Raw genomic sequence first — 47,678 nt, 5'->3', positions numbered from 1 at the left:
CCCGTGCCGCGCTCAGGGGTGGGGCGGGGGGGGGGGGGGGGGGGCCCGGACGCCCCGGCCGCCCGCCTCCGACAGCGTGGGGTGCGGATGGATGTGCCGGGCAACGTCGGAGGGCTGGGCGTCCCAGCCGACGATCAGCTGGCTCTCGGCGATCATCTCGGACACGTGCGGGCCCACCAGGTGCACGCCGAGGACCTGGCCGCCGCCGGCCTCGGCGACGACCTTCACCATGCCGCCCTGCCCGTGCACCATGCCCTTGGCGACGGCGGTCAGCGGCATCGTGCCCACCTCGACCTCGTGCCCGCGCGCGCGTGCCTCCGCCTCGCCCAGGCCCACGGACGCGGTCTGCGGCGAGGAGTAGGTGACCCGGGGCACCGCCGCGTAGTCGACGGGCGGCGACGGCAGCCCCGCCAGCGTCTCGGCCACCAGCAGGCCCTCCGCGAACGACGCGTGGGCGAGCCCCGGGGAGGGCGGCGGCAAGAGGTCGCCGACCACGTGCACGCCCGGTACGGCCGTCTCCAGCCGTCGCCAGTCCGCCGGGGCGACGAACCCCCGCTCGTCCGTCGCCAGGCCCGCGGCGGCCAGGCCGAGGCCGTCGGTGACCGGTACGCGGCCGACGGCCACCAGGAGCCGCTCCGCCTCCACCGTGCGGGTCTCGCCGCGGGCGGTGCGCACACGCGCGCGTACGCCGTCCGCCGTCAGCTCCGCGTCCAGCAGCCGCGCCCCCGCCCGGACGTCGATGCCGCGCTTCTTCAGACCCCGCGTCAGATGCCGGCCGACATCGGCGTCCTCGAGCGGCACGATCCGGTCGGCCGCCTCCACCAGGGTCACCTCGGCACCCATCGAGCGGTGGAAGGAGGCGTACTCCACGCCGATCGCACCGCCGCCCAGCACCAGCACGGACGCCGGGAGCCCGGGGGCGAACAGCGCGTCGTCGCTCGTCACCACACGCCGGCCGTCGGGTTCGAGCCCCGGGAGCGTGCGCGGTCGCGAGCCGGTCGCGAGGACGATCCCCCGGCGCGCGGTGAAGTCGCCCGTCCCGGGCCCCGTCCCGCCCGCCACACGCACCGTGCGGGCCCCCGTGAGCCGTGCGCTGCCCCGCACCACCCGCACGCCCGCGTGCGCGAGGTGAGCCTCCACGCCCCGGTGGTTGCGGGCCACGATGTCGTCCCGCGTGGCGACGAGCGCGGGCCAGTCGACGGCGTCCAGCGTGGCCTTGACGCCCCAGCGCTCGCGGGCCTCGGCGATGCCGTCCACGAGTTCGGCGGCGTGCAGCATCGCCTTGCTCGGGATGCAGCCGCGGTGCAGACAGGTCCCGCCGACCTTGTCGCGTTCGACGAGGACGACGTCCAGCCCCAGAGCGGCGGCGCGCAGTGCGGTGCTGTACCCGCCGGTGCCGCCGCCGACGACGATCACGTCCGGTGTGTTCATGGACTCCACCCTCGGTCCGCTGCCCGCCATGCGTCCAAGGCAATGTTCTTGTCGAATCCATGCAGGATGCTTATGACATGAGTCTGCGGCAGATGGAGTACTTTCTGACGGTCGTCGAAGAGGCGTCCTTCACGCGCGCGGCGGAGGTCCTGCACGTGACCCAGCCCGCGCTCTCGCACCAGATCAAGGCCCTGGAGAGGTCGGTCGGCGGTGCCCTCCTGGAGCGTCTGCCGCGCGGGGTGCGCCTCACCCCGATGGGCCGCGCCTTCCTGCCGCACGCCGAACTCGCCGTCCGCAGCGCCGTCCAGGCCCGCCGCGCCGCCCGCGCCGCCGCCGGCGCCGAGGGCGGCGAACTGCACGTCGCGGCCCTGCACTCGGTCGCGGTGGGCGTCCTCCCCGACGTCTTCGCCCGCTGGCACGCCGCCCACCCCCGCGTCCTGCTCCACCTGCACGAGTACGCCACCTCCGAGGCCCTGCGGGAGGCGGTGGAGCGCGGCGCCGCCGACCTCGCCGTCGGCCCGGAGCCCACCGGCTGGGCCGGCACCGCCGTGCCGGTGGGCGAGGAGGAGATCGTCCTCGTGGTGCCCTTCGACGACCGCCTCGCGGGCCGTACGAAGGTGACGCTGCCGGAACTGGCGGACCGCGCCTGGGTGCGCTGCGCCATGGAGCCCGTCGTACACGGCGAGCGCTTCCTGGACCGGGCCTGCGGGCAGGCCGGGTTCCGGCCGCGCACCGCCGTGTGCACCGAGCACACCTCGACCGCGGTCCGTATGGCCGCCGCCGGGGTCGGGGTGTGCGCGGCACCGTCCCACATCGTGCGCGGCGCCGTCGGCGAGGACTGCGTGCTCCTCACCCCCGACCCGCCCTGGAGGCGCACCCTGACCGCCTACGCGCGCGTGCCCCCCACCGGCGCCGCCGAGGCCTTCGTCACCCTCCTGCGCGAGGCGTGGCCGGACCCGGGGGCCCGGACCCGCTGAGCGGCGCGGCTCAGCCCTCCCCGACGCGTTCCAGCAACGCCACCGGCAGCGGCGCGAACAGGTCCGCCACGCGCGCGTGCCCCTCGAACTCCCGCCCCGGATCCAGCGCGTCGGCCCACCGGCCCGGCGGCAGCGGCAGCCGGGTGTCGCCCCAGCCGCCCGCCTCGGCCAGCCGCAGCGGGAGCCGGGTGACGGCGGTGACCACCTGACCGGAGCGCGTGAAGGCCAGGCAGTGGTCCGCGGCCGTGCCCTCCGCGGGCAGCGGCGCGTACCCCGCCCCGGCGCCGAAGACGTCCGGCCGCCGCGCGCGCAGCCGCAGTGCAGCCGCCGTCAGCGTGCCCTTGTCCCCGTCCGCCACGGCGGCCTCCGGCGGAAACCGCACCGGCCGCCGGTTGTCCGGGTCCACCAGCGCCCGGTACTCGTCCTCCGTGCCCTGGTAGAGGTCCGGCACACCCGGCATCGTCAGATGGACCAGGGCCGTCCCCAGGACATTGGCTCGGATGTGCCCCTGGAGGGAGTCCCGGAAGGCGGCCACGAGCTCACCGGGCGCCCCGCACGGCCCGGCCGCCACGAACGCGGCCACCGCCTCCTCGTACGGCGGCTCCTGCTCCGTCCAGCTGGTGTAGAGCCCGGCCTCCCGGGCGTGCTTCAGCAAGGCCTGCTGGACCCGTCCGGTGTCCGCCGGGCCGAGCCCGAACACCGTCTGCCAGGCCGCCCAGGCCAGTTGTCCGTCCGGTACGGCCGCGCCCCCCTCCGGGGTGAGCTCCGCGAGCAGACCCGCCCAGCGCCGCGGGCACTCGGTGAGCACGGCCAGCGCCGCGCGCACATCGGCGCTGCGCTTGGTGTCGTGCGTCGACACCACGGTCCCGGTGGCCGGCCAGTCGCGCTGCACGCGCGCGCAGTACGCGTGGAAGTCCTCCGGGGACACGCCAGGGCTGCCCGGCTCGCCGCCCACCTCGGTCGCCGACAGCAGCGGCACGTACCGGTAGAACGCGGTGTCCTCAACGGACTTCGCGCGCAGCGCCGACGCGGTCTGCGCGAACCGCGCGCGGAACTCCGCGAGCACCGGATCCACACCGGCCGGCCCGAGCAGCAGCCCGCGCACCACGTCGACCACCTCGCCCTCCTCGGGCACGACGAAGGCCCGCCGGGCCTCCTCGGCGGCATCCTCGGTGACGACATCGGCCGCGTCCCCGGAGGCGTACGGCCGGTACACCCGCAGCCGCACCAGCAGTTCCTCCAGCGCGGTGCGCAGCGCCCAGGGAGCACGGTCGCGCAGCGCCGGGTCCGCCGAGCCCGAGCACAGCCGGCTCGCCACCCGGGTCAGCCGGTCCGTCTCGGCGGCCAGCTCGTGCGTGAGCACCTTGTACGCCGCCCGCCGGGCCGTGGCCGCCCAGTTGCCGCCCCGGTCCGTCTGCGGGGCCGCGGACCGCCGGTACAGCTCGGCCAGCTCAGCCGCCCCGGCCGGATCCGTGAACAGGCCGTCGATGTGCCTGAGGGCGTCGTAGCCGGTGGTGCCCGCCACGGGCCAGGAGGCCGGCAGGTGCTCCCCGTCGGAGAGGATCTTCTCGACGACCGTCCAGCGCCCGCCGGTCGCCTCGTGCAGCCGCCGGAGATAGCCGTCGGGGTCGGCGAGGCCGTCCGGGTGGTCGATCCGCAGCCCGTCGACCACGCCCTCGTGCAGCAGCTGGAGGATCTTGCCGTGCGTGGCGTCGAACACCTCCGGGTCCTCCACCCGCACCCCGATCAGCTCCGAGATGCTGAAGAAGCGCCGGTAGTTGAGCTCGGTCCGGGCCAGCCGCCACCACACCGGCCGGTACCACTGCGCGTCCAGCAGCCGGGGCAGCGGCAGATCCTCGGTGCCCTCGCGGAGCGGGAAGGCGTGGTCGTGGTAGCGCAGGACGTCGCCGTCGACCACCAGATGGCCCAGTTCCTCACCGACCGGACGCCCGAGCAGCGGCAGCAGCACCTGCCCGCCCTGCGCGTCCCAGTCGATGTCGAACCAGCGCGCGTACGGCGATTTCGGTCCCTCCCGCAGTACCTCCCACAGCGCGCGGTTGTGACGCGGAACCATGGCCATGTGGTTCGGCACGATGTCCACGACGAGGCCGAGGCCGTGTCCGCGCGCGGTCGCCGCCAGCGCCCGCAGACCCTCCTCGCCGCCCAGTTCCTCGCGCACGCGCGCGGGGTCCACGACGTCGTACCCGTGCGCGGAGCCCGGGACGGCCTCCAGGACGGGGGACAGGTGCAGGTGCGAGACGCCGAGCGACGCCAGGTACGGAACGGCCGCCGCCGCGGCCGCGAAGGGGAACTCGGGCTGCAGCTGAAGCCGGTAGGTGGCCGTCGGCACCGCCGGGTCGGGTCGATCGGATGTCATGGAGACCTACGTACCCAACCCGCCGCCTTTAGTGTCATCGTTCCTGCCCCTGCCCCACCCCCGGCCCCGCCCCTGAAGAGGCCGGGGGACTCGTGGACACCGCCCTAGGCGGGCCGTTGCAGCACCGTCATGCTGCGGTCCGGCAGGGTGAGCCGGTCGCCGGCCTGGATCTTGGCGTCCGTGCCCGGGGGCGCCCCGTCCGTGCGGGCCGTGTCGACCACCACCTGCCACTGCCGTCCGTGGTTGACCGGCACCACGAACTCCAGCGGCTCGGGCGAGGCGTTGAACATGAGCAGGAAGGAGTCGTCGGAGATGCGCTCCCCCCGCGCGCCGGGCTCGGAGATCGCGTTGCCGTTGAGGAACGCGGTCAGCGCCGAGGCCCGCGCCGAGTCCCAGTCCCGCTGGGTCATCTCCCGGCCGTCCGGGGTGAACCAGGCGATGTCGGACAGGTCGTCGTGGGTGCCCTCCACCGGACGCCCGTGGAAGAAGCGCCGCCGGCGGAAGACCGGGTGCTCCTTGCGCAGCCACACCAGCGCGCGCGTGAATTCCCGCAGCTCGGCGGCGTTCGTCCCGGCCTCGGGCCACTCCAGCCAGGACAGCTCGTTGTCCTGGCAGTAGGCGTTGTTGTTGCCGCGCTGGGTGCGCGCGAACTCGTCGCCGTGGCTGATCATGGGCACGCCCTGGGACAGCATCAGCGTCGCGATGAAGTTCCGCATCTGCCGCCCGCGCAGCGCCAGCACCTCCGGATCGTCGCTCTCGCCCTCCGCCCCGCAGTTCCAGGACCGGTTGTGGCCCTCGCCGTCCCGGTTGTCCTCGCCGTTGGCACGGTTGTGCTTGTGGTTGTAGGAGACCAGGTCGTGCAGGGTGAACCCGTCGTGGCAGGTCACGAAGTTGATCGAGGCCAGCGGGCGCCGCCCGTCGTCCTGGTAGAGGTCCGAGGAGCCGGTCAGCCGGGAGGCGAACTCCGCGAGCGCCCGCGGTTCGCCCCGCCACAGGTCGCGGACCGTGTCGCGATACTTGCCGTTCCACTCCGTCCACAGCGGCGGGAAGTTCCCCACCTGGTAGCCGCCCTCGCCCACGTCCCACGGCTCGGCGATCAGCTTCACCTGGGAGACCACGGGATCCTGCTGCACCAGGTCGAAGAACGACGACAGCCGGTCCACCTCGTGGAACTGCCGTGCCAGCGTCGCCGCCAGGTCGAAGCGGAACCCGTCCACGTGCATCTCGGAGACCCAGTACCGCAGCGAGTCCATGATGAGCTGGAGCACGTGCGGGGACCGCATGAGCAGGGAGTTCCCGGTGCCCGTGGTGTCCATGTAGTAGCGGGGGTCGTCCGTCAGGCGGTAGTACGAGGGGTTGTCGATGCCCCGGAAGGACAGCGTCGGGCCGAGGTGGTTGCCTTCCGCGGTGTGGTTGTAGACCACGTCCAGGATGACCTCGATCCCGGCCTCGTGCAGCGCCCGGACCGCCGACTTGAACTCCAGGACCTGCTGACCGCGGTCGCCCCAGGAGGCGTACGCGTTGTGCGGGGCGAAGAAGCCGATGGTGTTGTAGCCCCAGTAGTTGTTGAGGCCCATGTCGACCAGACGGTGGTCGTTGACGAACTGGTGTACGGGCATCAGCTCCAGGGCCGTCACCCCGAGCTCTGTCAGGTGCTCGATGACCGCCGGGTGCGCGAGTGCCGCGTACGTGCCGCGCAGCTCCTCGGGCAGACCGGGATGGCGCATGGTGAGGCCCTTCACATGGGCCTCGTAGATCACCGTGTGGTGGTACTCGGTGCGCGGCCGCCGGTCGTCGCCCCAGTCGAAGTACGGGTTGACCACCACCGACGTCATGGTGTGCGGCGCCGAGTCCAGGTCGTTGCGGCTGTCGGGCGAGCCGAAGTGGTAGCCGTACACCTCCTCGCCCCACCGGACCGAGCCGCTGACCGCCTTCGCGTACGGGTCCAGCAGCAGCTTCGCCGAATTGCAGCGCAGCCCGCGCGCGGGGTCGTACGGTCCGTGCACCCGGAACCCGTACCGCTGCCCGGGCATCACGCCCGGCAGGTACGCGTGCCGCACGAACGCGTCGCTCTCCCGCAGTTCCACCGCCGTCTCCGAGCCGTCGTCGTGCAGCAGACACAGCTCTACTCGGTCCGCGGTTTCGGTGAAGACCGCGAAGTTGGTCCCGGCGCCGTCGTACGTGGCGCCGAGCGGATACGCCTCTCCAGGCCAGACCTGCATGGATACGACTCTCCCAGGTGTGCCGCGCGGCCGGGACTGCCTTGGCCTCCGAGTCTCCCGGAAAGTGATGGAACCACCTATGACTTACGTCCCTCTTATCGGGCGACCAGTGCATACAGCGACGTGAGTGAGCCCGTATGCCGAAACAGTGGGGCAAAGACGTACTCCCGTGGACCAGGGGGAGTAGGGGGAAGATGTGCGCGAGATAGTGCGCCGCCATCTGGGCAAGGTGGTGGCCGGCACGGCGATCGCGGTGGCCGGGACCGCCGTGATGGTCGGAATCACCCTGCCGGGCACGGCGGGGGCGGACGAGTCGGGAGGGACGAACGGCAGCGGCACTCGGTCCGCCCAGCAGTCGGGCCAGGGCCAGGCGAACGGCGCCGCCCAGCCGGGCGTCGTCCAGCAGGCCCCGGCCGAGGGCAAGAAGGGCACCGGCGGTGACCCGCTGACCGACGACGAGATCCAGCAGGCCGGGAAGATCGCCGCGAGCGGGCAGCTGCTCAGCGCGGGCAAGAACGTCGACGGGGGCCGCGGGCCGCAGCGCCTCACGGTGGACCTCGCCGACCCGGAGGCGGACCAGCTGGACGACCCGAACGCACCGCGCCGGGCCGATGTGACGTTCTACGACTACAAGAACGACGCTCTGATCACCAAGACGGTCAACCTCGAGACCGGCAAGGTGGAGCAGACCGGCTCCCAGCACGGCGTCCAGCCGCCGCTGAGCCGGGCCGAGAACGTGGAGGCGGCCAAGCTCCTGCTCGCCGACCCGCTGGGCGCGGGCCTGAAGGCGGACTACAAGGACGCCACCGGGCATGAACTCACCTCCCCGGACCAGCTGCTGTTCAACGGCGCGGTCTACCGGGCCACTCCGGGCGCCCAGCCCGCCGCGCTCGACAAGTGCGGCGAACACCGCTGCGTGCGGCTGTTCCCGAAGGTCAAGAACGGCCCGTGGATCGACGCCAGGTCGCTGATCATCGACCTGAGCGCCCGCAAGGTCGCCAAGCTCGACCGCCGCTGAGCCGCCCTCCGGACACCAGTCCGTTCACTTTTCCGACTTGCTCCTCCTGCAAGGGAGTCACTTCTTCATGCGCGTCAAAAGAATCAGCCGTGCCCGTAAGCGGGCGGCCGTCGGCGTGACCGTGGCCGCGCTGGCCGCCGGTGCGACGGCCGGGGCGGGACCGGCCGTCGCCCAGCCGAAGGCCGCCCCGGCGGCGGCCGCCCAGTGCAGCGCCGCCTACAAGATCGAGCAGAAGCTCTCCAGCGGCACCACCTGGAGCATGTGCTGGCGTTACGACAGCAAGGCCGGCCTCGTCCTGGAGAACGTCTCCTACCAGCCCAAGGGCGAGACCAAGCCGATCAAGGTCCTCAACAGCGCCCGGCTCGCCCAGATCGACGTCCCCTACGACGACGGCAGCGTCGAGTACGACGACCTGACCGGCTTCGGCTTCGCCCAGGGCCTGGTGAACCTGGCGCCGGGCGAGTGCCCCGGCGGCACCATCAAGTCCGTCAAGGTCCCCGACGCCTGGGACCCGCAGCACCCGAACGTCAACGGCCTGTGCACCACCACCCGTTCCCGCGGCCACGCCTACCGCATGCAGGGCGACACCGCGAACAAGGTCTTCCAGGCCCAGGGCAAGGACCTGCTCGTGTACACGGTCAACCAGGTCGGCTGGTACGAGTACATGACCGAGTGGCGCTTCCAGGACGACGGCACGGTCAACATGAACGTCGGCGCCACCGGCAGCCTCTCCTACGAGGACTACGACGCCGGCGACGGCCGCGGCTGGCCCCTCGGCAAGGGCGCCAAGGCCTACGCCACCAGCCACACCCACAACGTCTTCTGGCGGCTCGACTTCGGCCTCGACGGCTCCTCCAAGGGGAAGGTCGAGCAGTACGACTCGGCGGTCACCGCGCCCGCGCACGGCCAGGAGGCTCCGACCGCGAAGACCACCCGCACCAAGGTCACCAAGGAACTCGCGGGCGACGCCAAGACCTACCGCTGGTGGCGGATGGTCAGCGCGACCGGCAAGAACAAGGACGGGCACGCGCGCTCGTACGAGATCGTGCCGGGACCGACCACCAAGTACCCGGGCCGCAGCTTCACCAAGCACGACGTGTACTTCACCGAGTACAACAAGTGCGAGCAGTACGCCAGCAACAACCCGGGCAACTGCCCCGCCGGCGCGGGCAAGTCGGTCGACAAGTGGGTCAACGGCCAGACCCTGACGCACCCCATCGTCTGGATGAACGTGGGTTTCCACCACATCGCCCGGGACGAGGACCAGCAGCCCATGCCGATCCACTGGCAGGGATTCGCCATCGCCCCGCGCGACGTCACGGCTATGAATCCGCTCACTCCGGACGAGCTCGCGTGGCAGAACGGCCACTGGCGGCCGCGCAGTTGAGAAACGACCTGTCCATCCGGCTGCACCGCCGACCGCTTGCGGAGTACTCTTCCTTGATCGTTGGCACGGGGAGAGCTCGGGGGAGCGGAAGGCGGTGCACGGGTGGGCTCGGGAGGGCTGGAGCTGCCCCCTGGTGACGAGGGTCACGAGGGGAACTCCACGGACGTCCCGCCCGGCGCGGTGTCCCTGGCGCGGCCGATGGACGCGACGGGTTCCATCGGGCCGGAACTGGACTGGGACGCCGACGCCTGGCTCGAGGTGCGCACTCGCGCCCAGCGGGCCGGGCGGGCCTACATCTGGCTGAACCTCGTCGAACAGCGGCTGCGCGCGGTCGTGGCCGCCGTGCTGCGGCCCATCTACGAACCCGTCCACGGCGACGACTGGGTGGTCGCCGCGGCCGGCCCGGCCGGACAGGAATGGGTGCAGCGCGCGGTCGCCGTGCGCGAGGTCAGCCGCCGCAAGGGCTATCTGCTCGACCCGGCCGACGACAACGTCCTCAGCTTCCTCACCCTGCCCCAGCTGCGCGAGCTGATGGTGCAGCACTGGCCGTGCTTCGAGCCGTACTTCGACGAGCGCCGGGACGTCGAACTCGCCCTGGACGAGCTCGAGGTCACCCGCAACGTCGTCTCCCGCAACCGGGCCCTGTCCGAGGCCGTCCTGAACCAGGCCGAGCGGGCCTCCGCCCGGCTGCTGGAGATGCTCGGCGCGGGCGGCGACGTGCCGTCCGCGCGGCGGCTGCCCGTCGACGCGGTCGAGAGCCTGGTGGGCGACCGGTACGCGGACGTGGTCGCCGTCCACCCCGACCGGGTGCGGCTGATGCGCCAGTTCCCGGCCGAGGACCTCTTCGGCGGCGCCCGCCGGCTCGACGCCACCGGCATCGGCCTCAACCTGCTCGTGCAGAACTTCTCCGGGCGGCGGCTGGTGCGGCTGGCCGAGTCCGGCTGCCGGGTCCGGCTGCTCTTCCTCAACCCCGCCTCCAGCGCCGTGAAGCGGCGCGAGCGGGAACTGGGGATGAAACGGGGCGAACTGAGCCGCTCCGTCGAGATGAACATCCTGCACATGCGCCGGGTGCGGTCCCGGCTGCGGGACCCGGACGCCTTCGCCATTCAGGTCTACGACGAGACGCCGCGCTTCACCGCCTACCTCGTCGACGGGGACGGCGCCGACGGCATCGCCGTGGTGCAGTCCTATCTGCGCGGTGCGCGCGGGATGGAGTCGCCGGTGCTGGTGCTGCGCAACGGCAGCCGGGTGGTCAAGTCGGACGACGTGGGTGAAGGCGGACTCTTCGCGACATACCGCGAGGAATTCGAGCTGGCTTGGGCGGATTCGCGGCCGGTGTCCTGAACTGTCCCCGGCCGCAAGCGGAAAGCGGACCTCGGATTGTCAGTGGCGCGTGCGAGGGTGGAGCCACTGAGAGATCACCGGGGGAACGCACCACCAAGAAGGGGGGCCGCCCATGGGCTGGCACCGGGAGCTGCTGATCGGCTTCGACCTGGAGACGACCGGGACGGATCCGCGCGAGGCGCGCATCGTCACGGGGGCCGTGATCGAGGTCAGGGCCGGGCAGCCCATAGGCCGCCGGGAGTGGCTGGCCGACCCGGGCGTGGAGATCCCGGCCGACGCGGTGGCGGTGCACGGCATCAGCAACGAACGCGCGGCGGCCGAGGGAGCGCCGGCCGACCGGGTCGCGGACACCATCGCGGACGTCCTCACCGGGTACTGGAAGACGGGCGTGCCGGTCGTCGCCTACAACGCGGCCTTCGACCTCACCCTGCTCTCCGCCGAACTGCGGCGCCACGGCCTGCCGTCGCTCTCCGACCGCCTCGGCGGCCTCGACCCCGCCCCGGTCATCGACCCGTACACCATCGACCGCCAGGTCGACCGCTACCGCCGCGGCAAACGCAACCTCGAAGCGGTCTGCGCCGAGTACGGCGTCGTCCTCGACTCCGCCCACGACGCCACCGCCGACGCCCTCGCCGCGGCCCGCCTGGCCTCCGCGATAGCCGACCGCCACCCGAAGATCGCCGCCCTCGGCCCGGCCCTGCTGCACCAGCGCCAGATCGAGTGGTACGCGGCCTGGGCGGCGGACTTCCAGAACTTCCTGCGCGGCAAGGGCGACGCGGAGGCGGTGGTGGACGGCAGGTGGCCGATGCGGGAGTTGGCGGACGACCGGGTGTGAGGCGGTCACGCCCGGCGGACCACCGGCCCTAGGCCGCGGCCGGGCCCGCGATGCGGGCCACCCGTGGGCGGGCGAGCCTGGCGTAGTCGGTGCCGGAGACGACCAGGGAGCGGTCCAGGCGGGCGGCGTTGAAGTACAGCTGAGGCCGGGCCACGACGTTCGGGTCGGCGACGACTTCGAGGTCGGGGTCGAAGCTGAAGGGCAGGACCGTGCCGGGAACCGAGCGGGCCAGCCGCTCGGCGGTCTCGGCGTCGCTGAAGCCGGCGTAACGGGCCCCGAACAGCTCGCGCACGGCGTCCAGGTCGACCCGCCGGTCACCGGGGACGACCGCCAGGACGTGACGGGTGGTGCGGCGGTCGACCTTGACCCGCAGGACGATGCACTTCGCGGCCTCGGACGCGGGGTGTCCGCGCAGGGCGCACACGGCCTCGGTGGCGCCCTCGGGTTCGTGGTCGATGAGGCGGTAGTCGACGCGGGAGGCGTCGAGGAGGGAGATCAGGTGCTGGTAGGTGTCGTGGTCAGGCATGCGGTGCTCGAGTCCCTTTCCGTGTCGTGTGCCGGGGGTGGTGTCGTGGCGGAGCGGCCTGCGCGGTGGGCGCGTTCCACCGCTTGGCCCCAGTAGGTCCCGGCGACCATGAGGGCCGCGCCGAGGCCGGTGAGCGCGGTGAGGTGTTCGCCGCCCAGGGCGACGCCCACGGTCGCCGCCCAGACCGGCTCCGTGCCGAGCAGCAGGCTGGCCCGGCTGGCCGACGTGCGCTGGACCGCCCAGGTCTGCGCGAGGAAGGCGAACACGCTGCAGAACAGGGCGAGGTACAGCAGCTGCGTCCAGGTGGCGGCACTCGCGCGGACCAGGTCCGGCAGGCCGGTCAGGGCCGGGGGGAGGAACAGCCCCGTACCCACCAGCGTCTGGAGCGCCGTCAGGTGCGGCGGGCGGATCGTGCGGCCCGTGGTGAGCCGGCCCACGAGACAGACGTGGACCGCCCGGATGCCGGCGGCGGCGAGCATCAGCAGGTCACCGGACCGGGGGGCGTGGAAGCCGTTGCCGGACATCAGCAGGCCGACGGCGAGGACGCACACGCCGGCGGCGGCGAAGAAGGCGGGCGGCAGGCCACCGGGGTGAGCGGAGCGGTCGAGCAGCGGGGTGAGCACGATGGTCAGACTGATGATCAGGCCCGCGTTGGCGGCGGTGGTGTGGGCGACGCCGTACGTCTCCACGACCAGGACCGCGGCCTGGGTCACACCCAGCGGCACACCGGCCCGCACCTCCTCGCGGGTCCACCCGCGGGACCCGCGGCGGCGGGCGGCCACGAGGCCGAGACAGGCCGGCGCGGAGAGCGCGTACCGCGCCAGCAGGACCGTCACGACGGGCAGGGCTGTGGTGGCCGTCTGGGCGGACAGATAGCTGGAACCCCAGACGAGCGCGACCAGGAGGAGTACCGCGTCGGTACGGCGGGCGTCGGACACCCGACCACCGTGCACCACCGGTGACCCTGTAGCCCAGGGCCACTTCCTTAAATGATCTTTTAGTTTCCCTTCATCGTGCCCTTAGGCTGCGGGCATGGACGAACGGCAGTTGCGGATCCTGCGTGAGCTGGGCGAGCTGGGCAGTGTCACCGCGGTCGCCGAGGCGTTGCTGGTGACGCCGTCGGCGATCTCGCAGCAGCTGCGGCTGCTACAGCGTTCGGTCCCCGTGCCGCTCACCGAGCGGCACGGGCGCCGGCTGGTGCTCACCGACGCCGGGCAGGCCCTGGCGGGCGCGGCCGTCGAGGTGGAGACGGCGCTGGCGCGGGCCCGGCACGCCGTGGACGATTTCGTCGCCAGACCGGACGGCGAGGTGTCGGTGGCCGCGTTCCACAGCGCGGGCGCCGCGTTCTTCCCGCTGCTGCTGCGGGCCCTGGCCGGACCCGGCGGACCCGCGCTCTCACTGGCCGACGAGGACGTTCCGCAGCAGGACTTCCCCCCGCTCACCCGCGAGTACGACCTCGTGCTCGCCCACCGCCTCGACCACGCCCCGCCGTGGCCGCGCACCGTGCACGTGACCGCGCTGCTGCACGAGCCGCTCGACGTGGCGATGCCCGCCGGACATCCGCTCACCGCCAAGCGCCGGGTGACCCCGCGCGACGTGGCCGACGAGCCGTGGATCACCGTGCACGACGGCTACCCGGTCCTGGCGGTCATCGAGGCCATCTCCGCCGCGGCGGGGCGCCGACTCCATCTGGCCCACCGCGTCAACGAGTTCGCGGTGGTCGCCGAGGCCGTCGCGGCCGGCGGCGGTATCGCCCTCATGCCCCGCTGGACGATGCGCCCGCATCCCGCACTGGCCCTCAGACCGCTCAGCGGGGTTCAGGCCAGACGGCACATCGACGCGCTGTACCGCCCGGAACGCACGGCCCGGTCGGCCGTGCGCACGGTGCTGGCCGAACTGCGTCGTGCGGCGCGCGGCATCCAGAACCGGGACACCGGCAAGCAGACGACGCCCTAGACAACGACAAGCCCCGGACGCCAGGCACTCAGAACGGGTACCAGCGCACCGTCTCGTCCCCGTCCCGCAGTGACGCCACCCGGCGGCGGAACTCCGCCAGCGCCCCGGGGTTGGCCGGGGCGTGCTGTGCCACCCACGCGCAGCTGGCCGTCTCGCGGGCGCCGCGCAGCACCGGGCAGCCCTCCCACTCGCGCACGTCCCACCCGTAGGTGTCCGTGAAGGAGTCGTAGGCCTCGGCGGCGAGGCCGTAGCGGTCGCGGGAGAGGGCCATGACCACCAGGTCGTGCTCGCGCAGATCGGCCGAGACGGTCTCCAGGTCCACCAGCACGGGGCCCTCGGGGCCGATGTGGACATTGCGGGGCAGCGCGTCGCCATGGATGGGCCCCGGCCGCAGATGGGGCGTCAGCGCGGCCGCGGCTCCCGCGAACCCGTCCCGCCGCTCACGCAGATACGCCGCGTCCGCCGGGTCGATCGCGTCGCCCGCGAGCCGCAGCCAGCGTTCCACACCGCCCAGCAGTTCGCGGGGCGGAAGGGCGAAGGACGGGGACGGCAGCGCGTGCACGATCCGCAGCAGTTCGGCCAGATCCCGCGGCTCGGCGGGCCGTACGGGATCGGGCAGGCGGTGCCACACGGTCACCGGGTGCCCCTCGGTCAGCAGGGCCTTCGGCTCGGCCGCCCGTACCGCCGGCACGTCCACCTCGGCCAGCCAGGCCGCGACGGCCAGCTCCCGCCGTGCCCGGTCCAGCAGTTCGGCGTCGCGCCCCACCTTGACGACCAGGTCACCGGTGGCGAACACCGCGTTCTCGCCCAGGGCGAGCAGCCGAGCGTCCCCGGCCGTCCCGGGCAGCACCCCCGCCGCGGCCAGTACGTCCCGCGCCCGTGCCTCGTCCATCGTCCGCCTCCGTGTCCTGTCCGGTGCTGGCCAGTCTCGCATTCCCACAGGTGGAGCCGTGTGCGCGGTCCCTTGACGGAACACCACGCCTTCACGAGCATGAACACGCCAACCGAGTCGCGCAAAGGGGCTGATTCAGTGACATTGGTAGTGGAGGCCGGGCGGTCGCCGCGGCGCGCCCCCGACCGCGGCGCCTGGTTCCTCGTCCTGCCGGCCCTGATCCCCATCCTCGTCCTGAGCGTCGGGCCCCTGCTGTACGGCATCCTGCTGGCCTTCACGGACGCCCAGTCGGGCCGGACCGCGCCCACGAAGTGGACCGGCGCCCTCAACTTCCGGGACCTGCTGCACGACACGCTGTTCTGGGAGTCGTTCCGGATCGGACTGGTGTGGGCCGTCGGGGTGACCGTGCTGCAGTTCCTGCTGGCGCTCGGCCTGGCCCTCCTGCTGAACCAGCAGTTACGGCTGCGCCCGCTGGCCCGTGCCCTCGCCATCGTCCCGTGGGCCATGCCCGAGGTCGTGGTCGGCATCATGTGGCGGCTGGTCTACAACCCGGACGCGGGCGTCCTCAACGAGACCCTGCGCGACCTCGGCCTCGGCGACGGCCGGGACTGGCTCGGCGGCCTGGCCAGTGCCCTGCCCGCCGTGATCGTCGTCGGTGTGTGGGCCGGGATGCCGCAGACGACGGTCGCCCTGCTCGCCGGGCTCCAGAACACCCCGCGCGAACTGCACGAGGCGGCGGCGGTGGACGGCGCGGGCGCCTGGCGCCGGTTCCGCACGGTCACCTGGCCCGCCCTCAGACCGATCGCGCTCGCCATCACCGCGCTCAACCTCATCTGGAACTTCAACTCCTTCGCCCTGGTCTATGTGCTGACGAACGGCGGCCCCGGCGGCAAGACCCGGCTGCCGATGCTCTTCGCCTACGAAGAAGCCTTCCGCTACGGCCAGTTCGGCTACGCGGCGGCCATGGGATGCGTGATGGTCGCGGTGATCTCGGTGCTGCTCGCCGTCTTCCTGGTGGGCCGGCTGCGGGGAGGCGAGGACGCGTGAGGACCCGTACCGGCGCCCGCGTGGGCCAGTACGCCGCCCTGCTGGCGTATCTGGTCTTCCTCGCCTTCCCCCTTCTGTGGCTGCTGTCCACCGCGTTCAAGTCCCCGCGCGAGCTGGGCAGCGCGCACCCGTCCTGGATCCCGAGGGACCCGACCCTCGCCAACTTCCGGCAGGCCTTCGACGAGCAGCCGCTGCTGCGCGCCGGGCTCAACTCGCTGCTCGCGGCGCTCGCGGCGGCGGTGATCGCCGTTCTGCTCGCGACGCCCATGGCGTACGTCATGGCCCGCCGCCGCACCCTGCTGTCCCGGGCCGCGACCGGGTGGGTGGTGGTCAGCCAGGCGTTCCCGTTCGTCCTGGTGATCATCCCGCTGTTCCTGGTGCTGAAGAACCTGCGGCTGGTCGACTCCCTGCCCGGGCTGGTGATGGTGTACGTCGTGTGGGCGCTGCCGTTCGCGCTGTGGATGCTCGTCGGATACGTACGCGCGGTCCCGGCCGAACTGGAGGAGGCCGCGGCGGTCGACGGCGCGGGACGGCTCAGAACGCTGGTGTCGGTGACGGCGCCGCTGCTCGCGCCGGGGATCGTGGCGACGGGCCTGTTCGCGTTCGTCACCGCGTGGAACGAGTTCTTCTTCGCGCTGGTGCTGCTGAAGACGCCGGAGAGACAGACGCTGCCCGTCGTCCTCACGCACTTCATCGGCGCGGAGGGGGTCGCGGACCTCGGCCCGCTCGCGGCGGCCGCGTTCCTCGCCACCCTGCCCTCGCTGGTCGTCTTCGCGGTGGTCCAGCGCCGGATCACGGGCGGCCTGCTCGCCGGGGCGGTGAAGAGCTGATGCGCACCCGGAGCGCCACCGTCCTCCTCGCCCTCCTCCTGCTGCTGGCGGGCTGCTCCTCGGGCGGCACGGACACCGGCGGCCGGATCACCCTGCGCTTCCAGTCCCTGGCCTGGCAGGAGGAGTCCGTCGCCGCCAACAAGGAACTGGTGAAGGAGTGGAACGCGGCCCACCCGGACGTCCATGTCGAGTACGTCCAGGGCAGCTGGGACAGCGTCCACGACCAGCTGCTCACCGCCTTCGAGGGCGGTGAGGCCCCCGACGTCATCCACGACGCCTCCGACGACCTCGCGGACTTCGCCTACGGCGGCTACCTCGCCGACCTGACCGGCCTGCTGTCCTCCCGCCTCACGTCCGACATCCCGCGGCGCAGTTGGGAGACGACGACCTTCGGTGACGGGATCTACGGCGTGCCGTTCCTCCAGGAGCCCCGGGTGCTGATCGCCAACGCGGCTTGGCTGAAGCGGTCCGGGGTGCGGATCCCCACGCCGGAACGGCCTTGGAGCTGGACCGAGTTCCGGCAGGTCACGCGGCAGCTCAGCGGCGACGGGAAGTACGGTGTCGCCTGGCCGCTGAAGGAACCCGTCTCCGCCACCCTCAACCTGTCGCTGTCGGCGGGCGGCCGGCTCTTCCACCGAGACGGTGCCGGCGGCGACGGCAAGGTGACCGTCCGCTTCGAGGCCGCCGACCAGGTGGTGCCTCGCATCGTCCACGACCAGACGGGCACCGACCACAGCGCGCCCGCCTCGACCCTGGGCAGCGGCGGCTCGGACACGCTGCCCGGCTTCTTCGGCGGCAAGTACGCCATGGTCCCGCTCGGCTTCTCCTACCGGCAGCAGATAGCCCAGCAGGCGCCCGAGGGCTTCGACTGGCAGGTGCTGCCCGCCCCGGCGGGCGCCGACGGGCTCACCCAGGGCGTCAGCCCGCAGACGCTGTCCATCGCCGCCGACAGTCCGCACAAGAAGGAGGCCGCCGCGTTCGTCGACTTCCTGCTGCGGCCGAAGAACATGGTCCGGCTGGCCCTCGGGGACTGGATGCTGCCCACCGGTACCCGGGCCCTCGCCGACCCCGCCCTGCACACCGTGAAGGACGGCTGGGCCACCGGCACCGCCCTGGCCGCCCACCTCAGCCCGGCCCCCGCCCAGTCCGTGCGCGGCTATCCCGAGTGGAAGGACAAGGTGGCGACCCCGGCCTTCCAGGAGTACTACAGCGGCGCGATCGGCCTCGCCGAACTCCGCCGCCGACTGGAGAAGGACGGGAACCTGGTGCTGGCCCGCTACCAGCGCTGAACGGACAATTAATTTGAACGAGACGTCTCGTCTCGAATAGTCTCGCCGTCATGACCGACCGCGCTCACATCGCCATGTTCTCCATCGCCGCCCACGGCCACGTCAACCCCAGCCTGGAGGTGATCCGCGAACTCGTCGCCCGGGGGCACCGGGTCACGTATGCCATCCCGCCGGTGTTCGCCGAGAAGGTCGCGGAGACCGGTGCCCGGCCCGTGCCCTACACCTCCACGCTGCCCGGGCCGGACGCCGACCCGGAGGCCTGGGGCGCCACCCTGCTGGACAACGTCGAGCCCTTCCTGAACGACGCGATCCAGGCGCTCCCGCAGCTGATCGAGGCCTACGAGGGCGACGAGCCGGACCTCGTGCTGCACGACATCGCGTCCTATCCGGCCCGTGTCCTCGCCCACCGCTGGGGTGTGCCCGCGGTCTCCCTGTCGCCGAACCTCGTCGCCTGGGACGGCTATGAGGAGGAGGTGGCCGAGCCGATGTGGGCGGAGCCCAGGAAGACCGAGCGCGGCCGGGCCTACTACGCCCGGTTCGAGGCCTGGCTCGCCGAGAACGGGATCACCGAGCACCCGGACCCCTTCGCCGGCCGCCCCGCCCGGTCCCTCGTACTGATCCCGAAGGCGCTGCAACCGCACGCCGACCGGGTCGACGAGCGTGTCCACTCCTTCGTCGGCGCCTGCCAGGGCGACCGTGCCGCGCAGGGCGAGTGGCAGCGGCCCGAGGGCGCCGAGAAGGTGGTGCTGGTGTCGCTCGGCTCGGCCTTCACCAAACAGCCCGCCTTCTACCGCGCGTGCGTACGGGCCTTCGGCGACCTGCCCGGCTGGCACCTGGTGCTGCAAGTCGGCAACCGCGTCGCCCCCGCCGAGCTGGGCGACGTACCGGAGAACGTCGAAGTGCACTCCTGGGTACCCCAGTTGGCGATCCTGAAGCAGGCCGACCTGTTCGTCACGCACGCCGGTGCGGGCGGCAGCCAGGAGGGACTGGCCACCGCCACGCCGATGATCGCCGTACCGCAGGCCGTGGACCAGTTCGGCAACGCCGACATGCTCCAGGGCCTGGGCGTCGCCCGGCGACTGTCCACCGAGGAGGCCACCGCCGACGCCCTCCGCGCGGCCGCCCTCGACCTGCTCGACGACCCGGAGACCGCCCGGCGGCTGCGGGAGATCCAGGCCGGGATGGCCCAGGAGGGCGGTACCCGGCGGGCGGCGGACCTGATCGAGGCCGAGCTGCCCGGGCGCCGTCAGAGGTAGGCGGTCGTGTCGAGCCTCGCCTTGTAGACGATCGCCCCGGCCCGGGCCCGCGCGACCCCGCTCACGTTGAAGTGGACGTACTTCGTCCCGAAGTCGTTGCCGCCCGCCACCGCCCCGGTCCACATCTGCTCGCCGGAGGAGTGGTGCACATACGACTTGACGAGCTTGCGGGTGTGCAGCGTGGTCGGCTTCATCGTCGACTTGTCGACCGCGTAGACGCCGTTGGTGTCGGTGACGAGGAGCCGGCCCGGGTGCTGGTGGTCCGGCTGGAGGTCGTGCGGGTGGTGGAAGGAGGTGACGCGGCGGGCGGAGTCCTCCACCAGCTTGGCCGAGTTCGCCGTCGTCACGATCCGGTACGCGGTCAGCACCGAGCCGCCCGCCGCCCACATCCGCTCCAGCTGCGGGTCCCACAGCAGGCCGTGCGCCTGGAAGAACGGGATCGGCGTCCCCGCGCTCACCAGCGAGGAGCTGTGGCTGTCGGTGGGCCGGAACACATGCAGACTGCCGCCCTTGGCGGTGCCGCCACCCGCGCCCTTGCTGCGCCCGGCGACCACGACCACACCGGTGCCCTGGGCCCGTTCGATGCAGTGCGGGTAGTTCGGGACGTTCGCCGACCACAGCAGTTTCTTGTCGCGACGCCGGTAGATGCTCGCCCTGCCGCTGCTCGCCGTGCCCGTCGCCGCGAGCAGGATCTGGCCGTCGCCCGTGGTGTCCCGGAAACGGTGCTCCATCGGATGTCCCGAACCCGCCGGATTCAGCGACCACTTGATGTTGGCGTCGGTGAACGGCTTGTTGCGGTCGAAGAGGTAGATCTTCCCCGAGTTGACGTCCCCGATGAGCACGTCGAACGCCGCCGGTGCCGCGTACGCCTCGGCCGGGGCCGGCAGCCCGGCCGCCGGAGCGGCGAGCGCGGCCTTCAGCAGGTTCCGTCTGTCCATGTGTGTCCTCCCCCGTGGTGGACCTGCGTCGTCTGTACTTCTGGAGCACGGCGAGGGCCCGTTGGTTCCCCCGGGAGACCAACGGGCCCTCTGTCAACGGGCGGAATCAGACGCTCAGCCGGTCACCCTCGGGGCGAGGCGGTGCCGCCACCGCCTCCGGCGACTCGTCGTGGGTGAGGTCGGGCAGCCGGTTCATCCACTTGGGCAGGTACCAGTTGCGCTCGCCCAGCAGCGCCATCACGGCCGGCAGCAGCACACCGCGGATGATCGTCGCGTCGATCAGCACGGCGGTGGCGAGGCCCACACCCATCTGCTTCATGTCCTGCATGGACAGCGTGCCGAAGATCGCGAACACGGCGACCATGATGACGGCGGCGCTGGTGACGACACCTGCCGTGGTGACCACGCCGTGCTGGATCGCGTCCTTCGTGCTGCGGCCGCGCATCCGGGCCTCGCGGATCCGGGAGACCACGAACACGTGGTAGTCCATGGACAGACCGAACAGGATCACGAAGAGGAACAGCGGCAGCCAGGTGACGACCGCGCCGACGCCCTCCGCGCCCACCAGCGAGGCACCCCAGCCGTGCTGGAAGACGGCGACGAGGATGCCGTACGCCGCGCCCACCGACAGCAGGTTCAGCAGGATCGAGGTGATCGCCACGGTCAGCGAGCGGAACGACAGCAGCATCAGCAGGAAGGCGAAGACCACCACGAACGCGAAGACCGGGAGGACGGAGCCCATCAGCTGGTCGTTGAAGTCGTGGTTGCCCGCGACGTTTCCGGTGATCGGCGCCTGGACGCCGTCGACCTTGCCGAGCGTGGCGGGCCGTACCTCGTCCCGCAGCTTCTCCAGGCTCCTGCTCGCCTTGTCCATGTCCGAGCCGCCGACCAGCGGTACGGACACCAGGGCGACGTTCTGCGCGTCGTGCAGCTTGATGTCGACCGGGCCGAGCGAGGCACCCGAAGCGACCGCCTTCGCCTTGAAGTCGGCCAGCGCCTGCCGCACCTCGGCTGCGTTGATGTCCTTGGCCTTCACGACCACCTCGGCCGGCTCGGAACCGCCCGGGAAGGCGTCGTTGAGCCGGTTGTAGGTCTGCACGATGGGCAGCGAGTCACCGAACTCCTGGTCCAGGGTGAGCTGCGAGGTCTTCATGCCCAGCGCGGGCGCGGCCACGGCCAGCAGCGCGCCCACCGCCACGACCACGGAGACCACCGGCCGCGCGAGCACACCGCGCAGCACGGCCGTCCAGAACCGGCTCTCCGAACTCCCGCCGTTCCGGCGCCGGCGCAGGAACGGTATCCGTCCCTTCTCCACCCGCTCGCCCAGCAGCGACAGCAGCGCGGGCAGCACGGTCACGGAGCCGACCATGGCGACGGCCACGACCATCAGCGAGGCCAGGCCCATCGCCTCGAACGCGGCGAGCCCGGTGAACAGCATGCCCGCCATCGCCACGCACACCGTGACACCGGAGACGATGATCGCCCGGCCGCTGGTGGCGGCGGCGATCCTCAGCGCGGTGCCCGCGTCCCGGCCGGCTTCCCGCTCCTCGCGCTCCCGGCGCAGGTAGAACAGGCAGTAGTCGACGCCGACCGCCATGCCGACCAGCAGCATCACGGAGTTGGCGGTGTCGCTCATCGGCTGGAGATGGCTGACGATGCCCATCAGGCCCATCGTCGCCATGATCGCGGTGATCGCCAGCGCCACCGGCAGCAGCGCCGCCACCAGCGCCCCGAAGGCGATGAGCAGGATGCCCAGGGCGACCGGCACGGCGGAGTACTCGGCCTTCTGGAAGTCGTCGCCGAAGGCGTCCTTGTACTGCTTGTTCATGCTGGCGCCGCCGATCTCCTCGATCCGCAGCGATCCGTGCTCCTTCTGCACCCCGTCGACAGCCTTCAGCACCGGTTCGACCCGGTCGGCGGCCGTGTCCGCGTCGCCGCGCATGTCGAACTGCACCAGCGCGCTGCGGCCGTCCTTCGAGATCGTCCGGGTGTCGTACGGCGAGGTGACGTCGGTGACCTTGCCGGTGGCGCCGACGGCCTTCACCACGTCCGCGACGGTGGCCTTGAACTCGGCGTCCGTGGCCTTCAGGGAACCGTCCTTCGACTGGATCAGGACGGTCTCCCCGGCCGGCTCCTTGATCCCCGCGTCGTCGATGATCCGCGCGGCGGTGTGCGTCTCCCCCTTGAGCTGGTCGCTGTCGTCGACATCGACCCGGCCCGCCGCCGAGCCGAGCCCCATCGCCAGGACGACGAACAGCACCCATATGCCGACGGCCGCCCAGCGATGCCGGGCGCTCCAGCCGCCGGCCCGGGCGGCCAGGCCCCGCACCCGTGTATCTCCGTTACCCATGACGGGCCATCCCCCTTGTTCTGCTCCGTACGTTGACTCGCTACGAAGGTATGGGCCGGATAAGGCCTTCTCGTCGTGCTGCCCGGTGAAGTACGACGACGTCCTCTCGTCGCCGGGGAGGACAACGGGCCCTTACATCTATCTGTGCGTCTCGGGGGCGCTGATCAGGGTGTGCCCACCGGGCACGACGGCCGCTCTATGGTGTCGGGATGACGACATACGCTGCGCTGCTGCGGGGCATCAACGTGGGCGGCAGCAGGAAACTGCCGATGGCCGACCTGCGACAGCTGATGACGGGCCTCGGCCACGAAGGCGTGCGCACCTACCTCCAGAGCGGTCAGGCCGTCTTCACCTCCGACCACGGCGACGAGGAGTCCCTGGCCGCCGAGCTGACGCAGGCGATCGAGCGGCGGTTCGGCTTCTCCGTGAACGTGATCGTGCGCACCCACGCCTACCTGAAGGCCGTGGCGGAGGCCTGCCCGTTCCCCGCCGCCGAACTCGAGGCGAGGCAACTGCACGTCACCTACTTCTCCGCGCCCGTCACCGCGGAGCGCTTCGCGGAGATCGACCAGGCCGCCCACCTCCCCGAGGAGTTCCGCCTCGGCGACCGGGCGCTGTACCTGTACGCCCCGGACGGCCTCGGCCGCTCCAAGCTCGCCGAGGCCCTGTCCCGGCCGCGGAGCACCAAGGGCGTGATCGCCACGAGCCGGAACTGGAACACCGTGGTCAAGCTGGTGGAGATGACGGCTCCGCAAGCGTGACCCTTCGCATGGGGTCTCCTTCGCACTCAGGGGAGGGAAGACCCAATTGCCTCCCAGCGGGCCCACACCCGCGACCGCGCGCCGGCCGGCCATCAGCGAGGCCGCCGCCCAGGTGCCCGCCGCGGACAGCTGAATGGGCCACTGAAACAGGGAGGGATTGGGCCGGGATCCTGCGCCATTCGGCGGCTAGCGTCGTCCGCATGACGCCTTCTTCCGAGACCGACCGCACCGGCGCACCCGTCCGCGTCGACTTCGCCTTCGACCCCGCGTGCCCCTTCGCCTGGATCACCTCCCGCTGGCTGCTGGAGGTCGAGCGCCTGCGCCCGCTCAACCTTCGCTTCCACACGATGAGCCTGTACCTGCACAACCTCGGCAACGAACTCCCGGACTGGTACCGGGATCTCGTGGACCGGTCGATCGGCCCGGTCCGGGTCGCCGTGGCCGCCGCCGACCGGCACGGCGAGAAGGTGCTGCGGGACCTCTACACCGCCTTCGGCACCCGCATCCACGAGCGCGGTACCGAGTACGCCCAGGATTTCGACGCGGTCGTCACCGAGTCCCTCGCCGACCTTGGGCTCCCCGCCGATCTGGCCCACGCCGCCCGCGACCCGGCGTACGACGAGGCGGTGCGCCGCAGCCACGACGCCTGGGCCGAGCCGGACTCGGGAGGCTACGTGGGCACGCCCACCGTGCATGTCGACGGCACGGTGTGGTTCGGTCCGGTACTGCGGGCCGTTCCGCGAGGAGAGGCGGCGGCCGAGCTCTTCGACAGCTTCCGGGTGCTGGCGAGGCACCCCGACCTGTTCGAGCTCAAGCGCACCCGCACGGGCTCTCTGTCCTTCGACTGAGACCGTACGCCGGACTCGAGCCCGCCTACAAGAGCCTGCTCGACCGCCGTGTCGGCGCCCGTTCCGTCCCCGAGTCGCCGTCCCGGGTCGGCACGAGCACAGCGGGCGCGGACGCGCTGTACGTCACCTTCAACCCGACCTTCGTGGACGGCGGTTCGCCGGTGACGTCGTTCACGGCACGGGCATACGACACGACGGGCGGGCTGGTCGGCCAGCAGCGCCTGTCGGCGGCGGACTTCACGCGCACGGCGATCATGCGGATCGGGGGACTGCCGTCGACCGGCGGGCCGTTCACCGTGACGGTCACCGCGAGCAGCGCCTACGGCAGCAGCGCCCCGTCACTCGCCTCGCTGCCGCTGACACCGACGGCGGTGAGCGTTCTGCCGGGCGCACCCACAAGTCCCAGGCTGCGCACGGCGTCCACGGCGGCCACCCTCGCCTGGACCCCGCCCACCGCGACCGGCGACGCGAAGATCACCGGCTACCGGGTGACCGTCTCGGACGGCCGCGACCCGCTCGACGTCACCGGCCGGGACGTCCTGGTCACCCAGCCCTCCGCCAAGGGCATGTTCCGGGTGCTCGGCGGACTGGCGCCAGGAACCGCGTACACGGTGACCGTGGCGGCGGTGACGGCGGCGGGCACCGGTCCCGCGGCCACGGTGAAGGCGACCACGCAACCCTGACGGCGCGGCGGAATCCCCACCGCTGTGACACATCCACCGCACGAAACGCAGTACCAAGTGCCGGGCACGGCAAGAAGGTTGGCCACAGCCGGACGCCGTGTCCCGGTCCGTCGTCCGCGGACCGGCGTCACAGGGGAGCGCCGGACCGCGGACACCCCGCCCGCCACACCGGCTCGCCCCGACAGTGCCCTGGCCTGTTGCGAAAGTCCCGCCGTCCGCCCGGAGGGCGGGCGACGCCCGGCGGCGTCCGGTGCGTGCTCTCGGCGTGCCGGGCGCAGGCCCTCGTACCCCTAGGCGCCCACAGCCGCCAGCGCCGGGTGGCGTGCCGCGTCGTAGCGCTCCAGCAGCAACCGGGCCACCTGAGGCGCGGGACCGAGTACGTCGGCCAGGACGTCCGCCTCCGCCGCGCCCCGCGCGATGCGGTCCGGGAGGAAGCCGGGGGCCAGGACGTACGGGGCGACCGCGACCTTCGCGCAGCCCAGGGCGCGCAGTTCGCGCACTGCGTCCTCCGTACGCGGCAGGGATGCGGAGGCGAACGCAGGCCGCACGGCGCACCAACCGGTGTGCCGCCACTCCCGCGCGATATCTGCGATCACTGCGATCGCCTCCGGGTCGGTGGACCCCGCCGAGGCCAGCACGACCCCGGTCGAGGACTTGTCGGCCGGGGTCAACCCGGCCTCGTACAAACGCCGTTCGAGGGCGGAGAGCAGCAGCGGCGACGGGCCGAGCACCTCCGCCTGACGGATCCGCAGCCGTGTCGGTGCGTCCCGCAGAACCGCCGGAATGTCCGCCTTCGCGTGGAACGCGCGGGTGAGCAGCAGCGGGAGGGCCACCACGTCACGTACGCCCTCCGCCGCCAGGGACTCCAGCACCCCTTGCACGGAGGGGACGTTGAAGTCCAGGAAGCCGGTCTCCACGCGCAGCCCCGGCCGCAGCGACCGTACGCGACGCACCAGGGCGTGCACCGTCGCGGCGTGCCGTGGGTCGCGGCTGCCGTGGGCGATCACGAGGAGGACCGGCTTCGAATGGCGCATGGGAGTCAGCTCTTCACCAGCAGGCCGCGGCTGCGCAGCACCCACCGCTCCAGCGGGCTGAAGATCAGCAGATCGATGGCTATGCCGACGAACAGGATGAGCAGGATGGCGAGGAAGACCGTCGCCATGCTGCTGTTGGTGCGGCCCACCTCCAGCAGCTGGCCCAGACCCATGCCCATGTCCGGCGACTGGGCGATGATCTCGGCGGCCATCAGCGAACGCCAGGAGAAAGCCCAGCCCTGCTTCAGCCCGGCCACATAGCCGGGCAGCGCCGCCGGCATCACTATGTGCCAGGTGCCGCGCAGTCCTGTCGCGCCCAGTGTGCGGCCCGCGCGCAGGAACAGCGGGGGCACCTGGTCGACGCCGGAGACCAGGCCGTTGGCGATCGAGGGGACGGCGCCGAGCAGGATCACGGTGAACATCACGGAGTTGTCCAGGCCCAGCCAGATCACCGCCGGCGCTACCCAGGCGACCGACGGCAGCGACTGCAGACCGGAGAGGATCGGGCCGAACGCCGCACGCACGAACTTCACCCGCGCCACCAGCAGGCCCAGCGGCGTGCCGATGGCCAGCGCGAGCAGGAAGCCCAGCAGACCGCGGGAGACGCTGCCCCAGATGTAGTCGAGCAGGGTCCCCTTGAGCCACTGGTCCTCGACCTCTGCCCACACATCGCCGGGAGAAGGCAGCTTCGACGGGTTGTCGACGACCGGGTAGAGAAGGGCCCAGGCCACCAGCACCACCGCGATGGCGGTGATGGGCGGCAGGATCTTGTTCTTGAAGGTCTGGCTGAAGGGTGTACGGCCGGTGGCCGTGGTCTCCAGTGCGTCGAGGCCCGCCTCGACGCTTCCGGCGTCCTGGGCCGGTGTCGTCTCAGTGCTGGCCATGGCGGCGGATCTCCCCACGCAGTACATCGGTGATCTCAAGGGACAGTTCGGCCACGGGCGCGTCCTCGATGCGACGCGGCTGCGGGATGTCGACCGTCCACTCTCGTGCGATCCGGCCCGGGCGGGACGACAGCAGGATGACGCGCTGCGCGAGCCGTACCGCCTCGCGCACGTTGTGCGTGACGAAGAGGACGGACACGCCCGTCTCCGCCCAGATCCGCGTCAGTTCGTCGTGCAGCACGTCCCGTGTGATGGCGTCCAGCGCCGCGAACGGCTCGTCCATCAGCAGCAGGTTGCTCTCCTGGGCGAGCGCCCGGGCCAGCGCCACACGCTGGCGCATACCGCCCGACAGCTCGTGGACGCGCTTGCCGTACGCGCCCTTCAGCCGGACGAGTTCGAGCAGCTCGTCGGCCTTGACGCGCCGCTCGTTCTTCGGAACTCCCCTGAGCTTGAGGGCCAGTTCGATGTTCTTGCCGGCGGTCAGCCACGGGAAGAGCGCGTGCTCCTGGAACATCAGGGCCGGCCGGCTGTCAGTCGCGATGGAGCCGACAGTCGGCTTGTCCAGCCCCGCCACCAGGTTCAGCAGTGTGGACTTGCCGCAGCCCGAGGCCCCCAGGAGGGTGACGAACTCGCCCGGCGCGACATCGAGACTTATGTCGTCCAGGACGGGCTGCTGCCCGCCCGGTCCTGCGAAGGACTTCGAGACATGCTCAAGGCGAGCGGCGTACTCCACCGACTCTTCGGCCTTGGCGAGGGTCGTGGCCATGGTCGTCACCTCCTGGGAACTCGGGTCGGGAATCAGCTGGCGCCGAGACCGGCGTCGTCCACCGTGCTCTCGCCCTCGGCCTTGAGGACCTTGTTGAGGAGCGTGAGGTCGTAGATCCCCTTCAGGCTCGGCTTCTCCAGCAGGCCGGCCTTGACCGCGTGATCCGCCTCGGTGTTGAGGGTGGAGGCCAGCGGGTCGTTGGTGAACTGGATCGACTTCCACGCCGGGTCGATGACGTCCGCAGGCAGCGCCTTGCCGGAGTCCGCCTCCAGCCGCTTGTTCGCCGTGGCCTTGGCCTGGTCGGGGTTGGCGTTGATCCACTTGTTGGCCTCGACGGAGGCCTTCAGCACGGCCTCGACAGCCTTCGGGTGCGCCTTGAGGAAGTCCTGCCGCACGATGATGTTCGTGATCACGAACTTCTTGTCCGGCCACAGCGTCGACTCGTCCAGCAGCACCTTGCCGCCCTCGGCGACCAGCTTGGACGCGGTCGGCTCCGGCACCCAGGCACCGTCGATGGCGCCGGACTTGTAGGCGTCCGGGGTGATCTTGTTGTCGGTGCGGACCACCGACACATCGCCCTTGCCGGTGTTCGCGTCGACCTTCCAGCCCTGGTCGGCGACCCAGTTGAGGAACGCCACGTCCTGCGTGTTGCCGAGCTGCGGGGTGGCGATCTTCTTGCCCTTGACGTCCTTCAGGGACTTGATCTTCTTCGGGTTGACGACGAGCTTCACGCCGCCGGAGGCCGAGCCGCCGATGATCTTCAGACCCTTGCCGTCGGACTTGACGTAACCGTTGATCGCCGGGGACGGGCCGATCCAACCGATGTCGATGGAGCCCGAGTTGAGCGCCTCGATCTCCGAGGGGCCGGCGTTGAAGATCTGGTAGTCCGCCTTGGTGGCGCCCAGTTCCTTCTGGAACAGGCCCTGCTGACGGGCGACGAGCGCGGTGCCGTGGGTCAGGTTGCCGAAGTAGCCGATCTTGACGGAGCCAAGGCCGTCGATCTTGGACGATCCGGCGGCGACCTTCTCCTTGGCGTTGTCGGTCGTGGACTTGGACCCGTAGCCGCAAGCGGCGAGCGTGAGCAGGGGGAGCGCTGCTACCACGGCTACGCCGCGGCGAAGGAACGTTGAGCGGTTGACAGGCACGGGAGGTGTTCCTCTCGTTGGCCCGGCGGTCACGGTCTTTCAGGTCGTGGCCGGGAGGTCGGCAGGTCTTCGTCGCTTCCGGGACGTCGGGTGGGGGGACGGGGCGCGCAGGCAGTGCGCGTACGTCAGCACGCACATCGCGCGACTCCGCCCTGCCCGCTCCCGAGGTCACCGCTGCCGACGCGGCCGCCCTCCTTCGCGAACGTGGAGAAGTAGTCGGTGGAGTTCATGTCAGAAGTCCCACCCGTCGTCCTCGGACTCGTCCTTGACCGGCTCGGGGGACGCGAACGACTCACCCACCATGCCCGCGGTGAGCGTGGTGCCGTCGCTGGGGTCGATCAGGATGAAGGAGCCGGTGCGCCGCGAGTCGGAGTAGGAGTCGACCGGCAGCGGGTCGGCGGTGCGGATCTTCACCCGGCCGATGTCGTTGGCGACGAGCTGCCCCGGGTGCGGGTGCAGCGAGAGGTCGGCGAGCGTGAGCCGGGACGGGATGTCCCTGACGATCGCCTTGACCGTGCGGGTGCCGTGCTTGAGCAGCACCCGGTGGCCGACGGTCAGCGGGGCGTCGGCGACGTGGCAGACCGTGGCCTCGATGTCCTGGGTGGTCGCCGGGGCGTCCTTGGTCGGCACGATCAGGTCGCCGCGCGAGATGTCGATGTCGTCCTCCAGGAGGATCGTCACCGACTGGGTGGTCCAGGCGACGTCGACCGGCTCGCCCAGCAGGTCGATGCCGGAGATCTTCGACGTACGGCCGGACGGCAGGACGGTGACCGCCTCGCCGACGTGGAACGAACCGGCGGCGATCTGACCCGCGTAGCCCCGGTAGTCCGGGTGCTCGGCCGTCTGCGGCCGGATCACGTACTGCACGGGCAGACGCGCGTGGCAGTGGCTCAGGTCGTGGCTGACCGGGACCGTCTCCAGGTGCTCCAGGACGGTCGGGCCGCCGTACCAGTCCATGTTCGCGGACGGCTCCACCACGTTGTCGCCGGCGAGCGCCGAGATCGGGATCGCGGTGACCTCCGGGACGCCCAGTTCGAGCGCGTACGCCGTGAACTCCTCGGCGATGGCGGCGAAGACGGACTCCTTGTGGGCGACCAGGTCCATCTTGTTGACGGCGAGGACGACGTGCGGGACGCGCAGCAGCGCGGCGATCGCGGCGTGGCGGCGGGTCTGCTCGACGACGCCGTTGCGGGCGTCGACCAGGATGATCGTCAGTTCGGCGGTGGAGGCGCCCGTCACCATGTTCCGGGTGTACTGCACGTGGCCGGGGGTGTCGGCGAGGATGAACCGCCGCTTGGGCGTGGCGAAGTAGCGGTAGGCCACGTCGATGGTGATGCCCTGCTCGCGCTCGGCCCGCAGACCGTCCGTCAGCAGCGCGAGGTCCGGGGCCTCCTGGCCGCGGCTGCGGGAGGCGTGCTCGACGGCCTCCAACTGGTCGGTGAGGACCGACTTGGAGTCGTGCAGCAGGCGGCCGACGAGGGTGGACTTGCCGTCGTCGACGGAGCCCGCGGTGGCGAACCGCAGCAGGGTGGTGGCCGAGAGTGCCTCGGTCGTCGTCGTGCTCATGCTTAGAAGTACCCCTCGCGCTTGCGGTCTTCCATCGCGGCCTCGGAGAGCTTGTCGTCGGCGCGGGTGGCGCCGCGCTCGGTCAGCCGGGACGCGGCGATCTCGGCGATGACGGCGTCCAGCGTCGTGGCGTCGGAGTCGACGGCACCCGTGCAGGACATGTCGCCGACGGTGCGGTAGCGGACCAGCCGCTTCTCGACGGTCTCGCCGTCCTTGGGCCCACCCCACTCACCGCCGGTCAGCCACATGCCGCTGCGCTGGAAGACCTCCCGCTCGTGCGCGAAATAGATCTCGGGCAGCTCGATGCCCTCGCGGGCGATGTACTGCCAGACGTCGAGTTCGGTCCAGTTGCTGAGCGGGAAGACGCGGACGTGTTCGCCGGGTGCGTGGCGGCCGTTGTACAGGTTCCACAGCTCGGGCCGTTGCCGGCGCGGGTCCCACTGGGAGAACTCGTCGCGCAGCGAGAACACCCGTTCCTTCGCGCGGGCCTTCTCCTCGTCGCGGCGCCCGCCGCCGAAGACGGCGTCGAACCGCTCGCTCTGGATCTTCTCCGTGAGCGGCACCGTCTGGAGGGGGTTGCGGGTGCCGTCGGGGCGTTCCTTGAGCACACCGCGGTCGATGTAGTCCTGTACGGAGGCGACATGGAGGCGCAGTCCGTGCCGTTCGACCGTCCGGTCCCGGTACTCCAGCACCTCGGGGAAGTTGTGCCCGGTGTCCACGTGCAGCAGGGAGAACGGCACGCGGGCCGGGGCGAACGCCTTCAGCGCCAGGTGCAGCATGAGGATGGAGTCCTTGCCGCCGGAGAAGAGGATCACCGGCTTCTCGAACTCGCCCGCCACCTCGCGGAAGATGTGCACCGCCTCGGACTCCAGCGCGTCCAGGTGGCTGAGGGCGTACGGGCTGTCCGTGCCCTCGCCGCCCTCCTTGGCCCTGGTGACGGTCGTCATGCCAGTCCCCTTTCGCTGAGCAGGGCGTACACGGAGGCCGCGGACTCCGGCACGCTCTGGTGCTGCGACTCGATGCGCAGGTCGGGCGACTTGGGCTCCTCGTAGGGGTCGTCGACGCCCGTGAGTCCCGTCAGCTCGCCCGCGGCCTGCTTCGCGTACAGCCCCTTCACATCGCGTACCGAGCAGACCTCGACCGGGGTCGCCACGTGCACCTCCAGGTACGCCGTGCCGTTCTCCTGGTGGCGCTCCCGCACCGCGTCCCGGCTGTCCGCGTACGGCGCGATGACCGGTACCAGCGCCTTGACGCCGTTGCGGGCCAGCAGTTCGGCGACGAAGCCGATGCGCTGCACGTTGGTGTGCCGGTCCTCGCGGCTGAAGCCGAGGCCCGCCGAGATGAACTCGCGGATCTCGTCGCCGTCGAGCACCTCGACGAGGTGGCCCTCCTCGCGCAGCCGGCCCGCCAGCTCGTGGGCGATGGTGGTCTTGCCGGCACTCGGCAGGCCCGTGAGCCAGACGGTGGCTCCGGTCGTCACGTGGGTCTCCTTGTCCGTCGGAGAGGTCGTCGGGGAATTCGTCGCGGAATTCGTCGGGGGGTTCGCAGAAATCACAGTCATGGTCAGCCGTGCAGCCCGCACTCGGTCTTGGCGCGGCCCGCCCAGCGGCCCGCGCGTGCGTCCTCGCCCTCGAGCACCCGGCGGGTGCAGGGGGCGCAGCCGATGGAGGGGTAGCCGTCCATCAGCAGCGGGTTGGTCAGTACGCCGTGTTCGGCGACGTAGGCGTCCACGTCGTCCTGCGTCCAGCGGGCGATCGGGGAGACCTTCACCTTCTGGCGCTTGTCGTCCCAGCCGACGACCGGGGTGTTCGCCCGGGTCGGGGACTCGTCGCGGCGCAGGCCGGTCGCCCAGGCGCGGTAGCCCTCGAGGCCCTCCTCCAGGGGCTGGACCTTGCGGAGCTTGCAGCACAGGTCGGGGTCGCGGTCGTGCAGCCTGGGGCCGTACTCGGCGTCCTGTTCGGCGACCGTCTGCTTCGGGGTGAGGGTGATGACGTTGACGTCCATCACGGCCTCGACCGCGTCGCGGGTGCCGATGGTCTCCGGGAAGTGGTAGCCGGTGTCGAGGAACACGACGTCCACGCCCTTCTGGACGCGGGACGCCAGATGGGCGACCACCGCGTCCTCCATGGAGGACGTGACGCAGAAGTCCTTGCCGAAGGTGTCCACCGCCCACTGGAGGACCTCCAGCGCGGAGGCGTCCTCCAGGTCACGGCCCGCCTGCTCGGCGAGCGCCTTCAGTTCCTCGGCGGAACGTTCTTCCTGAGCCGTCGTCATGTCCGGTCATCCCCTCCGTTGTCGGCTCGCTGAAGACCCCGGGCGAGCAGCCCGAGGAACTTCAGCTGGAATGCTCGGTTGCACGCCGCGCATTCCCAGGCGCCGTGGCCCTGGTCGCTGGGACGCAGGTCCTCGTCGCCGCAGTAGGGGCAGTAGAAAGGGGCGGCCCGCTCGCTCATGAGAGGGCCTCCTCGTTGGCACGGGCCGCCCAGACGGCGAACCGCTCGCCGTCCTCACGCTCGGCCTGGAAGCGCTTGAGGACGCGCTCGATGTAGTCGGGGAGCTCCTCCGCGGTGACCTTCAGACCGCGCACCTTGCGGCCGAAGCCGGGCTCGAGGCCCAGCGCGCCGCCGAGGTGCACCTGGTAGCCCTCGACCTGGTTGCCGTCCTCGTCCAGGACCAACTGGCCCTTGAGACCGATGTCCGCCGTCTGGATACGGGCGCAGGCGTTGGGGCAGCCGTTGAGGTTGATCGTGATCGGCTCGTCGAAGTCCGGGATCCGGCGCTCGAGTTCGTCGATCAGCTGCGAGCCGCGCTGCTTGGTCTCCACGATGGCGAGCTTGCAGAACTCGATACCGGTGCAGGCCATGGTGCCGCGCCGGAACGGGGACGGCCTGGCGCTGAGGTCCAGTGCCTCCAGGCCCTCGACGAGCGAGTCGACCTGGTCCTCCTCGACATCGAGGACGATCATCTTCTGCTCGACGGTGGTGCGCACCCGGCCCGAGCCATGGGCCTCCGCGAGATCGGCGATCTTCGTGAGCGTGGCGCCGTCGACGCGTCCCACGCGCGGGGCGAAGCCGACGTAGAACCGGCCGTCCTTCTGCCGGTGCACGCCGATGTGGTCGCGCCACTGCTGGACGGGCTGCTCGGGAGCGGGCCCGTCGACCAGCTTGCGCCCGCCCAGGTACTCGTCCTCCAGCACCTGCCGGAACTTCTCCGGGCCCCAGTCGGCGACGAGGAACTTCAGGCGGGCCCGGTTGCGCAGCCGGCGGTAGCCGTAGTCACGGAAGATCGAGACGACGCCCTCGTAGACGTCCGGGACCTCGTCGATCGGCACCCAGGCGCCGAGCCGCACACCGAGCTTGGGGTTGGTGGACAGACCGCCGCCCACCCACACGTCGAAGCCGGGGCCGTGCTCGGGGTGGCGCACGCCGACGAAGGCGACGTCGTTGATCTCGTGCACCACATCCAGCAGCGGCGATCCGGAGATGGCCGTCTTGAACTTCCGCGGGAGGTTCGAATACGCCTTGTTGTTCAGGACCCGGCGCTTCATCTCCTCCAGCGCGGGGGTGCCATCGATGATCTCGTCCTCGGCGATGCCCGCCACCGGGGAGCCGATCATCACACGCGGAGTGTCGCCGCAGGCGGTGACCGTCGACAGGCCCACGCCCTCCAGGCGGTCCCAGATCGTGGGCACGTCCTCGATCCGGATCCAGTGGTACTGGACGTTCTGCCGGTCGGTGATGTCCGCGGTGCCGCGCGCGAACTCCTGCGAGATCTCGCCGATGACCCGCAGCTGCCGGGTGGTCAGCGCCCCGCCGTCGATGCGGACGCGCATCATGAAGTACTCGTCGTCCAGCTCCTCCGGCTCCAGGATCGCGGTCTTGCCGCCGTCGATCCCGGGCTTGCGCTGGGTGTACAGCCCCCACCAGCGCATACGCCCGCGCAGGTCGCTGGGGTCGATCGAGTCGAAGCCGCGCTTGGAGTAGATCGTCTCAATGCGTGTCCGCACATTGAGACCGTCGTCGTCCTTCTTGACCTGTTCGTTGCCGTTGAGCGGGGTGAAGTGACCCACGGCCCACTGACCCTCACCGCGGTGACGACTCACCTTGCGGCGGGGCGCGGAGGCGGCAGGGTTCTGCGGGGTGGCGGCCATGGTTGTTACGTCCTTCGGGACAGGCGGAAAGCGGCTCTGACCTGCGCGTATGGGCGCATACGGGCATACGTGCGCATCGTTGCGCAGGAGGAGAGGGAAGTCAGGACTGTCGGCGTCGCTGGAGCGGTCAGCTCGCCGGACAGATGGCGCTGGACATGCGGCCGAGGTCGACGTGCCGCCGACTCACCAAGGCAATTCCAGTTCCAGACATGACGGAAGCGTGTCATGCGGATCTCTGGCCAGTCCACCGTGATCCGCATGTTGGACACGCATGTCCCGAATGGTGGACGCTGTGATGTGTGTCATGTGTGGTGCGTCATGTGTGGTGCGTCAAGGGTGGTGCGTCATGGGCGGTGTGTCATGGGGGGCGCGTCATGGGCGGTACGACGCCGGCCGCTACGCCCCCGGCCAGGGCCCCGGCGCCGGCACCTCCCGCTCCTCCTCCACCTTGGTGTCGAAGAGCCGGAAGCCGCGCCGCAGATAGTTGTCCATGGCGAACTCGCCGTCCTTGCTGCACGTGTGCACCCACACCCGCTTCGTCGGCGCCCGCCCGGGCCACCGATCGGCGAGGTCCCACGCCCGGGCCGTGCCGTGGGCCAGCAGATGGCCACCGATGCGCCGGCCGCGGAAGGCGGGGATCAGCCCGAAGTACGCGATCTCCACGACCCCCTCGTCCTGCGGGTCCAGCTCCACGTACCCGGCCGGGGTGCCCCGGTCGTAGGCGACCCACGTCTCCACGCCCGGCCGGTCCAGGAACTCCCGCCACCGGTCGTAGCTCCAGGTCAGCCGGTCGGTCCAGCGGATGTCACCGCCGACCGAGGCGTACAGGAAACGGCTGAACTCGGGGGAGGGGACCTCGGAGCGGACGATCCGTACGCCGCCGTCGGGGGCGGCGGCCGGGAGGAGGTCGGCCGGGGACGTCTGCTCCAGGGACCAGGTGGTGACCATGACGCTGCTCATGGGGGTCAGAAAATCATCTATCCCAGGGACCTGTCGATCGAGGCCAGGGGCAGGGAGAACAGCATGCGGTCCGTGACCGACCACACCTCGCCCGTCGCCTGCGAGTAGGACAGGGACCCGGCGTCCTCCGCCCAGCAGTGGTGCGTGTCGTCCGAGCCGCAGTGTGCCGCCTTCGCGCCGTCGGTGTCCTGGCGCCAGAGCGTGCCGTGGCCGTCCAGATCCCCGGGCGGGTGCCCGATGTACCACGTGGACCGCTCCGAGCCGGCCTGACGGTACGACAGCACGCCGCGGATGCCGGCCGCCCCCGTCCGGTACGCCTCGACCGCGTCCACCCGGCCCAGCGGGTCCGCGGCGAGCAGGCCGCCGCGCGTCGGCTCCACGCTGAAGGCGTACCGCCACAGGCGGGCGTCCCGGTCGCCGCCGGCGGGGGTCCTTTCGCTGACGACCAGGCTGTCGGGTGCCGACCCCCGGTCCAGGGAGAGACTGCCAGGGCACGGGGTGCCGCTCTCCGCGGCGGAGCAGCGTCCGGCCGGGAAGCGGTAGGAGCCCACGGCCGGCATCACGAAGCCGTAGCCGTCCGCCGACCAGCCGCCGGGCACCCGGCCGACCGCCGGGCCGTCGACGGTGGTGCGCTGGATGCGGTTCACGTCGTAGACGTAGAGCGCCTCGGCCGCGCCCGTGCCGGCGGTGACGAGCAGCTTGTCCTGGTACCAGACCATGCCGGAGACGGGCGAGGTCAGGCCCCGGTAGTCGCGGCCCCCGTCGTCCGGGACGACCAGCAGCACCCAGCGGTAGACCGGGTGGCGGGGATCGTCGGCGTCGACGAAGGCGACCCGGGCCAGGCCCCGTTCGGCGGCCGGCCCGGTCGTCGTGCTGTGTGTCCAGCCCGCGAGTAGCACGCGGTGGGCGCCCCATATGCCGTCGTCGTCCGCGTCACCGGACGTGGTCACCGAGGCCGGCCGCCAGCCGGTGCCGGCGGTGTCGTCCGGGTCCCAGCAGTACGCCGCCGCGGCCGCCGGGGCGACGGGCAGCGACTCCCGCTCCTCGGAGGTGCAGTCGGCGGCCTCGCGCAGGGTGCGGTCGGCGCTCTCGAGGACCGTGCCGACGCCGACCGGGCGGCCCATGGCCGAGGCGAGCCGGTCGAGCGAGCGGGCCGGCGTCATGCGCTCCTGGAGCCGCAGTACGCCGGTCTCGGCGGAGGGGGCCAGCGGCTTCAGGGCGCCCGGGTCGTCGGCGACCGTGGCCTGCGAGGCGCTGATCAGAGTGGCTGCCGCGGTGAGCGCGAGGGCGGTCCCGGCCAGGACCGCGCGCAGCGCCGCGCCCCGTCTGCGCCGACGGTGTCTGCCGCGTTGCTTCATGTCTCCTCCCGAGGCGGGCCAACTGCTCCTGATGGTCCGTGCGTTGACCGAGGAGCAGGTGGGGAGGCCCGTAGCTGGATGCTACGGCAGTTGAGGGCGGTTCAGGTCGAAGACCTCGCAAATATGCGGAAGATGCACCCTCGGATGCGCTGAATATGCCAAATGAGGGTGCAGTTTGCCGCTTTTCAGGCCGTGGGTGACGATGTCCGTCCTGTGATCACGGCCGGCGCCGTCGAGTGGGGCAGTAACTCGTGCGGGTCCTCGGGCAGCAGCACCTCGACCTCCGCCTCATCGCAGAAGCGATACGGCCGGTGTTGCAGGAACACCCCGAGGTACCGCCGCACCCGCGACATCTCGGCCCGCACCGTCACCGTACGGGACGGGTCGCCGTACATGTCCGCGGCCAGCCCCGCGGCGCTGCGACCGGTGCGCCGCAGCGCCAGCAGATACAGCAACTCGGCGTGCCGGGGGCTCAGTTCCCGCGACCAGGAGCCCGCCTGCCCCGAGACCGTCACCGTCCAGCGGCGCGGCTGGGCGAGGTCCAGCACGATCCGGGCGGCGCCCGGCGGCGGCTCGTCGACGGCGCGCACCAGCCAGCCCCCGGCCAGCGGCTCCACCGAGCACAGGCCGAGCACGGGCAGCCACCGGCGGCCCGCCGACAGGGCCGTCGGCAGTCCCACGCGCGGGGTGTACGGCAGCCCCGTCACCGCGGCCGTCCAGCCGTCCCGGTCCACCACGACCGCCCGCCCGCCGACCCGGGCCAGCACCGGCGCCGCCTCGGCCCGCAGCCGCTCCAGCGAGGTCAGGTGCAACTCCTTCAGACGGGCCTCGGCGAGCTTGGCCACCGAGTCCACCCAGGCCAGCGTCGCGGGGTGCATCGTCTTCAGCGGGCCGCTGATGTCCACCACGCCGAGCAGCCGGCCGTCCCGGGGGTCGGTGACCGGGGCGCCGGTACAGGTCCAGGAGGTGTGCGAACGCACGAAGTGCTCGCCGGCGAAGACCTGGACAGGCCGGCGCACCACCGCCGAGGTGCCCACGCCGTTGGTGCCGACGACGTCCTCCCGCCAGTCGGCGCCCACCTCCAGGCCCAGGCCGTCGGCCTTGCGCAGCACGGCCGCACTGCCCTCGCGCCACAGCACCCGCCCGTCGGCGTCGGCGACCACCATGATGTGCCGGGCGACGTCCGCCACCGACAACAACCCCTGCCGCAGCACCGGCAGGACCTGCCGGAGCGGCGACTCCTCCCGTCTGCGCAGCACTTCCTCGGGGGACAGCAGCCCACCCTGGGAACCGCGGTCGGGATCGACACCGCCCCGCAGCATGCGCCCCCAGGACTGCTCGATCACCGGGCGGGGCGCGAGGGGCGTGCGCCGGCCCGCGAGCGCGGCCGCGCGCACCTCGCTGAGCACCCGCGCCGCCCGCGACACGTCCATGGCGGCGAGCCGCGCCACGTCCATCGGCGAGTCGGCCACGGAGTCCTCCCGGGGACGGGTACGGGGACAGATACGGGACCGCTGCGGAGTGCTGCGCGAGCAAGCGGTTGTCAAGCGGTCCGGACGGCGGTTTCCGGTCCGAGTGTGCGTCCCATGGTGCCCGTTGGGGCGCCTCGGGGACACACAGTCCGCGCACAGAGAACGACAAGTTGCAACCCCTTGCAACCCTGGTGAACGGACCGGCGGTGGCCGAAACTTGAGCAGCGTCGTCCAGGCGACGCCGTGGCCTGCAACGGGCCGTGGGCGGGGGTGGTGCCGTGTCGGCGCAGCACCACCCCCGCATCGGGGACCGCCGCGACCGCTCCCGGCCGCCGGCCGCCCTCAGGACACGGGGCGGGCCCGCTCCACCACGGAGGCCAGATTCAGCCCGTACGGCAGAGTGCCGAAGGCCGAGCCCCAGTCGCCGCCCAGCCGGGAGGCGCAGAACGCGTCGGCGACCTCCGGTGGCGCGAACCGCACCAGCAGCGACCCCTGGAGGACCAGCGCCAGCCGCTCCACGAGCCGCCGGGCGCGCCCTTCCACGCCCTCCAGCTCACCGAGTTCGGACAGCAGGTTCTTCACCGCCGCGTCCAGCCGGTGGTCGGCGCCGCGCGCCCGGCCGACCTCGATCAGATAGGCGTCGAGCGTGCCCTGCTCGCGTTGCAGCGCCCGCAGCACGTCCAGTGCCTGCACGTTGCCCGCACCCTCCCAGATGGAGTTGAGCGGCGACTCGCGCACCAGCCGCGGCATGCCCCACTCCTCGACGTAGCCGTTGCCGCCCAGGCACTCCGCGGCCTCCACCACCACCGGCGTACACCGCTTGGTCACCCAGTACTTGGCGGCGGGCACCGCCAGGCGCAGCAACGCCCGCTCCCGCTCGCTCCCGTCGTCGTAGGCGGCCGCGAGCCGCATCGCCAGGGCGGTGGCCGCCTCGGACTCCAGCGCGAGGTCCGCGAGGACGTTGCGCATCAGCGGCTTGTCGATCAGCTTGCCGCCGAAGGCCTCCCGGTGGGTGCAGTGGTGCACGGCCTGCGCCACCGCCTGCCGCATCAGCCCCGCCGAGCCCAGCACACAGTCCAGCCGGGTCGCGGCGACCATCTCGATGATGGTCCGCACCCCGCGCCCCTCCTCGCCGACCCGGCGCGCCCAGGTCCCGTCGAACTCGACCTCGCTGGAGGCGTTCGACCGGTTGCCCAGCTTGTCCTTGAGCCGCTGGATGAGGAAGACGTTGCGGGTGCCGTCCGGCAGGACCCGGGGCACCAGGAAGCAGGTCAGCCCGCCCGGGGCCTGCGCCAGCACCAGGAAACCGTCCGACATCGGCGCCGAGCAGAACCACTTGTGCCCGGTCAGCGTGTACGTCCCGGCCTCGGCCAGCGGCGTCGCCGTGGTGGTGTTCGCCCGTACGTCGCTGCCGCCCTGCTTCTCGGTCATGCCCATCCCGAAGACCGCCCCGGCCTTGAGGTGGGCGGGCCTGAGCTCACGGTCGTAGACCGTGGAGGTCAGCCGGGGCTCCCACTCGGCGGCGAGTTCCGGATCGGTGCGCAGCGCGGGCACCGCGGCGTGGGTCATGGACAGCGGGCAGCCGTTGCCGGCCTCGACCTGGGACCAGACCAGGAAGCCGGCCGCCCGCCGCACGTGCCCGGCCGGGCGGACCCAGGCGGTGGTCAGCCCCGCCGAGACGCCCTTGCCGAGCAGCCGGTGCCAGGCCGGGTGGAACTCGACCTCGTCGATGCGGTGGCCGTAGCGGTCGTGGGTGTGCAGTCTGGGCGGGTTCTCGTTGGCCAGCACCCCCCATTCCTGCACCTGCGCCGAGCCCGAGGTCTTGCCGAGCCCGGACAGCTCGTCGCGTACTTCGTCGATCAGATCGGGGTCGGTGTGCCGCTCGACCGCCTCGGAGAGGGCCCGGTCCGCGCTGTAGAGGTCGTACTCGACCAGCGGCGGTGGCTGGTTCGTCACGGTGTGCGTGCTGGTGCCTGCCATGTCAGCGAACCTACCCGGGACGGCGGCGGTGATGGCCCCAGAGTGACACAGGCCGGGCCGCCGGGCGCCTCCGGCCGGGGGCCGCGCCGAGCCGCCGTCCCGAGCCGCCGACCGTACCGCCGCCCGCGAGATGAGTCGGGTCGGCCCTGGCGGATACCTTTAGGTCGTGCAGCCAGCAAGTGAACCCCCCGAGCGGCCCGGCGGCCGGCTCCACCGGGCCAGAGCCCTCTACCGGAACGTCTCCAAGCGCAGGACCGCCTGGCTGCTGCTGAAGGACACCGTCAACTCGTGCATGGAGTACCGCATCCTGGGGCTGGCCGCGGAGGCGGCGTTCTTCACGCTGCTGTCCGTGCCGCCGCTGCTGCTGAGCCTGATCGGGCTGCTCGGCTATGTCGACGACTGGACCGGCGCCGACACCATCCACTCCCTGGAGAACAACCTCCTGGAGGCCTCCCGGACCGTCCTGTCCGACAAGGGCGTCAAGGAGATCGCCGAGCCCATCCTGCACGATGTGATGAAGGGCGGCCGCCCGGACGTCATCTCCATCGGCTTCGTGTTCGCCCTGTGGTCGGGCTCCCGCGCGGTGAACGTCTTCATCGACACGATCACCGTGATGTACGGCCTGGACGGGGTCCGGGGCATCGTGCGGACCCGGATCATGGCCTTCCTGCTGTTCATCGTGGCACTGCTGATCGGCTCGGTGGCGCTGCCGCTGATGGTGGCGGGGCCGGACGCGGTGGTGCGGATCGTGCCGTGGTCGGAGACGTTGGTGCAGGTCCTGTACTGGCCGGTGGTGATCATTCTGTCGATCGCCTTCCTCACCACGCTCTACCACGTCTCCGTGCCCGTCCGCTCGCCGTGGATCGAGGACGTGCCCGGTGCCCTGGTCGCGCTGGCCATGTGGGTCCTGGGCAGCTTCCTGCTGCGCATCTACCTCACCCACACCATCGAGGGCGCCACGATCTACGGCTCGCTCGCCGCCGCCGTCGCGGTCCTGTTGTGGATCGGTGTGTCCGCGTTCGCCGTGCTGGTCGGGGCCGCCGTGAACGCGGCCATCGACCGGGTCTGGCCGGCCGCCGCCACGGCCGCCGCCCGTGCCGCCCAGGAGCGGCTGCGCGAGGTCCAGGTCGCCGAGTACGTCGCCCGGGCCGCCGCGGCCCGCGAGGCCGATCCGGACGACGCCGACATGCCGTCCGAGTTCCCCGAGCGCTGGTCCCGCTTCCTGCCCCCGGAGGACGTGACGGCGCGCCTCCGCGCCCATGTGAAGAGCCAGCACAATGCGAAGGGCCAGCACAACGCGCACCACAAGGCGGGGGACGACAGGGAACGGCCGGAGAAGTGAACGGGCGGGGCCCGCGGATGCCCCTCGCGCCCGGCCCGGCGGGGCGCCTGCGCACGCGCGGGCCGATGGAGGGCCCGCGTGTGTGTGGCGTCCCAGGGACCCGGACGATCCGGGCATCCCGTGGGGCGTCGTCGGCGTAGCCTGACGGGCGTGTACCAGGAGCGGGTGTCCCGGCTGAGCGGCGCGGTGGTGTGGCGCCGCACCCTGGAGGACCCCGCGGTGCGGCCGGTGCTGCCCGACGGCTGCATGGACCTGCTGTGGAGCGAGGGACGCCTGCTGGTCGCGGGGCCCGACACGCACGCGTACGTCCCGGAAGGCCCGCCCCGCCGCTGGGCGGGCGTCCGCTTCCGCCCCGGCACGGCGCCCGGCTTCCTCGGCGTACCGGCGTACGAACTGCGCGACCGCCGCGTGGAGCTGGCCGATCTGTGGCCCGCCGCCGAGGTACGGCGCCTGCGCGCCCGCGTCGAGGCGGCGCCGGAACCCGCGACGGCCCTGGAGGACATCGCGCTGGAGCGGGCGGCCGAGGCGGGCCCGCAGGACCCGCTGCTCGGGCGGCTCGTCGCGGCGCTGGACGCGGGCCGACCGGTCGCCGCCACGGCCGACGGACTCGGTCTCGGCGCACGCCAGTTGCACCGCCGCTGTCTGAACGCCTTCGGCTACGGTCCCAAGACGCTGGCCCGGGTGCTGCGGCTTCAGCGGGCGCTCGCGCTCGCCCGCACCGGGGTGCCGTTCGCCGAGACCGCGGTGCGGGCCGGCTACGCCGACCAGCCGCACCTGGCCCGGGACGTGCGCGAACTGGCGGGGGCGACGCTCGGGGAACTACTGGGCCGCCGGTAGCGGCGCGAACAGGTCGACGCCGTTGCCGTCAGGGTCGTGCACGGTCGCGTACCGCTGTCCCCAGAAGGCGTCCCACGGCTTGAGCTCCCCGTGGTACCCGGCGCCCACCAGGTCCTCGTACACGGCGTCGACGTCGGCGGGCGTCCCGCACCGGAAGGCGAGCGAGACGCGGCCCCCGCCGGCCGGCGGCCGCCAGCCGGGGTGGAAGGAGCGGACGGTGTCCTCGGTGTCCAGGGCGAGGGTCAGCCCGCCGGGCAGCTCGGCCTCGACGTGGGGCTGGTCCTCGGCGCCGTCGGGGAAGACGAGCCCGAGGCGGCGGTAGAAGGCGAGCGAGGCGGCCAGGTCGGAGGCCACCGCGCCGATCACTGCGCATCGTGGAGTCATGGCCGTCACCGTAGGCGGGACACGGCGGGCCGGTCTTGAACGAATCGGACACGCGCGGGCCCCCTACGGGTCACGCCTTCAGCGCCACGAGGCGGTACAGCGGGTCAGGACGCGCCGTGTCCTGCTCCGGCAGGGCGGCGAGCCGGCGGCACACGTCCCGCACTTCGCCCGGGGCGGCCCGCGCGCACCAGGGGATGCGGCCCGTTCCGATCGCCTCCCGCCATCCGCGCGGGCTGCGGCCCTGCCCGCTGCCGGGGAAGACGGTCTCGCCCGCGAGAGCCATACCGTGCCGGGCCACCAGGCCGAGCACGCGGGAGGAGTGATCGGACGCCCGCCGCGCGTGACGGCGGCGCAGTCCGGCCGTGGCCTGTGCGATGCCGCTGTCCCTTCAAGGGACTTGGTGCCGCCCGGCGGCATTAGGGTCCCGCCATGGCCGCCCGACTGCTCGTCTACACCCGCACCGCCGACTACCGCCACGACTCCATCCCGGACGCCGTCGCCGCCGTACGCTCCTTCGACGGCTTCGCCGTGGACGCCACCGAGGACCCCGCCGCCCTCGAACAGCCGCTTCAGCGTTACGCGGCGGTCGTCTTCCTCTCCACCAGCGGCGAGGTGCTCACTCCCGCCGGCCGGGACCGGCTCGCCGGGTACGTCGAGGCGGGCGGCGGCTTCGCCGGGGTGCACGCGGCGGCCTGCACCGAGTACGGCTGGCCGTACTACGGCGACCTGCTCGGCGCCCGCTTCGCCCGGCACCCCGCGTACCAGCCGGGGCGGGCGGTGGTCGAGGACCCCGCTCACCCGGCCACCCGGCACCTGCCCGCCGTCTGGGACTTCACCGACGAGTGGTACGACTTCCAGGCCGGCCCGCGCGGCGCCGTGCGGGTCCTGCTGCGCGCCGACGAATCGTCGTACGAGGGCGGCGGCATGGGGGAGGACCACCCGCTGGCCTGGTGCCGGGAGCAGGGCGCGGGCCGGGTCTTCTACACCGCCCTCGGACACGCCTCGGACGCCTACGCCGACCCCGCCTTCCGCGCCCACCTCGAGGGCGGGCTCGGGTGGGCGGCGGACCGGGTCGCGTGACGTTTCTGCGGTGAACCGGATGCTCCATCGGAGTGAGTAAAGGTCTCCTACAGGCGATCCCACGTGAATATCTAGAGAAGCTCTTGGCTTGGCAAAGGGCTGTCGCGACGCGGCGCCGCTCCCGGCGGGCGCGCCACCCACCCACATGAGGAGCCGGACCTTGACTCACGGGAAGAAGCTGCGCGAGCAGATCGCCGGGCCGGGGACCACCCCACTGATCGGCATCTATGACATGTACTCGGCATCGATCGCGGCCGAGCACTACGACGGGATGTTCGTCTCCGGCTTCGGCTTCGCGGCCTCGTACTACGGGCTGCCGGACATCGGATTCATCGCCTGGCCGGACATGGTCGCGTTCGTCCAACGGCTGCGGGGCGCGTTCCCGCACCACCATCTGCTGGTGGACATCGACGACGGGTACGTCGATCCGGAGGTCGCCTGTCACGTCGTCGAGGGACTGGAGCGGATCGGCGCCTCGGGTGTGATCCTCGAGGACCAGAAGCGGCCCCGCCGCTGCGGGCACGCCGACGGCAAGCAGGTGCTGCCGCTGGACGAGTACCTGGAGAAGCTCCAGAAGGTCCTCGCCACCCGCAAGGACCTGGTGGTGGTCGCCCGCACGGACGCCACGGACGAGCACGACATCCTGCACCGGGCCGAGCGGCTGGCCGCCACCGACGCCGACGTCATCCTGGTCGACGGGGTGCGCAGCGTGGCGTGGATCCGCAGGATCCGCGAGGTCGTCGGCGACAAGCCGCTGCTGTTCAACCAGATCGCCGGCGGCAAGTCGCCGCGCCTGTCGCTGAGCGAGCTCTCCGACCTCGGCGTGGACGTCGCGATCTACAGCACCCCCTGCCTGTTCGCCGCGCACGAGGCGATGGACTCCGCGCTGCGCGACCTGAAGGCGGCCGACGGACGGCTGCCCGAGGTGGACGCCGCGAGCGGGATCGGCGTCAAGGCGTCCACCCGCCTGCTGGAGCGGAACATCGCCCGCCACCGGCCCGCCCCCGAGGGCGTGGGCGTGTGAGCCGCGCCCTCCCCGGGCTGCGTACGGCCACGGTGATCGCGGCGGCCGTCCTCGGAGCCGCCGCCGGGCCCGCCGCCGCGAACGGCAGCAGCCTGGTCACCGTCATCGACAACTCGCAGGCCGACTCCATCGTCGAGGTCGACCGCACCAACAACGTCTCGACCGGCAGCGGCACCGCCGGCAGCGACCACGACGGCAGCGCCGTCGACCTGATGGAGGCCCTCGTCGGCGCCCCGCACCAGGACGACGACTGACCGCTTCGCGAAGTCACGAGGCGGCCGGACACCCCGTGCGGGAGGTGCCCGGCCGCCCCCGTCGCCGCCCGTGCTCAGTCCCCGTCGGCCGGCGGTGCCGTGCTCGCCCGCAGTACCAGCCGTGTCGACAGCTCGGTGCGCGTTCCCTCCGGACGCTCGCCGCGCATCATCCGCACCAACAGCCTGAGGGCCGTCGCCGCCACCTCCGACAGCGGCTGACGGACCGTCGTCAGCGGCGGGGTGACCCAGCGGGCCTCGGGGAGGTCGTCGAAACCGACCACACTGATCTCGTCCGGCACCCGCACCCCGCGCTCGGCCAGCGCCGCGTACACCCCGAGCGCCATCCGGTCCGAGCAGACGAACAGGGCCGTCGGCGGTTCGGGCAGATCCAGCAGCTCATGCGTGTGCAGGCGCGCGGTGGCCTCGTCGAAGCCCGCGTGGCGGATGTACTCGGCGCGCTGCCGCACCCCGGCCGACGCCAGCGCCGAGCGGTAGCCGGCCACCCGGGCGCTGCTGCACATCCGGCGCCGGTGCCCGGCGATCACGGCGACACGCTCGTGGCCCAGCCCCAGCAGGTGCTCGGTCGCGGTCACCCCGCCCTGCCAGTTCTGCGCTCCCACCGAGACCACGCCCGACGGGGGTTCGTGCACCGGGTCGATCATCACGTACGGAATGCGGTGCTGGTCGAGCCAGGCGTACTGCGAAGGGGACAGCTCGGCCAGGCTGAACAGCACCCCGGAGGAGCCGCGCGCGGCGAGCTTGTCCAGCCAGCCCCGCTCCGGCCGCCCGCCCAGGGTCCGGTTGAGCCCGGCCGAGACCACCACCTCCAGGCCCGCCTCGTGCGCCGCCTCCTCCACGCCGTGCAGCACCGCGCCCGAGCAGGAACTGTCCAGCGAGTGCACCACGAGGTCGACCAGGCCGGGCGTCTTTCCCGTGTCGAAGCGGGGTCTGCGCACGTAACCCAGCCGGTCCAGCGCCTCGGTGACCCGGCGGCGGGTCTCCGGCGCCACGTCCTCGCGCCCGTTGACCACCTTGGACGCGGTCGGAACCGACACCCCCGCCTCGCGCGCCACCACAGCCAGTGTCGGACCGGCCGCCACGCTCGTGCTCCCCGTACGGACCATCGCCGAACCCGCCTTCCCAGCCCGCCCGAGGCCCTCCGAAAGTTGCGACCAACGCTGCTTCCGCATCCCGGGCACCGACCGGGCAGAAAGCGCTTCCTACGATAGGTGCGCGTCAACACGGCGGGAAGACATGGGAATTCACAGGATCACAGCGCGTGGAACTTTCGAAACCTCGAACAGCCGTCACCACCGCCCACGGCGACTGCGCCGCGCGCATCCTCAACGCCTGAACGGCCAAGCTCACCACCGTCACCGGCAACGCCGACCGCTTCCTCGCCGTCGGCATCTACGGCCGGCAGTTCGCCGACGCCGCCGAACTCATGCGCGGCCACAACGGGTTCGACCTCGCCGCCTTCCAGAACATGATGGTGAACGTCTTCCACCCGCTCAACAACCAGTTCCTCACCGGCCACAACGACGCCTGCGTCACCAACTACCGGGCGAACCGGGACCTGTACAACATGGCCTCCGTCATGGCCATCGGGATCCTCACCGACAACGCCGCCAAGTACGACCAGGCCGTCACCTGCTTCAAGTCCGGTGCAGGCAACGGCTCCCTGGCCCACGCGGTGCCCCATTTGTACACCGACGCCGACGGCTACGCCCTCGGCCAGTGGCAGGAGTCCGGCCGCGACCAGGGCCACACCGTCATGGGCATGGGACAGATGGGCGCCCTCTGCGAGATGGCCTGGAACCAACCTGGGGCACCGGCCAGAGCTGTGCCCAGCAGTCCCGGACGGCGATCGCCCAGATGGCCGCCTCCGTCGCGCCCGAGGGCGGCGGCGGGGACTACGGCTCCACCAGCGGAGGCTACGACCAGCTGGGCTTCGGTACCCTCCTGTACGCCAAATAGCCCTCACCGCGCGTGCGTGCGGCGGAATACCCGGCAGTGATGTGGTGCTGTGGTGTTACCGGTGCACGAGTACCGCGAAGGGCTGGTGGTCACATGACGGCAGACCGGACGGACCCCGTCGTCAGAACGCCGTACGGGGCGGTGCGCGGCAGGTACGAGCACGGGACCGCCGTCTTCCGCGGCATCCCGTACGCCGCCCCGCCCTTCGGGCCGCTCCGGTTCCGCCCGCCCGAACCGCCCGAACCCTGGGACGGGGTGCGCGACGCGGGCGCCTTCGGGCCCACGGCGCCGAAACCGCCGTACTCGGAGGCGTTCGCGCAGTACCTGTCCGACCCGGTGGTGCCCGGCGACGACTGCCTGAACCTCAACGTATGGACCCCCGAGCCGGGCCCCGCCGCCCGGCTCCCCGTCCTCGTATGGCTGCACGGAGGAGCCCTGACCAGGGGCTCCTCCGCCGTACCCGTGTACAACGGGCGCGCCTTCGCCCGCGACGGCGTC

44 protein-coding genes and 2 pseudogenes (1 of these 46 cut by a window edge) are annotated in these 47,678 nt (G+C 71.9%); 20 read left to right on the top strand and 26 right to left on the bottom strand.

Features of this window, described 5'->3' with window-relative positions; translation table 11 throughout:
- Positions 1–12: 12 nt before the first annotated feature.
- Positions 13–1,431 (bottom strand): dihydrolipoyl dehydrogenase, encoded by a 1,419-nt coding sequence (lpdA, locus tag ACWGJM_RS34370; protein WP_453415674.1) that lies wholly within the window; start codon positions 1,429–1,431, stop codon positions 13–15.
- 77 nt (positions 1,432–1,508) lie between these two features.
- Between lpdA and ACWGJM_RS34365 the strand changes: the two genes are divergently transcribed.
- Positions 1,509–2,408 carry a LysR family transcriptional regulator gene (locus ACWGJM_RS34365; protein WP_453415673.1) on the top strand — a complete coding sequence of 300 codons (900 nt, stop codon included), beginning with the start codon at positions 1,509–1,511 and terminating at the stop codon, positions 2,406–2,408.
- Between the two features lie 10 nt (positions 2,409–2,418).
- Here the strand turns inward: ACWGJM_RS34365 and treY are convergent, their stop codons facing one another.
- Both treY and glgX read right to left on the bottom strand, forming a co-directional pair.
- Entirely contained in the window at positions 2,419–4,785 is a 2,367-nt protein-coding gene (treY, locus tag ACWGJM_RS34360; protein WP_453415672.1) for a malto-oligosyltrehalose synthase, read from the bottom strand.
- Between the two features lie 104 nt (positions 4,786–4,889).
- Positions 4,890–7,007, bottom strand: coding sequence for a glycogen debranching protein GlgX (gene glgX / locus ACWGJM_RS34355; RefSeq protein WP_453415671.1), 2,118 nt, complete (start codon positions 7,005–7,007; stop codon positions 4,890–4,892).
- A gap of 196 nt (positions 7,008–7,203) precedes the next feature.
- On the opposite strand from glgX, the gene ACWGJM_RS34350 reads away from it, so the two are divergent.
- From ACWGJM_RS34350 to ACWGJM_RS34335, 4 genes are all read left to right on the top strand, one after another.
- Complete coding sequence (locus ACWGJM_RS34350) at positions 7,204–8,025, top strand: Tat pathway signal sequence domain protein (RefSeq protein ID WP_453415670.1); 822 nt, start codon at positions 7,204–7,206, stop codon at positions 8,023–8,025.
- 67 nt (positions 8,026–8,092) lie between these two features.
- Positions 8,093–9,412, top strand: coding sequence for a copper amine oxidase (locus ACWGJM_RS34345; RefSeq protein ID WP_453415669.1), 1,320 nt, complete (start codon positions 8,093–8,095; stop codon positions 9,410–9,412).
- Between the two features lie 102 nt (positions 9,413–9,514).
- Positions 9,515–10,756, top strand: coding sequence for an SAV2148 family HEPN domain-containing protein (locus tag ACWGJM_RS34340; RefSeq protein WP_453415668.1), 1,242 nt, complete (start codon positions 9,515–9,517; stop codon positions 10,754–10,756).
- Between the two features lie 112 nt (positions 10,757–10,868).
- On the top strand, positions 10,869–11,591 hold the full coding sequence (locus ACWGJM_RS34335) for an exonuclease domain-containing protein (protein WP_453415667.1): 723 nt from the start codon (positions 10,869–10,871) through the stop codon (positions 11,589–11,591).
- Positions 11,592–11,619: 28 nt separating this feature from the next.
- On the opposite strand, the gene ACWGJM_RS34330 is transcribed toward ACWGJM_RS34335, so the two are convergent.
- Both ACWGJM_RS34330 and ACWGJM_RS34325 read right to left on the bottom strand, forming a co-directional pair.
- Entirely contained in the window at positions 11,620–12,117 is a 498-nt protein-coding gene (locus ACWGJM_RS34330; RefSeq protein WP_453415666.1) for a YbaK/EbsC family protein, read from the bottom strand.
- Positions 12,087–13,055: a DMT family transporter gene (locus ACWGJM_RS34325; protein WP_453415665.1), complete on the bottom strand. Its 969-nt coding sequence runs from the start codon at positions 13,053–13,055 to the stop codon at positions 12,087–12,089. Before ACWGJM_RS34325 ends, ACWGJM_RS34330 begins: the two co-directional genes overlap by 31 nt.
- A 94-nt stretch (positions 13,056–13,149) precedes the next feature.
- On the opposite strand from ACWGJM_RS34325, the gene ACWGJM_RS34320 reads away from it, so the two are divergent.
- Positions 13,150–14,073: a LysR family transcriptional regulator gene (locus tag ACWGJM_RS34320; RefSeq protein ID WP_453415664.1), complete on the top strand. Its 924-nt coding sequence runs from the start codon at positions 13,150–13,152 to the stop codon at positions 14,071–14,073.
- A 28-nt stretch (positions 14,074–14,101) separates the two neighbouring features.
- On the opposite strand, the gene ACWGJM_RS34315 is transcribed toward ACWGJM_RS34320, so the two are convergent.
- Positions 14,102–14,965, bottom strand: a complete 864-nt coding sequence (locus tag ACWGJM_RS34315; protein ID WP_453415663.1) for a phosphotransferase enzyme family protein — start codon at positions 14,963–14,965, stop codon at positions 14,102–14,104.
- Between the two features lie 99 nt (positions 14,966–15,064).
- On the opposite strand from ACWGJM_RS34315, the gene ACWGJM_RS34310 reads away from it, so the two are divergent.
- The 4 genes and pseudogenes from ACWGJM_RS34310 (at position 15,065) to mgt (ending at position 19,387) form a co-directional block, all read left to right on the top strand.
- Complete coding sequence (locus ACWGJM_RS34310) at positions 15,065–16,012, top strand: carbohydrate ABC transporter permease (RefSeq protein ID WP_453415662.1); 948 nt, start codon at positions 15,065–15,067, stop codon at positions 16,010–16,012.
- Positions 16,009–16,842 carry a carbohydrate ABC transporter permease gene (locus ACWGJM_RS34305; RefSeq protein WP_453415661.1) on the top strand — a complete coding sequence of 278 codons (834 nt, stop codon included), beginning with the start codon at positions 16,009–16,011 and terminating at the stop codon, positions 16,840–16,842. The genes ACWGJM_RS34310 and ACWGJM_RS34305 overlap by 4 nt, the downstream gene beginning before the upstream one ends.
- Positions 16,842–18,131 (top strand): ABC transporter substrate-binding protein, encoded by a 1,290-nt coding sequence (locus ACWGJM_RS34300; protein WP_453415660.1) that lies wholly within the window; start codon positions 16,842–16,844, stop codon positions 18,129–18,131. Before ACWGJM_RS34305 ends, ACWGJM_RS34300 begins: the two co-directional genes overlap by 1 nt.
- Positions 18,132–18,138: 7 nt before the next feature.
- Positions 18,139–19,387 (top strand): annotated as a pseudogene (gene mgt, locus ACWGJM_RS34295) (macrolide-inactivating glycosyltransferase).
- On the opposite strand, the gene ACWGJM_RS34290 reads toward mgt, so the two are convergent.
- The gene (locus ACWGJM_RS34290) at positions 19,378–20,325 is read right to left on the bottom strand and encodes a DUF6528 family protein (RefSeq protein WP_453415659.1); all 948 of its coding nucleotides are present in this window, start codon (positions 20,323–20,325) and stop codon (positions 19,378–19,380) included. The pseudogene mgt and the gene ACWGJM_RS34290 sit on opposite strands and share 10 nt — an antisense overlap.
- Positions 20,326–20,431: 106 nt before the next feature.
- On the bottom strand, positions 20,432–22,675 hold the full coding sequence (locus ACWGJM_RS34285) for an MMPL family transporter (RefSeq protein ID WP_453415658.1): 2,244 nt from the start codon (positions 22,673–22,675) through the stop codon (positions 20,432–20,434).
- A gap of 209 nt (positions 22,676–22,884) precedes the next feature.
- Between ACWGJM_RS34285 and ACWGJM_RS34280 the strand changes: the two genes are divergently transcribed.
- The 3 genes from ACWGJM_RS34280 (at position 22,885) to ACWGJM_RS34270 (ending at position 24,967) form a co-directional block, all read left to right on the top strand.
- Positions 22,885–23,436 carry a DUF1697 domain-containing protein gene (locus tag ACWGJM_RS34280; RefSeq protein WP_453415657.1) on the top strand — a complete coding sequence of 184 codons (552 nt, stop codon included), beginning with the start codon at positions 22,885–22,887 and terminating at the stop codon, positions 23,434–23,436.
- 200 nt (positions 23,437–23,636) lie between these two features.
- Positions 23,637–24,284, top strand: a complete 648-nt coding sequence (locus ACWGJM_RS34275) for a mycothiol-dependent nitroreductase Rv2466c family protein (RefSeq protein WP_453415656.1) — start codon at positions 23,637–23,639, stop codon at positions 24,282–24,284.
- A gap of 161 nt (positions 24,285–24,445) precedes the next feature.
- Positions 24,446–24,967 carry a fibronectin type III domain-containing protein gene (locus tag ACWGJM_RS34270; protein WP_453415655.1) on the top strand — a complete coding sequence of 174 codons (522 nt, stop codon included), beginning with the start codon at positions 24,446–24,448 and terminating at the stop codon, positions 24,965–24,967.
- A 290-nt stretch (positions 24,968–25,257) separates the two neighbouring features.
- Here ACWGJM_RS34270 and ACWGJM_RS34265 read toward each other — a convergent pair whose 3' ends face one another.
- The 15 genes from ACWGJM_RS34265 to ACWGJM_RS34195 all read right to left on the bottom strand — a co-directional run bounded on the left by ACWGJM_RS34265 (position 25,258) and on the right by ACWGJM_RS34195 (position 40,282).
- Positions 25,258–26,001: a sirohydrochlorin chelatase gene (locus ACWGJM_RS34265; RefSeq protein WP_453415654.1), complete on the bottom strand. Its 744-nt coding sequence runs from the start codon at positions 25,999–26,001 to the stop codon at positions 25,258–25,260.
- 5 nt (positions 26,002–26,006) lie between these two features.
- The gene (locus ACWGJM_RS34260; protein ID WP_453415653.1) at positions 26,007–26,885 is read right to left on the bottom strand and encodes an ABC transporter permease; all 879 of its coding nucleotides are present in this window, start codon (positions 26,883–26,885) and stop codon (positions 26,007–26,009) included.
- Complete coding sequence (locus ACWGJM_RS34255; protein ID WP_453415652.1) at positions 26,872–27,651, bottom strand: ABC transporter ATP-binding protein; 780 nt, start codon at positions 27,649–27,651, stop codon at positions 26,872–26,874. The genes ACWGJM_RS34260 and ACWGJM_RS34255 overlap by 14 nt, the downstream gene beginning before the upstream one ends.
- A 32-nt stretch (positions 27,652–27,683) precedes the next feature.
- Positions 27,684–28,796 carry an aliphatic sulfonate ABC transporter substrate-binding protein gene (locus ACWGJM_RS34250; RefSeq protein ID WP_453415651.1) on the bottom strand — a complete coding sequence of 371 codons (1,113 nt, stop codon included), beginning with the start codon at positions 28,794–28,796 and terminating at the stop codon, positions 27,684–27,686.
- 231 nt (positions 28,797–29,027) lie between these two features.
- Entirely contained in the window at positions 29,028–30,362 is a 1,335-nt protein-coding gene (locus tag ACWGJM_RS34245; protein WP_453415650.1) for a sulfate adenylyltransferase subunit 1, read from the bottom strand.
- A gap of 2 nt (positions 30,363–30,364) precedes the next feature.
- Positions 30,365–31,309, bottom strand: coding sequence for a sulfate adenylyltransferase subunit CysD (gene cysD / locus ACWGJM_RS34240; RefSeq protein ID WP_453415649.1), 945 nt, complete (start codon positions 31,307–31,309; stop codon positions 30,365–30,367).
- Positions 31,306–31,842, bottom strand: a complete 537-nt coding sequence (gene cysC, locus ACWGJM_RS34235) for an adenylyl-sulfate kinase (RefSeq protein ID WP_453415648.1) — start codon at positions 31,840–31,842, stop codon at positions 31,306–31,308. The genes cysD and cysC overlap by 4 nt, the downstream gene beginning before the upstream one ends.
- 83 nt (positions 31,843–31,925) lie before the next feature.
- The gene (locus ACWGJM_RS34230; protein ID WP_453415647.1) at positions 31,926–32,636 is read right to left on the bottom strand and encodes a phosphoadenylyl-sulfate reductase; all 711 of its coding nucleotides are present in this window, start codon (positions 32,634–32,636) and stop codon (positions 31,926–31,928) included.
- The gene (locus tag ACWGJM_RS34225; RefSeq protein ID WP_453415646.1) at positions 32,633–32,815 is read right to left on the bottom strand and encodes a hypothetical protein; all 183 of its coding nucleotides are present in this window, start codon (positions 32,813–32,815) and stop codon (positions 32,633–32,635) included. The genes ACWGJM_RS34230 and ACWGJM_RS34225 overlap by 4 nt, the downstream gene beginning before the upstream one ends.
- Positions 32,812–34,512 (bottom strand): nitrite/sulfite reductase, encoded by a 1,701-nt coding sequence (locus ACWGJM_RS34220; protein WP_453415645.1) that lies wholly within the window; start codon positions 34,510–34,512, stop codon positions 32,812–32,814. Before ACWGJM_RS34220 ends, ACWGJM_RS34225 begins: the two co-directional genes overlap by 4 nt.
- A 127-nt stretch (positions 34,513–34,639) precedes the next feature.
- Positions 34,640–34,723 (bottom strand): putative leader peptide, encoded by an 84-nt coding sequence (locus ACWGJM_RS34215; RefSeq protein WP_309486338.1) that lies wholly within the window; start codon positions 34,721–34,723, stop codon positions 34,640–34,642.
- 185 nt (positions 34,724–34,908) lie between these two features.
- Positions 34,909–35,472, bottom strand: coding sequence for a GNAT family N-acetyltransferase (locus tag ACWGJM_RS34210; RefSeq protein WP_453415644.1), 564 nt, complete (start codon positions 35,470–35,472; stop codon positions 34,909–34,911).
- Between the two features lie 17 nt (positions 35,473–35,489).
- Positions 35,490–36,830, bottom strand: a complete 1,341-nt coding sequence (locus ACWGJM_RS34205) for a hypothetical protein (RefSeq protein ID WP_453415643.1) — start codon at positions 36,828–36,830, stop codon at positions 35,490–35,492.
- A gap of 185 nt (positions 36,831–37,015) precedes the next feature.
- Entirely contained in the window at positions 37,016–38,287 is a 1,272-nt protein-coding gene (locus ACWGJM_RS34200) for a GAF domain-containing protein (RefSeq protein WP_453415678.1), read from the bottom strand.
- A 357-nt stretch (positions 38,288–38,644) separates the two neighbouring features.
- Complete coding sequence (locus ACWGJM_RS34195) at positions 38,645–40,282, bottom strand: acyl-CoA dehydrogenase family protein (RefSeq protein ID WP_453415642.1); 1,638 nt, start codon at positions 40,280–40,282, stop codon at positions 38,645–38,647.
- A 166-nt stretch (positions 40,283–40,448) separates the two neighbouring features.
- On the opposite strand from ACWGJM_RS34195, the gene ACWGJM_RS34190 reads away from it, so the two are divergent.
- Both ACWGJM_RS34190 and ACWGJM_RS34185 read left to right on the top strand, forming a co-directional pair.
- The gene (locus ACWGJM_RS34190) at positions 40,449–41,624 is read left to right on the top strand and encodes a YihY/virulence factor BrkB family protein (protein WP_453415641.1); all 1,176 of its coding nucleotides are present in this window, start codon (positions 40,449–40,451) and stop codon (positions 41,622–41,624) included.
- Between the two features lie 150 nt (positions 41,625–41,774).
- Positions 41,775–42,461 carry a helix-turn-helix domain-containing protein gene (locus ACWGJM_RS34185; RefSeq protein WP_453415640.1) on the top strand — a complete coding sequence of 229 codons (687 nt, stop codon included), beginning with the start codon at positions 41,775–41,777 and terminating at the stop codon, positions 42,459–42,461.
- On the opposite strand, the gene ACWGJM_RS34180 is transcribed toward ACWGJM_RS34185, so the two are convergent.
- Both ACWGJM_RS34180 and ACWGJM_RS34175 read right to left on the bottom strand, forming a co-directional pair.
- The gene (locus tag ACWGJM_RS34180) at positions 42,444–42,845 is read right to left on the bottom strand and encodes a VOC family protein (RefSeq protein WP_453415639.1); all 402 of its coding nucleotides are present in this window, start codon (positions 42,843–42,845) and stop codon (positions 42,444–42,446) included. The genes ACWGJM_RS34185 and ACWGJM_RS34180 overlap by 18 nt on opposite strands.
- 70 nt (positions 42,846–42,915) lie before the next feature.
- On the bottom strand, positions 42,916–43,155 hold the full coding sequence (locus ACWGJM_RS34175) for a hypothetical protein (protein WP_453415638.1): 240 nt from the start codon (positions 43,153–43,155) through the stop codon (positions 42,916–42,918).
- A gap of 119 nt (positions 43,156–43,274) precedes the next feature.
- Here ACWGJM_RS34175 and ACWGJM_RS34170 point away from each other — a divergent pair, with 119 nt between their 5' ends.
- The 3 genes from ACWGJM_RS34170 to ACWGJM_RS34160 all read left to right on the top strand — a co-directional run bounded on the left by ACWGJM_RS34170 (position 43,275) and on the right by ACWGJM_RS34160 (position 45,203).
- Positions 43,275–43,925 carry a ThuA domain-containing protein gene (locus ACWGJM_RS34170; RefSeq protein ID WP_453415637.1) on the top strand — a complete coding sequence of 217 codons (651 nt, stop codon included), beginning with the start codon at positions 43,275–43,277 and terminating at the stop codon, positions 43,923–43,925.
- Positions 43,926–44,085: 160 nt separating this feature from the next.
- Positions 44,086–44,949 carry an isocitrate lyase/PEP mutase family protein gene (locus ACWGJM_RS34165; protein ID WP_453415636.1) on the top strand — a complete coding sequence of 288 codons (864 nt, stop codon included), beginning with the start codon at positions 44,086–44,088 and terminating at the stop codon, positions 44,947–44,949.
- Complete coding sequence (locus ACWGJM_RS34160) at positions 44,946–45,203, top strand: hypothetical protein (protein ID WP_453415635.1); 258 nt, start codon at positions 44,946–44,948, stop codon at positions 45,201–45,203. The genes ACWGJM_RS34165 and ACWGJM_RS34160 overlap by 4 nt, the downstream gene beginning before the upstream one ends.
- A 74-nt stretch (positions 45,204–45,277) precedes the next feature.
- Here ACWGJM_RS34160 and ACWGJM_RS34155 read toward each other — a convergent pair whose 3' ends face one another.
- The gene (locus tag ACWGJM_RS34155) at positions 45,278–46,327 is read right to left on the bottom strand and encodes a LacI family DNA-binding transcriptional regulator (protein ID WP_453415634.1); all 1,050 of its coding nucleotides are present in this window, start codon (positions 46,325–46,327) and stop codon (positions 45,278–45,280) included.
- Between the two features lie 179 nt (positions 46,328–46,506).
- Between ACWGJM_RS34155 and ACWGJM_RS34150 the strand changes: the two are divergent.
- A pseudogene (locus ACWGJM_RS34150) lies at positions 46,507–47,180 on the top strand (alginate lyase family protein); the annotation flags it as partial.
- A gap of 93 nt (positions 47,181–47,273) precedes the next feature.
- Positions 47,274–47,678, top strand: partial view of a carboxylesterase/lipase family protein gene (locus ACWGJM_RS34145; RefSeq protein ID WP_453415633.1) — the 5' portion only. Its footprint extends 1,179 nt past the window's final position; only the first 405 of its 1,584 coding nucleotides appear in the window; its start codon is at positions 47,274–47,276; its stop codon lies off the right edge, out of view.

Source organism: Streptomyces sp. NPDC054834, from assembly GCF_053611185.1.
Note: the sequence above shows the minus strand (reverse complement) of the source record. Positions and strands in the feature narration are given on the sequence as shown.

Bases quoted from the DNA above. Each gene is read 5' to 3' on its own strand.
- lpdA (WP_453415674.1), bottom strand. From the start codon at position 1,431: ATGAACACACCGGACGTGATCGTCGTCGGCGGCGGCACCGGCGGGTAC.
- ACWGJM_RS34365 (WP_453415673.1), top strand. From the start codon at position 1,509: ATGAGTCTGCGGCAGATGGAGTACTTTCTGACGGTCGTCGAAGAGGCG.
- treY (WP_453415672.1), bottom strand. From the start codon at position 4,785: ATGACATCCGATCGACCCGACCCGGCGGTGCCGACGGCCACCTACCGG.
- glgX (WP_453415671.1), bottom strand. From the start codon at position 7,007: ATGCAGGTCTGGCCTGGAGAGGCGTATCCGCTCGGCGCCACGTACGAC.
- ACWGJM_RS34345 (WP_453415669.1), top strand. From the start codon at position 8,093: ATGCGCGTCAAAAGAATCAGCCGTGCCCGTAAGCGGGCGGCCGTCGGC.
- ACWGJM_RS34335 (WP_453415667.1), top strand. From the start codon at position 10,869: ATGGGCTGGCACCGGGAGCTGCTGATCGGCTTCGACCTGGAGACGACC.
- ACWGJM_RS34330 (WP_453415666.1), bottom strand. From the start codon at position 12,117: ATGCCTGACCACGACACCTACCAGCACCTGATCTCCCTCCTCGACGCC.
- ACWGJM_RS34320 (WP_453415664.1), top strand. From the start codon at position 13,150: ATGGACGAACGGCAGTTGCGGATCCTGCGTGAGCTGGGCGAGCTGGGC.
- ACWGJM_RS34315 (WP_453415663.1), bottom strand. From the start codon at position 14,965: ATGGACGAGGCACGGGCGCGGGACGTACTGGCCGCGGCGGGGGTGCTG.
- ACWGJM_RS34310 (WP_453415662.1), top strand. From the start codon at position 15,065: ATGAACACGCCAACCGAGTCGCGCAAAGGGGCTGATTCAGTGACATTG.
- ACWGJM_RS34300 (WP_453415660.1), top strand. From the start codon at position 16,842: ATGCGCACCCGGAGCGCCACCGTCCTCCTCGCCCTCCTCCTGCTGCTG.
- ACWGJM_RS34290 (WP_453415659.1), bottom strand. From the start codon at position 20,325: ATGGACAGACGGAACCTGCTGAAGGCCGCGCTCGCCGCTCCGGCGGCC.
- ACWGJM_RS34285 (WP_453415658.1), bottom strand. From the start codon at position 22,675: ATGGGTAACGGAGATACACGGGTGCGGGGCCTGGCCGCCCGGGCCGGC.
- ACWGJM_RS34280 (WP_453415657.1), top strand. From the start codon at position 22,885: ATGACGACATACGCTGCGCTGCTGCGGGGCATCAACGTGGGCGGCAGC.
- ACWGJM_RS34275 (WP_453415656.1), top strand. From the start codon at position 23,637: ATGACGCCTTCTTCCGAGACCGACCGCACCGGCGCACCCGTCCGCGTC.
- ACWGJM_RS34265 (WP_453415654.1), bottom strand. From the start codon at position 26,001: ATGCGCCATTCGAAGCCGGTCCTCCTCGTGATCGCCCACGGCAGCCGC.
- ACWGJM_RS34260 (WP_453415653.1), bottom strand. From the start codon at position 26,885: ATGGCCAGCACTGAGACGACACCGGCCCAGGACGCCGGAAGCGTCGAG.
- ACWGJM_RS34255 (WP_453415652.1), bottom strand. From the start codon at position 27,651: ATGGCCACGACCCTCGCCAAGGCCGAAGAGTCGGTGGAGTACGCCGCT.
- ACWGJM_RS34245 (WP_453415650.1), bottom strand. From the start codon at position 30,362: ATGAGCACGACGACGACCGAGGCACTCTCGGCCACCACCCTGCTGCGG.
- cysD (WP_453415649.1), bottom strand. From the start codon at position 31,309: ATGACGACCGTCACCAGGGCCAAGGAGGGCGGCGAGGGCACGGACAGC.
- ACWGJM_RS34230 (WP_453415647.1), bottom strand. From the start codon at position 32,636: ATGACGACGGCTCAGGAAGAACGTTCCGCCGAGGAACTGAAGGCGCTC.
- ACWGJM_RS34225 (WP_453415646.1), bottom strand. From the start codon at position 32,815: ATGAGCGAGCGGGCCGCCCCTTTCTACTGCCCCTACTGCGGCGACGAG.
- ACWGJM_RS34220 (WP_453415645.1), bottom strand. From the start codon at position 34,512: ATGGCCGCCACCCCGCAGAACCCTGCCGCCTCCGCGCCCCGCCGCAAG.
- ACWGJM_RS34215 (WP_309486338.1), bottom strand. From the start codon at position 34,723: ATGTCTGGAACTGGAATTGCCTTGGTGAGTCGGCGGCACGTCGACCTC.
- ACWGJM_RS34210 (WP_453415644.1), bottom strand. From the start codon at position 35,472: ATGAGCAGCGTCATGGTCACCACCTGGTCCCTGGAGCAGACGTCCCCG.
- ACWGJM_RS34205 (WP_453415643.1), bottom strand. From the start codon at position 36,830: ATGAAGCAACGCGGCAGACACCGTCGGCGCAGACGGGGCGCGGCGCTG.
- ACWGJM_RS34200 (WP_453415678.1), bottom strand. From the start codon at position 38,287: ATGGACGTGGCGCGGCTCGCCGCCATGGACGTGTCGCGGGCGGCGCGG.
- ACWGJM_RS34195 (WP_453415642.1), bottom strand. From the start codon at position 40,282: ATGGCAGGCACCAGCACGCACACCGTGACGAACCAGCCACCGCCGCTG.
- ACWGJM_RS34180 (WP_453415639.1), bottom strand. From the start codon at position 42,845: ATGACTCCACGATGCGCAGTGATCGGCGCGGTGGCCTCCGACCTGGCC.
- ACWGJM_RS34170 (WP_453415637.1), top strand. From the start codon at position 43,275: ATGGCCGCCCGACTGCTCGTCTACACCCGCACCGCCGACTACCGCCAC.
- ACWGJM_RS34155 (WP_453415634.1), bottom strand. From the start codon at position 46,327: ATGGTCCGTACGGGGAGCACGAGCGTGGCGGCCGGTCCGACACTGGCT.